The organism is Acidobacteriota bacterium (assembly GCA_003696075.1).
Lineage (GTDB): Bacteria > Acidobacteriota > Polarisedimenticolia > J045 > J045 > J045.
Window position 1 is genome coordinate 1 of sequence record RFHH01000193.1, and the last position, 47,378, is coordinate 47,378.

General features: G+C 71.8%; 40 protein-coding genes and 1 pseudogene. 24 read left to right on the forward strand and 17 right to left on the reverse strand.

The features are described from left to right. The coding region (locus tag D6718_12505; protein RMG43261.1) for an MBL fold metallo-hydrolase at positions 1 to 1,846 on the forward strand (1,846 nt) is incomplete at its 5' end. A 368-nt stretch (positions 1,847 to 2,214) separates the two neighbouring features. Then, positions 2,215 to 2,427, forward strand: a pseudogene (locus D6718_12510) (hypothetical protein). A gap of 357 nt (positions 2,428 to 2,784) precedes the next feature. On the opposite strand, the gene D6718_12515 reads toward D6718_12510, so the two are convergent. Further along, a complete protein-coding gene (locus D6718_12515) occupies positions 2,785 to 3,057 on the reverse strand; it encodes an integration host factor subunit beta (GenBank protein ID RMG43262.1) in 273 nt (90 codons plus the stop codon). A gap of 111 nt (positions 3,058 to 3,168) precedes the next feature. Between D6718_12515 and der the strand changes: the two genes are divergently transcribed. The 17 genes from der (at position 3,169) to D6718_12600 (ending at position 21,974) form a co-directional block, all read left to right on the forward strand. Beyond that, positions 3,169 to 4,518: a ribosome biogenesis GTPase Der gene (der, locus tag D6718_12520; GenBank protein RMG43263.1), complete on the forward strand. Its 1,350-nt coding sequence runs from the start codon at positions 3,169 to 3,171 to the stop codon at positions 4,516 to 4,518. Between the two features lie 141 nt (positions 4,519 to 4,659). Further along, positions 4,660 to 6,063, forward strand: a complete 1,404-nt coding sequence (locus D6718_12525; GenBank protein ID RMG43264.1) for a hypothetical protein — start codon at positions 4,660 to 4,662, stop codon at positions 6,061 to 6,063. Positions 6,064 to 6,520: 457 nt separating this feature from the next. After that, positions 6,521 to 7,594 carry a hypothetical protein gene (locus D6718_12530; GenBank protein RMG43265.1) on the forward strand — a complete coding sequence of 358 codons (1,074 nt, stop codon included), beginning with the start codon at positions 6,521 to 6,523 and terminating at the stop codon, positions 7,592 to 7,594. Between the two features lie 69 nt (positions 7,595 to 7,663). Then, positions 7,664 to 8,413 carry an FHA domain-containing protein gene (locus D6718_12535; GenBank protein ID RMG43266.1) on the forward strand — a complete coding sequence of 250 codons (750 nt, stop codon included), beginning with the start codon at positions 7,664 to 7,666 and terminating at the stop codon, positions 8,411 to 8,413. Further along, positions 8,410 to 8,964 (forward strand): hypothetical protein, encoded by a 555-nt coding sequence (locus D6718_12540; GenBank protein RMG43267.1) that lies wholly within the window; start codon positions 8,410 to 8,412, stop codon positions 8,962 to 8,964. The genes D6718_12535 and D6718_12540 overlap by 4 nt, the downstream gene beginning before the upstream one ends. A gap of 111 nt (positions 8,965 to 9,075) precedes the next feature. Beyond that, entirely contained in the window at positions 9,076 to 9,828 is a 753-nt protein-coding gene (locus tag D6718_12545) for a segregation/condensation protein A (GenBank protein ID RMG43268.1), read from the forward strand. Next, a complete protein-coding gene (scpB, locus tag D6718_12550) occupies positions 9,825 to 10,508 on the forward strand; it encodes an SMC-Scp complex subunit ScpB (protein ID RMG43269.1) in 684 nt (227 codons plus the stop codon). Before D6718_12545 ends, scpB begins: the two co-directional genes overlap by 4 nt. Before the next feature lie 40 nt (positions 10,509 to 10,548). Further along, positions 10,549 to 11,349: an rRNA pseudouridine synthase gene (locus D6718_12555; protein RMG43270.1), complete on the forward strand. Its 801-nt coding sequence runs from the start codon at positions 10,549 to 10,551 to the stop codon at positions 11,347 to 11,349. 202 nt (positions 11,350 to 11,551) lie between these two features. Beyond that, positions 11,552 to 13,399, forward strand: coding sequence for a 30S ribosomal protein S1 (locus D6718_12560; GenBank protein ID RMG43271.1), 1,848 nt, complete (start codon positions 11,552 to 11,554; stop codon positions 13,397 to 13,399). A 15-nt stretch (positions 13,400 to 13,414) separates the two neighbouring features. Next, positions 13,415 to 13,789, forward strand: coding sequence for an integration host factor subunit beta (locus D6718_12565; protein RMG43272.1), 375 nt, complete (start codon positions 13,415 to 13,417; stop codon positions 13,787 to 13,789). Between the two features lie 155 nt (positions 13,790 to 13,944). Beyond that, positions 13,945 to 14,298, forward strand: a complete 354-nt coding sequence (locus tag D6718_12570; protein ID RMG43297.1) for an HIT domain-containing protein — start codon at positions 13,945 to 13,947, stop codon at positions 14,296 to 14,298. Continuing rightward, positions 14,295 to 15,632 carry a tRNA (N6-isopentenyl adenosine(37)-C2)-methylthiotransferase MiaB gene (gene miaB, locus D6718_12575; protein RMG43273.1) on the forward strand — a complete coding sequence of 446 codons (1,338 nt, stop codon included), beginning with the start codon at positions 14,295 to 14,297 and terminating at the stop codon, positions 15,630 to 15,632. The genes D6718_12570 and miaB overlap by 4 nt, the downstream gene beginning before the upstream one ends. Before the next feature lie 49 nt (positions 15,633 to 15,681). Beyond that, positions 15,682 to 16,167, forward strand: coding sequence for a bifunctional nuclease family protein (locus D6718_12580; GenBank protein ID RMG43274.1), 486 nt, complete (start codon positions 15,682 to 15,684; stop codon positions 16,165 to 16,167). A gap of 114 nt (positions 16,168 to 16,281) precedes the next feature. Then, positions 16,282 to 17,037, forward strand: a complete 756-nt coding sequence (locus D6718_12585) for a ParA family protein (GenBank protein ID RMG43275.1) — start codon at positions 16,282 to 16,284, stop codon at positions 17,035 to 17,037. Positions 17,038 to 17,065: 28 nt separating this feature from the next. Next, positions 17,066 to 17,881: a ParB/RepB/Spo0J family partition protein gene (locus tag D6718_12590; GenBank protein RMG43276.1), complete on the forward strand. Its 816-nt coding sequence runs from the start codon at positions 17,066 to 17,068 to the stop codon at positions 17,879 to 17,881. A gap of 397 nt (positions 17,882 to 18,278) precedes the next feature. Beyond that, positions 18,279 to 19,472, forward strand: coding sequence for a hypothetical protein (locus D6718_12595; protein ID RMG43277.1), 1,194 nt, complete (start codon positions 18,279 to 18,281; stop codon positions 19,470 to 19,472). A gap of 132 nt (positions 19,473 to 19,604) precedes the next feature. Next, positions 19,605 to 21,974, forward strand: a complete 2,370-nt coding sequence (locus D6718_12600) for a YjgP/YjgQ family permease (protein ID RMG43278.1) — start codon at positions 19,605 to 19,607, stop codon at positions 21,972 to 21,974. A gap of 19 nt (positions 21,975 to 21,993) precedes the next feature. Here the strand turns inward: D6718_12600 and D6718_12605 are convergent, their stop codons facing one another. Beyond that, a complete protein-coding gene (locus tag D6718_12605; GenBank protein RMG43279.1) occupies positions 21,994 to 23,250 on the reverse strand; it encodes an adenosylhomocysteinase in 1,257 nt (418 codons plus the stop codon). Positions 23,251 to 23,319: 69 nt separating this feature from the next. After that, complete coding sequence (locus tag D6718_12610; GenBank protein ID RMG43280.1) at positions 23,320 to 24,468, reverse strand: methionine adenosyltransferase; 1,149 nt, start codon at positions 24,466 to 24,468, stop codon at positions 23,320 to 23,322. A gap of 158 nt (positions 24,469 to 24,626) precedes the next feature. On the opposite strand from D6718_12610, the gene D6718_12615 reads away from it, so the two are divergent. Then, positions 24,627 to 25,430 carry a hypothetical protein gene (locus tag D6718_12615; GenBank protein RMG43281.1) on the forward strand — a complete coding sequence of 268 codons (804 nt, stop codon included), beginning with the start codon at positions 24,627 to 24,629 and terminating at the stop codon, positions 25,428 to 25,430. 12 nt (positions 25,431 to 25,442) lie between these two features. Here the strand turns inward: D6718_12615 and D6718_12620 are convergent, their stop codons facing one another. The 14 genes from D6718_12620 to hemW form a co-directional block, all read right to left on the reverse strand. Next, on the reverse strand, positions 25,443 to 28,898 hold the full coding sequence (locus tag D6718_12620) for a DNA polymerase III subunit alpha (GenBank protein ID RMG43282.1): 3,456 nt from the start codon (positions 28,896 to 28,898) through the stop codon (positions 25,443 to 25,445). 68 nt (positions 28,899 to 28,966) lie between these two features. Then, positions 28,967 to 30,508: a glutamine-hydrolyzing GMP synthase gene (locus D6718_12625; GenBank protein ID RMG43298.1), complete on the reverse strand. Its 1,542-nt coding sequence runs from the start codon at positions 30,506 to 30,508 to the stop codon at positions 28,967 to 28,969. 2 nt (positions 30,509 to 30,510) lie between these two features. Then, entirely contained in the window at positions 30,511 to 31,584 is a 1,074-nt protein-coding gene (holA, locus tag D6718_12630) for a DNA polymerase III subunit delta (protein RMG43283.1), read from the reverse strand. Positions 31,585 to 31,591: 7 nt separating this feature from the next. Next, positions 31,592 to 32,203, reverse strand: a complete 612-nt coding sequence (locus tag D6718_12635) for a hypothetical protein (protein ID RMG43299.1) — start codon at positions 32,201 to 32,203, stop codon at positions 31,592 to 31,594. Continuing rightward, complete coding sequence (locus D6718_12640) at positions 32,116 to 34,728, reverse strand: leucine--tRNA ligase (GenBank protein RMG43284.1); 2,613 nt, start codon at positions 34,726 to 34,728, stop codon at positions 32,116 to 32,118. Before D6718_12640 ends, D6718_12635 begins: the two co-directional genes overlap by 88 nt. Before the next feature lie 28 nt (positions 34,729 to 34,756). Continuing rightward, positions 34,757 to 35,194 (reverse strand): transcription antitermination factor NusB, encoded by a 438-nt coding sequence (gene nusB, locus D6718_12645; GenBank protein RMG43285.1) that lies wholly within the window; start codon positions 35,192 to 35,194, stop codon positions 34,757 to 34,759. A 13-nt stretch (positions 35,195 to 35,207) separates the two neighbouring features. Next, a complete protein-coding gene (locus D6718_12650; protein RMG43286.1) occupies positions 35,208 to 35,681 on the reverse strand; it encodes a 6,7-dimethyl-8-ribityllumazine synthase in 474 nt (157 codons plus the stop codon). A 114-nt stretch (positions 35,682 to 35,795) separates the two neighbouring features. Continuing rightward, complete coding sequence (mtnP, locus tag D6718_12655) at positions 35,796 to 36,677, reverse strand: S-methyl-5'-thioadenosine phosphorylase (protein RMG43287.1); 882 nt, start codon at positions 36,675 to 36,677, stop codon at positions 35,796 to 35,798. After that, entirely contained in the window at positions 36,674 to 38,593 is a 1,920-nt protein-coding gene (locus tag D6718_12660) for a thioredoxin domain-containing protein (GenBank protein RMG43288.1), read from the reverse strand. Before D6718_12660 ends, mtnP begins: the two co-directional genes overlap by 4 nt. Before the next feature lie 20 nt (positions 38,594 to 38,613). Then, entirely contained in the window at positions 38,614 to 39,108 is a 495-nt protein-coding gene (locus D6718_12665) for an FHA domain-containing protein (protein ID RMG43289.1), read from the reverse strand. Beyond that, positions 39,105 to 39,845, reverse strand: a complete 741-nt coding sequence (gene mce / locus D6718_12670; GenBank protein ID RMG43290.1) for a methylmalonyl-CoA epimerase — start codon at positions 39,843 to 39,845, stop codon at positions 39,105 to 39,107. Before mce ends, D6718_12665 begins: the two co-directional genes overlap by 4 nt. A 16-nt stretch (positions 39,846 to 39,861) precedes the next feature. Beyond that, the gene (gene meaB / locus D6718_12675; GenBank protein ID RMG43291.1) at positions 39,862 to 40,821 is read right to left on the reverse strand and encodes a methylmalonyl Co-A mutase-associated GTPase MeaB; all 960 of its coding nucleotides are present in this window, start codon (positions 40,819 to 40,821) and stop codon (positions 39,862 to 39,864) included. Positions 40,822 to 40,837: 16 nt separating this feature from the next. Then, complete coding sequence (locus D6718_12680; protein ID RMG43292.1) at positions 40,838 to 42,004, reverse strand: acyl-CoA dehydrogenase; 1,167 nt, start codon at positions 42,002 to 42,004, stop codon at positions 40,838 to 40,840. A gap of 101 nt (positions 42,005 to 42,105) precedes the next feature. Next, on the reverse strand, positions 42,106 to 43,236 hold the full coding sequence (hemW, locus tag D6718_12685) for a radical SAM family heme chaperone HemW (GenBank protein RMG43293.1): 1,131 nt from the start codon (positions 43,234 to 43,236) through the stop codon (positions 42,106 to 42,108). 213 nt (positions 43,237 to 43,449) lie between these two features. Between hemW and rsmA the strand changes: the two genes are divergently transcribed. The 4 genes from rsmA to D6718_12705 form a co-directional block, all read left to right on the forward strand. After that, positions 43,450 to 44,301 carry a ribosomal RNA small subunit methyltransferase A gene (rsmA, locus tag D6718_12690; protein RMG43294.1) on the forward strand — a complete coding sequence of 284 codons (852 nt, stop codon included), beginning with the start codon at positions 43,450 to 43,452 and terminating at the stop codon, positions 44,299 to 44,301. Beyond that, entirely contained in the window at positions 44,253 to 45,932 is a 1,680-nt protein-coding gene (locus tag D6718_12695; GenBank protein RMG43295.1) for a ribonuclease J, read from the forward strand. The genes rsmA and D6718_12695 overlap by 49 nt, the downstream gene beginning before the upstream one ends. A gap of 11 nt (positions 45,933 to 45,943) precedes the next feature. Continuing rightward, positions 45,944 to 46,750: an undecaprenyl-diphosphate phosphatase gene (locus D6718_12700; GenBank protein RMG43300.1), complete on the forward strand. Its 807-nt coding sequence runs from the start codon at positions 45,944 to 45,946 to the stop codon at positions 46,748 to 46,750. 95 nt (positions 46,751 to 46,845) lie between these two features. Continuing rightward, positions 46,846 to 47,378: hypothetical protein (locus D6718_12705; GenBank protein RMG43296.1), on the forward strand; the 533-nt coding region annotated here is incomplete at its 3' end.

The window sequence follows — 47,378 nt, forward strand, 5'->3', positions numbered from 1 at the left end:
GGGATGGACTCTCGTCCTCGAGGGCCGGGGCAGGCGGCTGCGGATCGGCCTTCCGCTGACGGGGGATCCGGGCGCCGACGCGCTGCCGGCCGGGCTCGCGACGGGAGCGCGGGTCTCGGTCCTCTGCGGCCGGCCGGGCATCGCCGGAGCCGCCGCCTGCGTGAGCGTGCTGCGACCCGCTCCCCCCTGGAGGCTCTGGGTGAGGCGCTTGCGAGAAGGCTTCCGCCACCGCGCCCGCCGACGCTTCCACCCCGAGCGGTCGGCGGCCGGACGCTTGGCGATGGCGGCCGTCGCGGGGGAAAAGGGGGCCCTCGACCTCGGCGAAGCCGAGGCACTCCGAGCCAGCGGCCTGGCGCACCTCGCGGTCGTCTCCGGCCTGCACGCCGGACTGCTGGCTGCCACGGCCGCATCCCTGATCGCGGCGCTCCGCCTCGCGCGCCCCGAGACCGCCGGCCTCGCGACGGCCGCGGCGCTCCTCTTGCTCCTTCCCTGGGCTCCGCCGGTGGGGCGCGCCGCCCTCGCACTCGCCTCGGCCTGCGCCGGCTCGCTGGCGGGGCGGCCGGCCTCGGCCGGTGCCGGTCTCGGGGCGGCCGTTCTGCTGCTCCTCGTCGCCGACCCGAGTCAAGCGACCGCGGCGTCCTTCGTGCTCACGGTGGCGGCCACCGCCGCGCTGGTCCTCGCGAGGCACCGGGACTCGCGGCTTCTCCTCGCCGCTGCCCCGTGGCTCGCGACACAACCGCTCCTCGTCCGCATCGCGGGTCGCTGGTCTCCGTGGGCGCTCCCGGCGAATGTCGTCGCCGTTCCCTGCCTGGTGCCGCTGCTCGCCTTCGGCTGGGCCGCCGTGGCGGCGCCCGAGTTCGCGGGCGCGCTCTTCGCTCGGCCGGCCCTGTCCGCCGCTGCTGGCCTCCTCGCTCTGGCCGGTTGCGTGTCGCGGCTTCCCGGCTCGGGGATCCTCGCGCCCCCCCTGCCGCTGGGGTGGACGCTGCTCGCCGAGGCGGGCCTCGCGGCGTTGCTCGGATCGCGCCGTCGGCGGGGCCGGCTCGCCGGCCTCCTCGCGCTCGCGGCCGCCGGCGGATGGGCCGCGGCCTCGGGCGCCTCGCCCCGGAGCGGTCCGGCGGCCGGTTCGGCCACCGTCCTGGACGTGGGGCAGGGCCAGTCGGTGCTCCTGCAGGCAGGGGGACACGCGCTGCTCGCCGACGCGGGACCTTCCCGTTCGGCCTTCCGGATCCTGGACGCTCTCCGGAGGCGGGGCGTGCTTCGCCTCGACGGCCTACTCCTGTCGCACGGCGACGGCGATCACTGCGGGGCCGCGCTCGTCGTGCTCGCCGCCCTCCGGCCCGGTTGGATCGCCGCGCCCGAGCCGGCGGCGACCCGCGATCCGCTTCGGTCGATCCTCGCCGAGGCGGCGGCGCGCGGCGTGCCCGCCCGCCTGATCGCGGCAGGGGACCGCTTCGCGGCGGGCCCGTTCGAAGTCTCGGTCTGGAACCCCGCCCGGGGCGAGACCCGGGGAGGGAACGATGCGAGCCTGGTTCTGACGATCCGGGCCGGCGGACTCTTCGCGTTGCTCCCCGGGGACGCGGGGCTGGTCGGGCGGCGCGTTCCGGGTCTCCCCGTTCCCGACCTCGTCGTCGCCGCGCACCACGGCGCGCCCGGCGCGAACGACCCCCGCCTGATCGGGCGGCTGCGGCCGCGCTGGGTCCTCGTCTCCAGCGGCCGGCGCTTCGGGCATCCCGACCCGATGCTCCTCGCGCGGCTGCGCCGTTCGGGCATCCGCTGCGCGGCGACCGTCACCTCGGGGCCGATCCGCGTCGGTGTTCGTGACGGCCGGCTGAGGCGCCTCCCGTGACCTCTACAGGCCGCGGATTCCGAGGGGATTCGGAATGAAGCAGAGAAGCAGGATGGCCAGCGCGGCCGCGGCGACCGCCAGCCGCCCGCCGCCGGGGCGGCCCCCCGGCACGAACGGATGACGCCGCCCGAAGACGAGAACCACGACGGCCCACGCGCTCCAGGCCGAGACCTCGCCGTACACGAGCGAGCGGGTCACGACGAGCGAGGCGAGGAACAGGCCCGAGGCGAGGGAGATCGCGCGGTGCGCTCGGGGCCAGAGCGCGTACACGATGTGCCCGCCGTCGAACTGGCCCGCCGGGATCAGGTTCATCGCGGTCGCCAGCACGCCGAGCCAGCCCGCCAGGAAAACGGGGTCCGCCTCGAGATCGGCTCCCCCGAGGTCGGGGTAGAGGAGGCTCTGCAGCGCCCAGGTGAGCAGGCTGTCGCCGAAGATCCATGCCGGTCCGGAGGGCGGGGCCCCGACGACCCGCGACCGGAGCAGTCCGACGACCAGCACCGGCACCGAGACGGCGAACCCGGCGAGCGGCCCGGCCACGCCGATGTCGAACAGCGCGCGGCGGTCGCGGATGGCCCCCTTGATCCGGATGACCGCCCCGAAGGTGCCGAACAGGAAGAACGGGGGAGCGGGAATGAAGAACGGCAGCGTGCAGGCAACGCCGTAGGCGCGGCAAGCCAGGTAGTGACCCATCTCGTGGGCCAGGAAGAATCCCATCAGCGCGGCGCTGTAGGGCCACGCGGCCGCCGCGACATCGCCGAAGGCGGACAGGCGCCCCGACGCCAGGCGGGCGAGGGCGGCCGCACCGTCCTCTGAGAAGGCGGCTCCCGCGAGAAGCGTGGTGACGACCGTGGCCCCGAGGAGGACGGCGTTGAGCAGCGGAAAGCGGCGCCGCCGGGGCGCGGGAGCCGGCGGCGCCTCCCACGGCCCGAGCGGGACGCTCACGGCTCGATGTCGCGCAGGTCCTTGCCGGGCTTGAAGCGGACGGTGCGGCCGGGCGGAATCCGGACCTCGCGCCCGGTGCGCGGGTTCCGCCCGAAACCCCTCTTCCGGGGTCTCACCTGGAACACGCCGAAACCGCGGAACTCGATCCGCTCCCCGCGCGCCATCGCCTCGCGAAGCGCGTCGAAGAGCGCCTCCACGGCCTTCACCGCTTGCGCCTTGCCGATGTTGGCCTGCTCGACCACCCGGTTGACGATGTCCGCTTTGACCATGTCTTTCCGCGACCTCCGCGCACCCGTGCCGGCGCGCTCGGCGCGGGACGGGCTCGCGCAGTTTATCGTGTCGGCGGCGCCGGGACCATCCCCGGGCGCGGAGACGAGGCCATGAGCCGGACCCGGGCGAGAAAGGCCGATCTGCCGCGTGTGGCGATCGTGGGGCGACCCAACGTCGGCAAGTCGACGCTCTTCAATCGGCTCGTGGGCCGCCGGGAGGCGATCGTCCACGACCGCCCCGGGGTGACGAGGGACCGCCTGGAACGCGAGGTGGAGCTCGCGGGGAGGGCGGTCCGGCTCTGGGACACCGGGGGGCTCGTTCCCGACACCGACGAGGCGCTCGCCAGGGCGGTCACGGAACAGGCCCTTGCCGCGGTGCGGGAGGCGGATCTGATCCTCTTCGTGATCGACGGGCGGGCGGGGGTCACCCCACTCGACGAGGAGATCGCCGCACGCCTGCGCGAGGTGGCCGACCGGGTGCTCCTCGTCGTGAACAAGCTCGACACCGGCCGTCTCGCCGACGCCGCCGCGGACGGCTGGCGGCTCGGACTCGGCGAACCGCTTCCGCTTTCGGCGGAACACGGGATCGGCCTGGAGCGGCTGGTCGATGCCGCCGGCGCCCGGCTGCCTGCCTCCGCCCCGGAAGGCGAGGCGGAGGAGAGGGAGGAGCTGTCGGTGGCGGTGGTCGGCCGGCCCAACGTGGGGAAGTCGTCGTTGATCAACCGCCTCGCGGGTGCCGAGCGCGTCACCGTCAGCCCCGTTCCGGGAACGACGCGGGACGCGGTCGACGTCGTGCTGGTCCGGGACGGCCGGCGCTACCGGATCGTCGACACCGCCGGGCTCAGGCGCTCGGCGAAGGCGGCGGCGGACGACGAGCGGATCGGCATGCTGATGACGCGACGCAGGCTGGAGCGGTGCCAGGTGGCCGTGCTCGTGCTCGACGCCCCCCAGGGGCTGACGAGCCAGGACGTGGCGATCGCCGGCGAGATCGCGAAGTCGGCCAAGCCGTTCGTCATCGCGCTGAACAAGTGGGACCTCGTGTCCGACCCCGATCGGACCCGCCGCGACCTCGAGGCGGCGATCGACAGGAGGCTCGGTTTCGCCTCCTACGCCCCCCGGCTGAGCGTGTCGGCGGTGGAGGGCCGGCGGGTGTTTCGCCTGCTGGACACCTGCCGGGCCGTAGCGGAGGCCGCCTCGCGGAGGATCCCGACGTCGGAGCTGAACCGCTTCCTGCAGGCCGCCGTGGCCGAGCACCTGTCGCGGGGCGGAAGCAGCCCGAAGATGCTGTACGCGACCCAGATCGGCACGCTCCCGCCCCGGTTCGTCGTCTTCTGCCGCGATCCCGGCCGGCTGTCGGCGCCGCTGCGCCGGTTCCTCGAGGGTCGGCTCCGGGACGCCTTCCAGCTCGGCCCCACGCCGGTCGTCGTCACTTTCCGGCGGCCCCCGCGCCGCCCGCGCTGAGCGCCGTCTCCCGGCCGACCCTTTTGACCTGCGGGGCGGACAACTCTATGTTTCCCGCGCAGGTCCGACGAGGTTCGGACTCCGGGAGGACGCGGCGGGCCCAGCCGGTCCGGCCGCCTGCGCGCGGGGAGATCGGGAGCGATGGCCGTTTTCAACTACTCGACCCGGGAGCTGACGACGAAGATCGTCTACTACGGACCGGGTCTCTGCGGGAAGACCACCAACCTCCAGTTCATCTACGAGCACATGCCGGCGGGCGTCCGGGGAAAGATGCTCTCCCTGGCGACGAAGACGGACCGCACGCTCTTCTTCGATTTCCTCCCGATCGATCTCGGCCAGATCCAGGGGATGAAGACGAAGGTCCAGCTCTACACGGTCCCCGGCCAGGTCTTCTACAACGAAACGCGGCGGCTGGTGCTGAAGGGAGCCGACGGGATCGTCTTCGTGGCGGACAGCCAGGAGAACATGCTGGACGCCAACATCGATTCGTTCCGCAATCTCGAGGAAAACCTCGCCGCGCACGGACTGTCGCTGGAAACCCTGCCGCACGTGCTCCAGTTCAACAAACAGGATCTTCCCAACGCTCTTCCGGTCGAGGTCCTCAACGAAAAGCTCAACAAATACAACGCGCCGTTCTACGAGGCGATCGCGACCACCGGCGTCGGCGTCCAGGAAACGCTGCGGCACATCTGCAAGCTGGTGCTGCTGAGGCTGAACGAGCGGTACGGCGGCGGCGCCCCGCTGGAGGCCGGCGAGGCCGCTCCCGCCGCCTCCCCGGAGGGTGTGCCTTCGGCGGCGGCCGCGCAGGCGGCGGCCGCGGCATCGGGCGCGACGGAGCTCGCGTCGGACGCCGGGTCGGAGGGCTGGGAGATTGCCGCCGCCGGGGCGGCGGCCGCGCAGGCCGCGGGAACCGGAGCTCCCGATCTGGCGTGGGAGGCCGGGGAGGCGAGCCAGGAGATCTCCGCCGCCGGGCCGGAGGCCCCGGCGGCCGAGCCGGCGGCCGCGGGAAGCGGAGCGGTCGATCTGGCCTGGGAGGCCGGAGCCGGGAGCCAGGAGATCTCCGCCGCCGCGGATGGGTCTGCTCCGGCGGAAGAGCCGGCCTCTGCCGCGGGAGCGGGTGGGCCGGAGTTCGCCTGGGACTCCGGCGCGGGCGAGCAGGGCCTCTCCGCCCCCGGTGTCGGTGCCGGAGGGGCGTTCGACGCGGGCCCCGGCGGAGAGAGCGGGGAGTGGGGGGCCGCCGCCGAGGACGAGGACGTCTTCGGGCTCGCCGAGGCGAGCCCGCCCCCGGAGCCGCCGCGGGCCGGGTCCACGGTGAGGATCGACAGGAACGAGCTGGAGGCGGCGCTCGGGGCTCCGGCGGCGGTGGCTTCCGCGACCGCGGTCGAGGTCTCGGCGGAAGATCCGTTGTTCCAGGAAGAGATCGAACCGACGATCCTCGCTCCCGGTCAACCCCAGGAGATCCTGGTACCGATCGAGATCCACACCGGGGAGGAACGGCGCCGGTTCCGCCTCTCGATTCGCCTCGAGATGACATCGCAGCGATGATCACCGCCACCCGGAAACGCACGCGCCGCTACCTCTCGGTCCCCGCGGGAAGCTACCCGCCCCCGGTTCCGCCGGACGGGGGACCGCTCGCCCCCGCGGCACCGGCGGAGCGGACGGAGGCGGAGCCGGAACTCGACTTCGCCGCTCCCGCCGATCCGGCGCCCCCAACCGACAAGGCGGCGGCCGTCGCCGCCGCACCGGAACCGGGGCCCGTTCCCGAGCCGATCCTGGCCGGGGAAGTCCCCTCCCGTCCCGCGGAGGCCGGCACCGCGCCCGGCGAGGAAGTGCCGGCGCGCGGCTCCGACCCCATCCCGCTGCTGCAGCCACCGGAGGCGAAGCGGAGCGCGGCACGCCCGCTGGCCGGTATGCTAGTCGGCAGCCTGTTCGGCTCGATCGCAGGCGCCGTCGTGGGAACGCTGCTGCTCGCGTTCGCGCGGACGGGCCGGTTCGACGCGGCATGGCGGGAACCTATCGACCTGTGGACCAGTCTCGACGATCCGGTCCTCGCAGCCAGCGCTTCGCTGGTGCTCGCGGGCTTCGCCGTCCTCGGCCTCGCCCTCGGCTGGCGGGGACGGGGGGAATCCTCCTCGCCGCGCTCCTGAGCCTCGCGCCGGTTGCGGGAATCGCGAGGGAACGCCCCGATCCGGCGCGCCCGCGAGACGGGGCCGACCTGCTGCAGCGGATCGCCGCCGGCGAGACCGTCGTCCTCGCCCGCGTGGAGAGGCGGGGAGCCAAGGCCAGGCTCGCGGTCGAGGAGGTTCTGCGTGGCACCGGCGTGGGGGAGACGATTCGAATCGCCTTCCGCGGGGACAACCTCGCGAGGCCTCCCGGCACGCCGCCCTTCGATCCGGTCGAGGGAGAGGAAGCGTTCTGGGTGCTCGAGCGATACACCGACTCGGCCGGAGACCCGGTCGCGGATGACCTGTTCCGCCCGGCCGCGGGGTACGCCTCGCGCATTCCGATCCCCGCCGAGGGCGCCCGGGCCCTCGACGAGGCGGTGCGCGAGATCGTCCGCTACCAGGATCGTCCGGACCGGGGAGCGGCGGAGGCGCAGCTCGTCGCCTGGCTGTCGGGCACCAACCCCTGGCTGATCGACGCAGCGCTCCGGGAGGCTTCCCGCTTCGGCCTCGCCGACGAAGCCTGGATCCCAGGGCTTCTCGCCCACGCGCGAGACGCCAGCCCGGAGCGGCGGCGCTGGGCCCTCCGGGCGATCGGCCTCGCGCTCGAGCGGGGCCGACTCGAGCCCCGCCGGACGCTGCGGCCGCGGCCGGACGAGATCGAGAGCGCGGGGGAACTGGTGCGGGCCTGCCGGGAGCTGATCGTCCGGTTGGCCCGGACCGACGAATCGGCGGAGGTGCGGGCGGAGGCCGTGCGCCTGCTGCCCCGTGCAGGGGTGCCGGAAGCCCGTCGCATCCTCGAGGCGATCGCGGACGAGGACCCTGCGCAGGAGGTTCGGTACGAGGCAGCGGCGGGGTTGTACCGGCTCGGCCGCTCCCGGGAGGCGGGTTCGCCGAACCCGGCGCCGCGTTGACCCCCGGCGGCAGCGGTTCCTATATTCCGCCGGGAGCGGGGCATCCCGCCGGAAAGGCCGGATCCGCCGATGGCGTCGGTTTCCCTCAAGGCCCTGACCGTCCCTTACCAGGCGGGCGAGACGATCGTCGGCCCCGAGGAGAAGGGGCACTGCCTGTTCATCATCCAATCGGGGAAGGTGAGGCTGTCTCGGCCGTCCGGCAGCGGCCCCGCCCGCGAGATCGCGGTGCTGGGCAAGGGAGACCTGTTCGGGGAGGGGGCCATCCTCGACGGGCGGCCGTACGGGATCAAAGCCGAGGCGACCACCGACTGCGAGATCGTCGAGATCAGCCCTCAGACCTTTCAGCGCCTCCTGTCGAGCCACCCCGAGATCGCGGTCCGGGTGATGCGAAAGCTGGCGACCCGACTCGAGGCGGTGGAAACCGCGCTCGCCGCGGCGGCCGGCGAAGCGCCGCGGGCCGCCAAGACGGCTCTCCGCCAGGAGGCTCCCCCGACCGGCAAGCTCTGCTGGCTGGAGGTCGAGGGGTCGGGAGAACGCTTCCCGCTCAACGGGCCGGAGGTCATGATCGGCCGGTACGATCCGGTGACGGACCATCGGCCGGAAGTGGATCTGACGGAGATCGACACGAGGCGCTCCGTGTCGCGCCGCCATGCCCGGGTGACGCGGTCCTCGAAGGGTTGGCTGCTCTCGGAAGAAAAGGGCGTCCTCAACGGCACCCTCCTGAACGGGAAGAAGATCCCGCCGGGGAAGCCGGTCCGGATCAAGGACGGGGACGTCATCGCCCTCGGCGTCGTTCGGCTGACTTTCCACGAGGAGTGATCCTGGCCGCCGCCTTCCTGGCGTTGCCGGCCGCCGCCGCGGACCGGCCCGCCCCCGAGCCTTGGCGGGTCTCCCTCCGGGTGTCGGCGGCGCCGGGGGTCGCCGAACGGGATCGGGCGGCCTTCGAACGCCGGCTCGTGGTGGGATTGACCGAGCCGCTGTGCGGGATCGAGCTCGCGCGCGACGGAACGGAAGCCGAGGCGGAACTGGAAGTGACCCTCGAACGGTGGCGGGAACGGAGGCGCCCCGGCGGTGCGGCCGTCTTCGACCCGAACACGGGCCGCGACCGCCCCGGGGAGATCTGGGAGGTCGAGGTGCGGTACCGCTATGCGCTGACCCGGCGCGGCGAGCGGAAACCGGTGCTCCGGCGCTCGCGGAAGAGTCTCGTCCGGTCCGCCTCGACGAGCAATCCGCTGTGGGATCCGCACCGGCAAGCACGGCGCCGCGCGCTCGACGAGTCCGCGGAGGAGATCGCCCGGGCCACCTGCAAGGCCCGCAGGAAAGTCAAGCCAGGGAAGGCGAGGGGGGAGGAGGGGCGGCCGCGCAATTGACCGCCGTTTCCGGCCGGTGGTAGCCTCGGCGCGCGGGAAGCGTAATCCCCGGGGAGCCGGGGCGGCCGGGGCGCGACACGGCCGCGCATCGCGGGAGAACGTCGAATCGGGATGTCCCAAGCGGCGGGCAGCGCGGCCAGTCCCCCCGGCGGGCTGGAAATCCACGTCGGCCGGTTCCAGGGTCCTCTGGACCTGCTGCTGCACCTGGTGCGCTCGCAGGACATGGACATCCTGGACATCCCGATCGTCGAGATCGCGCGGCAGTACAACGCCTACCTCGAGCGGATGCGCGAGCTCGATCTCGAGATCGCCTCGGAGTACCTGCTGATGGCGGCGACGCTGGCGCACATCAAGTCGCGGATGCTGCTGCCGCCCGATCCGGAGGCGGAAGGGGTCGAGGAGGATCCGCGGGCGGAACTGAGCCGCCAGCTCCTCGCGTACGAGGCGTTCAAGAAGGCGGCCGAGGAGCTGGCCGCGCTCGAGAGCGCCAGGGACCTCGTCTTCACCAGGCCGGTGCCGCCTCCGCGGGAGTTCGCCGGGGAGGTGACGGTCCGGGCGGGCCTCACCGATCTCGTGCGGGCCTTCGAGCGGATCCTCGCGCGGCTGGAAGCGCAGGAGAGCACGGTCGTCGTCCACCGCGAGGACGTCCGCCTCCCGGACATGATGCAGCGGCTTCTCGATCGGCTGGAGCAGCGGCGGCGCTTCTCGTTCCGCGAGATGCTTGAGGAGTGCCGGACGCGCCTGGAGCGGATCGTGCTGTTCCTGGCTCTGCTGGAGTTGATCCGCAACGGCGTCGCCCGCGCGCGGCAGGCTCACTGGAGGGAGGACATTCTCGTGGAGGCCGAAACCGGGGGGACGACATGACCAGTACCGTTCCGCCGCCGATGCGCCCGGAGCCCGACCTGCCGGCCGTCATCGAGGCCATGCTGTTCGCTTCGGCCTCCGAACCGGTCCTGATGGAAGAGATCCGGGCCGGCCTGCCCGAGTGCGAAGCGGAGCAGATCGAGGCCGGGATCGAGGAGCTGGAGCGGCGCCTGGACCGCCGGGGTTCCGGGCTGAGGCTCGAGCGGGTGGCGGGAGGATTCCGCCTCGTCACCAGGCCGGAGCACGCGGAACGACTCCGGTCCCTGTTCCGCTTCCGGAACCGGAAGCGGCTGACGCCGGCCGCCCTCGAGGTGCTGGCCATCGTGGCCTACGCTCAGCCGATCACCGCCCCGGAAATCCAGGAGATCAGGGGAACCGACCCGGCGTACGCCCTCAGGGTCCTCCTGGACCGGCGGCTGATCCGGATCGTCGGGCGGCGCCGCGTCGTCGGGCGCCCGATCCTCTACGGAACGACACGCGAGTTCCTCATGCACTTCGGGCTCGACAGCCTGGCGGACCTTCCGCCGGTCGAAGCGTTCGGAACGAAAGTGATGCCGAGCCAGCGGAGGCTCTTCCCGGCGAGCGCTTCCGACGCCGGAGAGGAGGCGGTCCCGGCCGAACCTCCGGCCGTCCCCGCCACCCCGGGTCCCACAGGCCGGGCGGCGCCCCCGCCGGCGTAGCCGGGAAGGGAGGCGTCCCGCTCCCGGAGGCGCTGGGCGGATGCTCGAGAGAATCCAGAAAATCCTGTCCCGCGCGGGCGTCGCCTCCCGGCGGGCCGCGGAACGGCTCATCGTCGAGGGGAAGGTGACGGTCAACGGGAAGCGCGTCGACCGGCTCGGCGCGAAGGCGGATCCGGCTCGGGACGACATCCGGGTCGGCGGCCGGCCGATCCCGCGGCCCGGGGGGCCCCCGCTCTACTACGCAGCCTTCAAGCCGCGGCGGATGATCACCTCTCTCGCCGATCCCGAAGGCCGGCCGACGGTGGCCGATCTGCTCGCGCGCCACCGAATCCGGGCCCGGGTCTACCCGGTCGGGCGCCTCGACTGGGACGCCGACGGCCTGCTCCTCCTGACGAACGACGGGGAGCTGGCGCACCGGGTCATGCACCCGCGGACCCATCTTCCGAAGGTCTACCGCGTCAAGGTCCGGGGGCATCCGAGCGCCCGTGCGCTCGACCGAGTCCGCCGCGGTGTCGTCATCGCACCCGCGGTGCGGACGCTCCCGGCCGAGGTCGAGGAGGAGGGAACGACCGCGAGCGCGACCTGGCTCCGGGTGACTCTGGTGGAAGGGCGCCAGGGACAGATCAAGCGTATGTTCGAGCGGGTCGGCCACCCGGTCCAGCGTCTCCGACGGGTGGCGATCGGGCCGCTTCGGCTGGGCCGGATGAAGGTGGGAGAGGTGCGGCCGCTCCGCGAGCGTGAGATCCGGGCGCTCCGCCGGGCGGTGGGACTGGAGCCGCAGGGAGCGGCGAAGGGCGCGCGCTCCCGGCCGGGACGCCGAAAAAGTGGCCCGCGCGCTTGACCCAACTGCTGCAACCACATAGCATCTTCGGTTCGTATCCGCGGCGGCGCCGGAGACGCTGGACAAGCGGTGGGGCGTGCGGCCCGCCGGGCGGGCCCGAGGGTGGGCCCTGCCGGAGCCCCGCGGAGGACGAGCAACCGGAACCGGTTTCGGCCCGGCGGGCCATGGGGCCCGCGGGCCGCGCTGGAGGACGACACAGGACATGGATATGCAGGCCTCCCCCAACGAAGCGCATCCCGACCGGCCCGCCGGCATCTCCGCGGCGGGCGACGGCGAGGCGGTGGACTTCGCCGCGCTCGTCGAGCAGTACAGTCCCGACAAGCAGATCCGCCCGGGCGCCGTGGTCACCGGCAAAGTGATCAAGGTGCTGGACGATGTCGTCCTCGTCGACATCGGCTACAAGAAGGAGGGCGCGATCGATCGGTCGGAGTTCCACGTCGAACCGGGCGAGCCCCCCGCGCAGCCCGGGGACGAGGTGGAAGCGGTCGTCGAGTCGCTGGACGAGGGGGAGGACTACATCCCGCTGTCCAAAGAGAAGGCGGAGCGCATCAAGGTCTGGGAGCGGGTCGAGAACGCCCACAAGACGGGAGAGGTGCTCACCGGAAAGGTGACCGACCGGATCAAGGGCGGTCTGTCGGTGGACATCGGCGTGCGGGCCTTCCTTCCGGGCTCCCTCGTCGACGTCCGGCCCGTGCGAAATCTCGAGTCGTACCGCGGACAGGAGGTCCGGGTCCGCGTGATCAAGATGAACCGGCGCCGCGGCAACATCGTGGTGTCGCGCAAGCACGTGCTCGAGGAGGAGAACGCCGAGAAGAAGAAGACGACGCTCGAGACGCTCAGCGAAGGGCAAGTGGTCAAGGGGGTCGTCAAGAACATCACGGAGTACGGCGCCTTCGTCGATCTCGGCGGCATCGACGGGCTGCTGCACGTCACCGACATGTCGTGGGGCCGCGTCAATCACCCCTCCGAGGTCGTCAACATCGGTGACGAGCTGGAGGTGATGGTCCTCAAGTTCGACCGCGAGAAGGAGCGGGTGAGCCTGGGGCTCAAGCAGCTCAAGGAGGACCCCTGGCAGAACGCGCAGGAGAAGTACCCGCTCCTGTCGCGCGTGCGGGGGAAGGTCGTCAGCCTCACCGACTACGGAGCCTTCGTCGAGCTGGAGGAGGGCATCGAGGGTCTGATCCACGTCTCCGAGATGTCCTGGACGAAGCGGGTGAAGCACCCCTCCAAGATTCTCAACGTCGGCGACACGGTGGAAGCGGTGGTGCTCGAAGTCGACGAAGAGAACCGCCGGCTGTCCCTCGGCCTCAAGCAGACCACGCCCAACCCGTGGACGGTGATCGAGGAGAAGTACAAGGTCGGCGACGTGATCAAGGGCGTGGTCCGGAACATCGCCGACTTCGGCGCCTTCATCGAGGTCGAGGACGGTGTCGACGGGCTCGTCCACATCTCCGATCTGAGCTGGAACCGGCGCATCAAGCACCCCGCCGAGGTGCTCAAGAAGGGCCAGGAGGTCGAGGCCAAGATCCTCAAGATCGACAGCGACAACCAGCGGCTGAGCCTCAGCATCAAGGACCTCCAGCCCGACGTGTGGCAGGAGTTCTTCAAGCGCTACCACGTCGGAGACATCCTCGAGGGGAAGATCGTCCGGCTGACCGACTTCGGCGCCTTCGTCGAGCTCACCGAGGGCGTCGAAGGGCTGGTGCACGTCTCGGAGATGGCACACGAAAGGATCGAGAAGCCGTCCGACCGGTTCCAGGTGGGCCAGACGGTGCGGGTGAAGATCCTCCGCACCGATCCGGACGAGCGGAAGGTGGGCCTGTCGATCAAGGCGGCTCTCGACGAGCTCGGAGACCGTGACCTGAAGACCTACCAGGACCAGCAGGAAGAGGCGCGCCGAGCCTCGCAGATCACGCTGGGCGATCTGGCCGGCGATCTCGCGGCGCTCAAGGAGCGCCAGGCCGGCCGGGAGGAGGCGGCGGACGACGAGGGCGGACCGGCGGCGGACGATGCCGAATCGCCGGATGGCGGCGGGACGGACGGCGCCTGAGGAGTCGGAGGGGCGATGACCAAGGCCGATCTGGTGGAAAAGATCGCGGCGGCGGCCGGCCTGTCCAAGGCCGAGGCGGAAGCGGTCGTGAAGACCGTGCTCGACTCGATCGTCGAAGCTCTGCGCCGCAAGGAGAAGATCGAGCTCCGCGGTTTCGGCTCGTTCCGCCTCCGCCAGCGGCGGCCACGGCAGGGCCGGAACCCGAAGACCGGGGAGACGGTCGAGGTGCCGGGGAAGGTCGTTCCGTACTTCAAGCCGGGCAAGGAGCTGCGGGAGATGCTCAATCCGCCCGGCGCCGCTGCCCCGGAGGCTCCGGCCGATACCGAGCAGGGGGAGCGGATCGCGCCCCCTGGCGGCGATGCCGTCCTGAAGATCGATCCCGCGCCGTGAGGCACCTGTTCGCGCCCTGGCGCCATGACTGGGTCACCGGCGCGGCGAGCGGGCCGGTGGGCGGCCAGGAGGAGGGCTGCCTTTTCTGCCGGGTTTGGGGCGAACCGAAGGCCGACGACGAGAACCTGGTCGTGCTCAGGGACCGGGTCCTCGTCATGCTCAACCGGTACCCCTACAACGGCGGGCACGCGATGGTGGCACCGCGCGAGCATTGCGGCGATCTCGAAGGACTTCCTCCGGAGAGCCGCGCCGCACTGATCGACGCGGCCGCCCGCTGCTGCGCTGCGATGCGGCGGCTTTGGCGGCCCGACGGATTCAACCTGGGCTTCAACATCGGGCGCGCGGCGGGCGCGGGGATCCCCGAGCACGTTCACCTGCACGTCGTCCCGCGATGGGAAGGCGATACCAATTTCATGACCACCGCCGGCGGCTCCCGCGTCGTGTCCACCGACCTGGCACGCCTTCACCGCGAGCTGCGAGCGGCGATCGCCGGGAGCGAAGCGCCATGAAGGGGCGGTACTGGATCGACACCTGGGGTTGCCAGATGAACGAGCACGACTCGGAGAAGATGGCCGGCGTGCTCGAGGGGCTGGGCTACCTCCCCGCCGCCTCCCGGGAGGAGGCCGACGTCCTGCTGCTGAACACCTGCGCCGTTCGCGAAAAGGCGGAGGAGAAGGTCTACGCGGCGCTGGGGCAGATCGAGGGTCTCAAGCGCCGCCGCCCGGAACTGATCGTGGGAGTGACCGGCTGCGTGGCCCAGATGGCGGGCGACGCCCTCCTGCAGCGCGCGCCGTGGCTCGACCTCGTCCTCGGGCCGCGCGCGGAGGGGCGCCTTCCCGATCTCCTCGCCCGGGCTGCGGAGCGGCGGGGGATCGTCGACACGACGCTCTACCAGGACGGTCTTTTCCCACCGGGACAGCCGGTGCGCCGCGATCCGGCACGGGTCAAGGCCTACGTGACGGTCATGGAGGGATGCAACAAGACCTGCACCTACTGCATCGTCCCCCGCACCCGCGGGCGGGAGGTGAGCCGGCCCCTCGCCGACGTCCTGGAGGAGGTGCGGCGGCTGGCCGGCGAGGGTTACCGCGAGGTCGAGTTCCTCGGCCAGAACGTCAACGCCTACCGCTGCCCCGCCACCCGCGCCGGCCTGGCCGATCTCCTTCGCGGCGCGGCCGCCATCTCCGGGATCGAAAGAATCCGCTTCACGACCTCGCACCCGCTGCACCTCCGCCCGCCGATCATCCAGGCGATGGCGGAGCTGCCGCAGGTTTGCGATCACCTCCATCTGCCGGTGCAGAGCGGTTCGTCGCGCATTCTGGCCGCCATGCGCCGCGGCTACGACCGCGAACTCTACCTCGCCAGGGTCGCCGCCCTCCGCGAGGCCGTGCCGGGCATCAGCCTGTCGACCGACGTCATCGTCGGCTTCCCCGGGGAAGGGGAGGCCGAGTTCGAGGAAACGCTGTCGCTCCTCGAAACGGTCCGCTTCGACCAGGTCTACTCCTTCGTCTACTCGCCGCGCCCCGGAACCCCCGCCGCAGGTCTTCCCGACGACGTGCCCCGAGGCGTGAAAATCGAACGGCTCATGCGGCTCCAGGCCCTCCAGCGGAGGATCCAGCTCGAAAGCAACGCCCGTCTCGTCGGCCGGACCGTCGAGGTCCTGGTCGAGGGACCCAGCCGGCGCGACGCGGCCGAGTGGGCCGGCCGGACCACCAGCAACCGCGTCGTCAACTTCCCCGGTGCCGGGGTCCGGCCCGGCGACCGCGTCGCGGTGACGATCACCGCCGCGGGCCCCAACAGTCTCCGGGGCGAGGTCGCGCCCCGGCGAGCCGCCGCGCGATCTTGACTTGCCCCGCGGGCGCCCGTAACCTCGCCTCGGGCGCCGGAGGACGCCGATGGAAGTCGAGCTCCGGGTTCTCGGCCTGATGGCCGATCCGATCACCAAGGGGATCCTGCTCGTCCTGCGGCAGCGCGGAAGCGACCGCAAGCTCCCGATGTGGGTCGGTGCGTTCGAGGCGGACGCCATCGCGAAGGAGCTCGAGCACATCGCGAACCCGCGCCCGATGACGCACGACCTGATTCACGCGATCCTCGACCAACTCGGAGCGCGCATCGCCAAGGTCGTGATCACGCGAGTCGAGGGGAACGTCTTCTACGCCGACCTGCATCTCGAAACGCCCTCCGGCCCGCGCGTCGTCGACTGCCGGCCCTCCGACGCGATCGCCCTCGCGCTCCGCAAAGGAGTCCCGATCTACGCCCGGGCCGAGGTTCTCGACCGCGCCGAGCGGCTCGACCTCGCCGCCAGCCAGCGCGACAACGAGCAGATCCGCGCGTGGCTCGAGAGCCTGGGCGCCCCGCGTCTCGGCGAATACGAACAATAGGCGAAAGCGAAAGTCTTCCTTTTTCCTCCGCCCCGTTGCGTTCGCGTCCGCCCTCTTCTACGATGAGCGCCCCGGCGCGCCCTCTCCGGGCTTCGCGCCAACCTCGGGGCCTCCATGATCCTTGCGATAGCGAACCAGAAGGGCGGTGTAGGGAAGACGACCACCGCCATCAACCTGGCCGCGGCGCTCGCCAACAAAGGCCATCGCACTCTGCTGATCGATCTCGACCCCCAGGGCAACGCGAGCTTGTCCTACCTCGAGCTCGAGGCGATCAAGCTCTCCACCTACGAGCTGCTGACCGACCCGGCCATCACGCTCGAGGACGTCATCCAGACCTGCCAGGTCGAGAACCTCTTCATCGCCCCGGCCCGGCTCGCGCTGGCCAAGGTGGAGCCCGCTCTCGCCGGCCAGCTCGACGCCCACTTCCGCCTCAAGGACAAACTCGAGCCGGCCAGGTCGTCCTTCGACTTCGCCATCATCGACACTCCGCCGACCCTCGGGATGCTCACCGTCAACGCGCTGATCGCCGCCACGCACCTGCTCGTCCCGATCCAGTCCTCTTACTTCGCCCTGGAGGGGACCGACGACCTCCTCGAGACGTACGAGCGCATCCGGCTGCGCGCCAACCCCGACCTCCAACTCCTCGGAGTTCTCGTCACCATCCACGACCGCCGGACCGTCCTGGCCCGCGACATCGACCGCCAGATCCAGGAAGTCTTCGGGGACAAAGTCTTCAAGACCCGGATCAGCAAGAACGTCCGCCTCGAGGAGTCTCCCGCCTACAAGCAGCCGATCTTCACCTTCGCGCCGTCCTCCCGCGGCGCGGAGGAGTACTATCGCCTCTCCGAGGAGGTTCTCGAACGTGTCTAAGAACCGCGGATTGCCGCCCACGCATCGCATGCGGGCGGACACGCACTTCGTCGACCAGATCACCTCGGCGCGCCCGGCTGCCATCGGGCGGATGATCGACATCGAACTCCTGGTCCCGAACCCCAACCAGCCGCGCCGCGAGCTGTCCGACATCGACGAGCTGGCGGAGTCGATCCGGGAGAAGGGGATTCTCGAGCCGATCCTCGTGCGACCGCTCCCCGACGGCCAGTACGAGATCATCGCAGGGGAGCGGCGCTACCGCGCCGCGCGCAAGATCGGTCTGTCGATGGTGCCCTGCATCGAGCTGGATGTCGACGACCGGGGCACGCTCGAGATCAGCCTCATCGAGAACCTCCAGAGGCGGAACCTCTCGGTCTTCGAAGAGGCGGAAGCGATCGCCCGCCTGTGCGAGGACTTCGGTTACACGCACGAGCAGGTCGCGCGCAAGCTCGGGCGCTCCCGCACGAGCATCACCGAGATCCTCAGCCTCAACCGGATGCCTCCGGAGGTCCAGGAGGCATGTCGGCGCGCCGACATCACCACGAAGAGCACGCTGATGGAGATCGCCCGGCAGCCGACGACTCGCGACATGCTGGCGCTGGTCCAGCAGGTGGCGGAGGAGCGGCTGACGCGGGACGAGGTTCGGGACCGCAAGCGGGGTCGCGACAGCGCAAGACGCAGATCGGAAGGCCGGCGCCCCTACGTTTTCCGGTACCGGCCGCCCGACCGCGACTTCACGCTCAGCCTCAAGTTCGAGCGCGAGGTCGTGCCTCCGGAGGAGCTGCTCGAGGTCCTCGAGCAGATCGTCGCGGATCTCAAGGAACAGATCGCCGAGGAGAGCTGAGCGCCGGCTCGCCGCTGGCGCGCGGCGAAGGGCGCTCCGGTGAGCACGTCTCGCCAGCGACGCCGCGGCGTGTTGGCGAGGTCCCGGGAGCCGCGCGGAGAGTGCGTCGATCGCGGGCGGCGAGCTGGCGGGCCCGCGCGCCCGGAGCGAGCGGCCGGGGTCGACCCAGGCCGTGCACGCTCCCTCCGCCGGAGGGGAGCGGAAGGGCGAGGGCGGGACCGCCGTGGGGATAGGGCTGCGGGGGCTCCGGCGGGAGCGAAATCCCGGAAGCGGCTTGGCCTTCGGCGCTAGTTGACATAATGCGCATTATCGGACTCAAGCCGATCCGCGAACCGTGCTGGATCTTCGAGCCCCTCCTGCGCTAGTCTCCGGACAGCGTCGAGCCAGAGGCACCGCGGTGACTGCCGGGAAGGACAAGCTGGAGTTCGTCCGCGAGCTGCTCGCCCGGGAAACGGGCCGGGAGCTGGAGAAGATCACGGCGCGGACCTCGCTCCGCCGGCTCGTCAAGGACACGGCGGAGCGGGCCCGAATCGTCTGGATGGCAGCCCAGGAGGCGGGGGTTCCCCTCCCGATCGGAACGATGCGCTGGGTCAGGACGGCCGGCGATCTCGCGAGGGTGCTCGAGCGGGGCGAGCGCGAGCCCCGGTTCCCCGAGGGGAAGGAGCCCACTCTCGTCGACCTTTTCACGCCGGAAGAGCTGGCGATCCTCTCGGTCGCCTTCGGTGGGGAGATCCCCAGGGACGTACCGGACCTGCGCCTGTTCCTGTTCGCCCCGGAGGCCCGGTGGTGGGTCGAGAGCGAACTGGCGTGGCAGCGCCCCCGCTTCGTCAAGCCGCCGCGTCCCGATTGGTGGGAGGAGGACGCGGAAGGAGAGCCGGGCGGCGATTCGGAGCCGGATCCGGACGACGAACAGGAGCTCTGGGACCAATGGCCCAATCCTTTCGAGTCCTGGGGGCTGGCGAGCCGATTCCGGGAATGGCCATGGATCGAGAACGCCTGGTCCTACCTGGAGGAAGACTGGAACGACGACGAGACGCCTCTCCGGAAGGCGGTCGCCGAGATCCTCCTGAGGGACATCCACGAAAGGCTTCCCGCTTTCGCCATCGTCGACCGGAAGACCGGCCGCGTCTTCATCTCGAGGGAGGGCTCGCCGGCCTCGACGGGCCATCCCGTCGCCCTCCTCCCCCGGGAGATCATCTGGATCAACTGGGCCGAAAGCGGACCGGGGTATTCGTGGCCGGAGTCGTACCACCTGGTTCGCCTGCCGGTCTGGGATCTGTTCGTGGTGACGCGCTCGACCGACTCCGCGAGCGCCGTCCTGGAGTTCTGGCACGTGTCGGAAACGGAGACCCTCTCGGCCGCCGCCGAGAGGGCGCTCGACATCGCGGTCCGCTCGATCGCCGAGGCCTATACCCGGCACAGCGAGCGTCTCGGCGAGCCGTACCCCCGGCCGGTGGAGGTGCGAGGCGGAGATCTCGTTCCCACCGAAGTGGCCCGGGATCGTCTTCGTCGGGCCCTCGACGAGGTCGTGGCCGAGCTGTTCCCTCCTGACGAGGAGGACGAGGAGGAAGAAGAGGGAGAAGAAAGGTAGCCGGAGAGGAAGGCCACGGCGCCGACCCGGGGCGGAGCGGTTTCCGCGCCCGGGGGTTGGCTCGCCGCGGGGGGGCCGCTATCGTGAGTCCCCGCCCGCCCGGACACGGCGGGCAAGGAGCGCCAGCGAGCCATGCCGCGCGCGCGGGTCGATCGGTACGTGCTGAAGGAGTTCGGCGCTCCCTTCGCCTTCGGGCTCGCGGGCTTCACCTTCGTTCTCCTGATCAACTACCTCTTCCTCCTGGCCCGGCAGACGATCGAAAAGCGGGTCCCGGTTCGGCTCGTTCTCGGTTTCGTCCTCGCCAAGCTCCCCTACCTGCTGATCCTGACCCTCCCGATGGCGGTCCTGCTGGCCACGCTCGTCGGGATCGGCCGGATGGCCTCCCAGCACGAGGTGGTCGCCCTCCAGGCGGCCGGAATCGCGCCGGCCCGCCTGGCCCGCCCGCTGTTGGGAGCGGCGGTGGTGGCGACCGCGGCGAGCCTCCTCACCGCCCACTTCCTGGTGCCGCTCGGGAACGTGCACGCGCGCAGCCTCGCCGCCGAGGTCGTCCGGTCCCGAGACCTCTCCCGGGAGATCGATCCGGGTGTCTTCTACAACCGGCTGCCCGGGACGGTGCTCTACGCCCGCTCCGCCGCGGATGCCCCGGGCCAGGGTCGCGTCCTGGAGGGGATCCTCCTGCACCAGGAGGCGCCCGACCGCTCGGTCGCCTCGCTGGTCGTCGCCGCTCGGGGCCGAGCCGTCTTCGACCGCGAGACCGGACGTGTCAGCCTCCTGCTCGACGACGGCGAGCGGCACCTCTGGCAGCCCGGCCGCGGCGGCTACAGCGTCATCCGGTTCAGCCGGTTCACGATGACTTTCCCCCCCGATGCGGCGTTTCAGGCCCTGGTCGGCTCGCGGCGCCGGGACCACCGCGATGCGGTCGGCGCCGCCCTCCCCGCGCTGATCCGGAAGTATGCGAAGGAAGCCGCGGAGGCCCGGTCGGCCGGGCGCCGTCTGGCCGCGCGCGTCCGCCTGCGGAAGGCCCGCCTCGAGTGGCACCGCCGGTGGGCGCTCCCGGTGGCGGTTCTCGCCTTGGCCCTGGCCGCCTTTCCACTCGCGGTGCGCTCCCGGCGGGGTGGCCGGTTCGTCGGCCTCAGCCAGGCGCTGTCGATCATTTTCCTCTTCTGGCTCGTGCTCAACGTCGGGCTCGGCCTTTCCGAACAGGGCACCTGGCCTCCCTGGTTGGGGCCCTGGCTCCCCGACGGCCTCGTCGGCCTGTGGGCCGTCGTGCTCTGGTTGCGATTGGGGCACCGGCGCCGCCTCCCGTTCGCCACGCGTCTCGCGGGGCTGCTGCCGCGGTTCGGGCGACGGCGGCCGGCGGGCGGCGGCTTTCGACCCGAGCGGTGGGCGGGCTTCACCCGGCTCGACGCCTACCTCACCGCCGGGCATCTGCGCTATCTCGCCGCCGGGCTGGCGGTGCTCCTCTTGCTGACCTCCGTCCTCGAGTTCAAGGAGGGCTTCGAGGCGATCTCCCCCGACCGGCGGGATCTCCCCTGGGGAGACCTCCTCGCCTACGTGGGGCTGGCCCTTCCGGGCCGGTTGAGGTTCCTCCTGCCGATCGCCGCGCTGTTCGCGGCCATGGTCAGCCTCGCCGTCATCGCCCAGGCGGGCGAGATCGTGGCCCTCAAGGCCTCCGGCATCGGGCCACCGCGGATCGCGGCGCCCCTGCTTCTGGCGACTCTGGCGGTGAGCGCCGTCTACGCCCTCACCCAGGAAACCCTCGTTCCGGCGGCGGCCCGCGAGTCCCAGCGGGCTCTCGAACGGCTCCGGGGCCGCCCCTCGACCGACGACATCCAGACCGGACGGCGGTGGCTGGTCGGAGAGGACGGAGCGCTCTGGTCGATGCTCGGCTGGGACGGACGCCGGAAGACCATCCTCGCCCCCTCCGTGACCCTCGTCGATCCGGCGACGGCGAGGATCGTCGAGCGGATCGAGGCGCGGCAGGCGCGTTTCGTGGACGGAACGTGGCGGTTCACCCGCGGCTGGCGCCGCGTCTTCCGACCCGACGCCGCACCCCCCCGATACGAGACCTTCGACACCTACGCCTCGCCCCTGTCCGAACCCCCGGAGACCTTCGGCGAGACGCGGCGGCGCCTCCTCCTCGGCCGTCGCCTGGCCGACCAGATGAGCTTCGCCGAACTCCGCGCCCACCTCCAGAGGGTCGCCAGGAGCGGCTATGACGCCACGCCGCTCCGGGTCGGGCTCTACGAGAAGCTCGCCCAGCCGCTCCTCCCGGTGCTCCTCGTCCTCCTCGGCGCCCCCCTGATGCTCTCCGGGGGCACGCGGCACCGCTCCCGCTACGGGTTCGGGCTGGCGCTGCTGATCACCTTCGCCTTCTGGTCGCTGTGGGCGGTCACGACGTCGTTCGGCCGCGAGGGGGCGCTCGCACCGGAGCTCGCCGTCTGGCTCCCCCCCGCCCTGCTCGCCGCCGGCGGGACCGCGCTGCTCGCCCGGGCCCGCTGAGGCGGCGGCTCCGCTCGGCCTACGTTCCTTCCTGCCAGGAGGCCAGGTAGGCCCGCTGCTCCGCGGTGAGCCGATCGATCCTCACCCCCATCGCGCGGAGCTTGAGGGCAGCCACCTTCCGATCGATCGCCTCGGGCACCTTGTACACACCCGGTTCGAGCCGACCAGCCTGCTTGACCAGATGCTCGACGGCCATCGCTTGATTCGCGAACGACATGTCCATCACGGATGCCGGATGCCCCTCCGCCGCCGAGAGGTTCACCAGGCGCCCCTCGGCGAGGAGCGCGATCTCCCGGCCGTCGCGCAGCGTGTAGACGTCGACCACGCCGCGCACGCGGCGCTTGCTCTTCGACAGCTTCTCGAGCGCCGGAATGTCGATCTCGACGTTGAAGTGGCCCGAGTTCGCCACCACCGCCCCGTGCTTCATCCGGCGGAAGTGCTCCTCCCGGATCACGTGCTTGTTGCCGGTGGCCGTCAGGAAGAGGTCGCCCTCCCGGGCCGCGGCGCTCATCGGGAGCACGCGGAACCCGTCCATCTTCGCCTGAAGGGCCCTCAACGGATCCACCTCGCACACGATCACCTGAGCGCCGAGCCCCATGGCCCGGCTGGCGATGCCCCGACCGCACCAACCGTATCCGGCCACCACGACGGTCATGCCGGAGACCAGCAGGTTGGTCGCCCGGAGCACGCCGTCGAGGGTGCTCTGACCCGTCCCGTACCGGTTGTCGAACAGATGCTTCGTCAACGCGTCGTTGACCGCGATGACCGGGTAGGCCAGGGATCCGTCCCCGGCCATGGCCCGGAGCCGGATCACGCCCGTCGTCGTCTCCTCGGTTCCCCCGATGACGTCGTCGAGGAGCTCTCTCCGCTCGCTGTGAACGGTCGACACGAGATCGCACCCGTCGTCCATCGTCACGTTGGGACCGATCTCCAGCGCCCGGTGGATGTGCTCGTAGTAGAGCTTGTGGCTCGCGCCGTTCACCGCGAACACGGGGATCTTGTAGTCCTTCACCAGCGAAGCCGCCGTGTCGTCCTGGGTGGAGAGCGGGTTGCTGGCGCACAGGGCCACCCGGGCGCCCCCCGCCTTCAGCGTCCTGACGAGATTGGCCGTCTCCGTGGTGACGTGGAGGCAGGCGGCGATCTTGACTCCGCGGAGCGGCTTGCGGCGGGCGAAGTCCTCGCGGATCGAGCGCAGCACCGGCATCGTCCGGTCCGCCCACTCGATCCTCTCCTTGCCGCTGCGCGCCAGACCGAGATCCTTGACGTCGTACGTCATCAGGGCACTCCTCCCGTTACCCGCCGGAGCCGGTCCGCACGCCGCGGCCGGCGCCCGCCGCGGACCGCCTCAACCGTTCACGACCTTGGTCAGGCGGTCGACCATGTCGACCGCCTCCCACGTGAAATCGGCGTCCTCCCGGCCGAAGTGGCCGTACGCGGCCGTTTTGCGGTAGATCGGCCGCCGCAGCTGGAGATGCTCGATGATCCCGCGGGGCGTCAGCGGGAACACCTCGCGGACCGCCCGCTCGAGCTGCGACTCCGGGACCTTCCCGGTACCGAAAGTCATCACTCGCACCGAGACCGGCTCCGCGACGCCGATCGCGTAGGCGAGCTGCACCTCGCATCGGTCGGCGAGGCCGCCGGCGACGATGTTCTTCGCCACCTTCCGGGCCATGTAGGAAGCCGAGCGGTCCACCTTGGTCGGGTCCTTGCCGGAAAAGGCGCCGCCCCCGTGATGGCCGACCCCGCCGTAGGTATCGACGATGATCTTCCGGCCGGTGAGGCCGGTGTCGCCGTGCGGGCCTCCGACGACGAACCGGCCCGTCGGGTTGACGTGGTACCGGGTGTCCTCGTCGAGCATCTCCGGCGGGATCACCGCACGGATCACCTGTTCGATGACGTCGCGCCGGATCCGCTCGTGGGTGACGTCGTCGTCGTGCTGGGTGCTCACCACCACCGCCGGCACCCGCACCGGCCGGTCCCCCTCGTACTCGACCGTGACCTGGCTCTTCCCGTCGGGCCGGAGATACGGCAGTTCGCCCGAACGCCGCAGCAACGCGAGCCGCTGGCAGATGCGGTGCGCCAGCATGATCGGCAGCGGCATCAGCTCCGGCGTTTCACGGCAGGCGTAGCCGAACATGAGCCCCTGATCGCCGGCTCCGTCCTTGTCCACGCCGATCTTGATGTCCGGAGACTGCTCGTCGATCGTGGCCATCACGCAGCAGGTCTTCGCGTCGAAGCCGAAGGCGGGATCGGTGTAGCCGACCGCCTCGATCGTCCCGCGCACGACCTCCTGGAAATCGATGAACGCCGCCGTGGTGATCTCCCCGGCGACGAGCGCGAGGCCGGTGGTGACCAGCGTCTCGCAGGCCACCCTCCCCACCGGGTCCTTCTTGAGAACCGCGTCGAGCACGGCGTCCGAGATCTGGTCGGCGAGCTTGTCGGGATGCCCCTCCGTGACCGACTCGGAGGTGAAGACGTACCGCTCCATGCACAAGCCTCCCGGGCGAGGGCCGCACGGCCTCGTCAGAAAAGAAGGCGAGCCTAGCGCAGCGGTCCCCCTGCGGCAACCGCGGGGCGGCTCCCGGCGGCTCGCGGTAGAATCCCGCCGCCGCGCCCGCTCGCCGCGGCGTTCGACAACCGGGAGACGAGACGATGAAGGTTCGCCTGTCCGCCGCCGCACTCGCCGCCGTTCTCCTCCTGGCCGCCCCGGCCGTGCCGTTCGCGAAGGAGCGCCGGAAGGAGCGATCCCGGGAGCCGGCCCCGGCTGCGCAGGATGCCGGATCCTCCACCGACGCCCGTCTCGAGGCGCTCGAGAAGAAGGTCGCCGACCTCGAGCGCCGGCTGCGGGCGCTGGAGGCCCGCCAGCGGGCCGCAGCTCCCGATCCGGCCCGCGAGCAGGAGGCGCGCCGGCTGTACCAGGAAGCCGATCAGGCGCTCCAGGCCGGCGACGTCGAGACCGCCCGCGCCCGGATCCAGCGGCTCAACCGCGAGTACGGGGGCACGGCCGCCCAGCGGCAAGCGGCCCGCCTGAACCAGATGCTGTCGGTCCTCGGTCGCCCCGCCCCGAAGGAGCTCGGGATCGAGAAGTGGTTCCAGGGGCGCGAGCTCGTCCAGTGGCCCTCGAAGGGAACGACGCTGCTGATCTTCTGGGAGCAGTGGTGCCCGCACTGCCGTCGCGAGGTGCCGAAGATCGAGCAGACCTGGGAGCGTTACAAGGACCGCGGCCTGCAAGTGATCGGCCTGACCAAGATCACCCGGAGCGCCACCGAGGAGAAGGTCCAGCAGTTCATCGCCGACAACCACCTGACGTATCCGATCGCCAAGGAAAACGGCGAGATGAGCCGGGCCTTCAACGTGAGCAGCATCCCCGCCGCGGCCGTGGTCAAGGACGGCAAGATCGTCTGGAGGGGCCACCCGGCGCGGCTGACCCCCGAGCTGCTCGAGAAGTGGCTCTGACGGCCGGCGGGCTCAGCCCGGCCGGCCCGGCCGGACGGCGTCGGGACCCACCAGCCGACGGAGTTCGCCGATGAGTTCGCGGCCGCCGCTGACGCGGTGGCCGCTCCCCGCCTCGAGCCAGACGCGGAAGGCTCCCGGGCGCACCACCTCGAAGTAGACCGGCGTCGAGCCCGGGTAAGACTCCAGCACCCGCTCCAGCCGTTCGATCGGGACCGGCGCACCGTCCGCGCGGAGGACGATCGTCAGCCCGTCGGCCGCCCGCTCGGGCGCGTCCTCGAGGGAATGGACCGACTCCGCGAGAAGCCGGAACTCCCCCTCCCCCCCCTCGGCCCGCCCGGCGACGACCACGATCGCGCCGTCCTCGAGACGGTCCTGCACCTCCCCGAAGAGCTTGGGGAACACGACGCACTCCACGTGTCCCGTCGTGTCCTCCAGGTTGAACACCGCCATCCACTCGCCCGCCCGCGTGCGCCGCCGCCTCAGCCCGCTGATCATGCCGCCGACGGCCACCTCCCCCGCCGCGCCCAGCTCGGCGATCCGGTGCGTGGTGACGCGCGCGAGCCGCTCCGCGTGCTCGTCGAGGGGATGGCCGGACAGGTAGAAGCCGAGCGCTTCCTTCTCACCGGCGAGTCGCTCGCGGTCGGACCACGCCGGCACCTCGGGAGGCCGAGGGGCGGGCGCGGTGATTCCCTCTCCCCCACCGAACAGCGACGCCTGACCCGCCGCCCGGTCGCTCGCCGCCCGCGCACCCCGCTCGAGGGCTCCGTCCAGCGCCGCGAACAGGGCCGCCCGATCGCCCAGCTCGTCCAGGGCCCCGGACTTGATGAGGGCCTCGAGGACGCGCCGGTTGATCGCCTTCCGATCGACCTCGGTGCAGAGCTGATCCAAGGACTCGAAGCGTCCGAGCCGCCGCCGCGCCTCGAGGATCGCGTCCACCGATCCCTCCCCCACCCCCTTGATCGCCGCCAGGCCGAAGCGGATCTTGTCGCCCTCGACCTCGAAGTACCGCCCGCTCCGGTTGATGCTCGGCGGGAGAATCTCCACGCCCGCCTCGCGGCAGGCCGCCACGTACTCGACCAGCTTGTCGGTGTGGTCCTTCTCGCTCGTCAGCTGGGCGGCCATGAAGTGCACGCGATAGTGGGCCTTCAGGTACGCCGTCCGGTAGGCCACGAGCGCGTAGGCCGCGGAGTGGGATTTGTTGAAGCCGTAGCCGGCGAAGTGGGCCATGAGTTCGAAGATCCGCTCGGCATCCCGCCGGCTGACCCCCCGCTTCTCCGCTCCGGCCACGAAGCGCTCCCGTTCGGCTTCCATCACCTCGCGCTTCTTTTTCCCCATGGCCCGCCGCAGGAGGTCGGCCTCCCCCAGCGAGTAGCCGGCCATCACCGACGCGATCTGCATCACCTGCTCCTGATACACGATCACGCCGTACGTCTCCTTCAGGATCGGCTCCGTCAGCGGGTGGGGATAGGTGACCGGCACGCGCCCGTGACGGCGCTGGATGAAGTCCTCGATCATCCCGGAGCCGAGCGGTCCCGGCCGGTACAACGCGTTGAGAGCGATGAGATCTTCGAACTTCTGCGGCTTCAACCGGCGCAGGATATCCCGCATCCCCGAGGACTCGAACTGGAACACGCCCGAGGTGTCCCCCCGGCCGAATAGCTCGTAGGTTTCGGGGTCGTCGAGGGGGATGCGGTCGAGGTCGGGCTTCGGCAATCCCGCCGCCTCGATCGACGCGAGGCAGTCCTCGATGAGGGTCAGCGTCTTCAGCCCGAGGAAGTCCATCTTCAGCAGGCCGACCTTCTCGACCTCGTCCTTGGCCCACTGTGTGGTGATCTCGTCGCGGTTCGTCCGGAAGAGCGGAACGTACTCGACGACCGGCTCCGGGGTGATCACCACCCCCGCCGCGTGAACGCTCGCGTGGCGCGGCATCCCCTCGATTCGCATCGCGACGTCGAGCAGCTCCCTCTCCGGGCCGCCGCGCCGGTACATCTCCGCCAGGGCCGGCACCTCCTCGATCGCCTCGCTGAGCTTCGTGCCGATCGCCTCCGGAACCAGCTTGGCGATCCGATCGACCTCCGGGTAAGGGAGGTCGAGGACCCGTCCGGCATCCCGAATCGCGGCCCTGGCGGCCAGCGTTCCGAAGGTGATGATCTGCGCCACGTTCTCCCGGCCGTACTTCTCGGTCACGTAGTCGATGATCTCTCCCCTCCGGCGGAAGCAGAAGTCGATGTCGATGTCGGGCATCGTCACCCGCTGGGGATTGAGAAACCGCTCGAAGAGGAGGTCGTACTGCAGCGGATCGATGTCGGTGATGCCGAGGCAGTAGGCCACCAGCGATCCCGCCGCCGACCCCCGCCCGGGCCCCACGGCGATGCCCTTCCGTTTCGCCTCGCCGATGAGATCGGCGGTGATGAGGAAGTAGCCGGGGAAACCCATCTCGACGATCGTGTCGAGCTCCTTCTCGAGGCGCGCCTCGTAGTCGGTCAGCGGGTGCCTCAGCCGGCCCGCCTTCGCTTCGCGCTCCCAAGCGGCCCGGCGCGCCTCGAACCCTTCTTTCGCTCTCCTCCGCAGCGCGCTCGCCAGGTCCTCTCCCTCGCCCACCGGGAACCGCGGGAGGTGATGCCGGCCGAAGTCGAGCTCGACCCGGCACCGGTCCGCGATTTCGACCGTGTTCGCCAGGGCATCCGGGCGCTCGGGGAAGAGCTCGGCCATCTCCTCGGCCGACTTGAAGTAGTGCTCCGGGGAATAGCGGAGGCGGCCTTCGTCGTTCCGCTTCTTGCCCGTCCCGATGCAGATCAGAACGTCGTGGGCTGCGTGGTCCTCGCGCGTGAGGAAGTGCACGTCGTTGGTGGCGATCAGCGGCAGCCCGGTCTCCTCGGCGAGGCGCAGGATCCCTTCGTTCACCGTCCGCTGCGCCTCGAGGCCGTGATCCTGCAGCTCGAGGTAGAACCGATCGCGACCGAAGATCTCGAGATACTCGGCGAGGACGCGGCGCGCCTCCTCGTACGCCCGTGCCCGGAGGAGGACGGGGATCTCGGCCGACAGGCAGCCGGAAGTCGCGATCAGGCCCGCCGCATGCCGGCGGAGCAGCTCCTTGTCCACCCTCGGCCGGTAGTAGAACCCCTCCAGATAGCCCGCGCTGACCAGCTTCACCAGGTTCTTGAAGCCTTCGTCCGTTTCGGCGATCAGCAGCAGGTGGTAATAGGGACGGCGCCGGGCGTCGACGCTTCGGTCGAACCGGCTGCCCGGGGCGACGTAGACCTCCGCCCCCAGAATCGGCTTGAGACCGTGATCCCGCGCGGCCAGGAAGAAGGGGACCGCCCCGAACAGGTTGCCGTGGTCCGTCATCGCGACCGCCGGCATGCCGAGGTCGGCAGCCCGCTTCATCAGATCGGGGATCCGCTGGCCCCCGTCGAGCAGGCTGAATTCGGTGTGATTGTGCAGGTGAACGAAGGGCGTGCGCGCCACGTCGGCCTCCGGTCCGGATTGTTCATTCTACACGCGGGCCCCGGACGGGCCCGCGGTGCCGCGACCGGTCACTCCCACTCGATCGTGGCCGGCGGCTTGGAGGTGATGTCGTAGACGACGCGGTTCACCCCGCGAACCTCGCCCACGATCCGGGTCGCCACCCGCGCCAGCAGATCCTCCGGCAGCCGCGACCAGTCGGCCGTCATGAAGTCGTCGGTGTCGACCGAGCGGAGCGCGATCACCTGCTCGTAGGTGCGGCCATCCCCCATCACCCCGACGCTCCGCACCGGCAGCAGGACGGCGAAGGCCTGCGAGGTGCGCTCCATCCATCCCGACACCTCGAGCTCCTCGCGGAAGATGTGGTCGGCCCGCCGGAGGATCTCCAGCCGCTCGGCGGTCACCTCACCGAGCACGCGCACGGCGAGCCCCGGTCCGGGGAACGGATGCCGCCGGACGAAGGCCGGTGCCAGGCCGAGTCGCTCGCCCAGGCGGCGGACCTCGTCCTTGAACAGCCACTTGAGCGGCTCGACGAGGCCCAGCCGCATCCGCTCGGGCAGGCCGCCCACGTTGTGGTGCGTCTTGATCACCGCCGACGGTCCCGACACGGACGCCGACTCGATCCGATCGGGATAGATGGTTCCCTGAGCCAGCCACCGCGCTCCGCTGCGGGATGCGGCGCGTTCGAAGACCTCGATGAACGTGTGCCCGATGCGACGCCGCTTCTCCTCCGGATCGACGACGCCCCGCAAACGATCGAGAAACTCCTCCCGCGCGTCGACCACCTCGACCGGAAGGCGGTAGCGGTCGCGGAAGGTCGCCACCACCTGTTCCCGCTCTCCCAGCCGCAGCAGGCCGTTGTCGACGAACACCGCGGTGAGGCGGTCCCCGACGGCCCGATGCACCAACAGCGCCATCACCGAGGAGTCCACGCCTCCGGAAAGGGCGCAGACGACGCGATCCTCCTCGCCCACCGTGCGGCGGATCTCCTCCACCGCTTCCCGCTCGTAGGCTTCCATCGTCCAGTCGCCCCGGCAGCCGCAGATGGCCAGGGCGAAGTTGGCCAGGAGCTCGGTCCCGTACTCGGTGTGGCGGACCTCCGGATGGAACTGCACGCCATACAGCCGGCGGCCGTCGTCCTCGACGACCGCGTAGGGAGCGCTCTCCGTCCGGGCGGTGACGCGCATACCCGCCGGGAGGGCGGCGATGCTGTCGCCGTGACTCATCCAGACGACGCTGCGCTCGGGCCACCCGTTGAGGAGCTGCGAGGGTCCTTCGCGCACCAGCTCCGCGCGGCCGAACTCGCGCGCCGGCGCCGGCTCCACGCGGCCCCCCGCACTGTGCACGAGCAGCTGCATCCCGTAGCAGATTCCGAGCACCGGCAGGCCGGTGGCGAGCAGGCCGTCGGGCAGCGGCGGCGCTCCCTCCTCGTAGACGGAAGCGGGACCGCCCGACAGCACGATCCCCCGGACGCCCGGGGCCGCCCAGCGTTCCGGCGCGCGGGCGGGCGGAACGATCTCCGCGTACACGCCGGCCTCGCGGATCCGGCGCGCGATCAGCTGCGTGACCTGGCTGCCGAAGTCGACGATCAGGATCGTCTCGTGGGACGCCACCTTCACCCCCGCGCGCGCCTGCGCCCCGGCGGACCGCCCGCGTCACCGCGACCGGCCCCGGCCAGTGCGAGAACGACCGGCACCAGCGCCCCGCGGGCGTCGGAGCCGCTCTTGAGCATACCGTCCGCCGCGACCGCCGCCGCCAGTCCGTGCTCTCCCCTCGCGCCGCCGCGGCGAGCGGCCTCGGCATACTTCCGCGCCACGAAGGGGTGACACCCCAGCGCATCCCGGACCGCCGCCTCGCCGCCCCCTCCGGAGACGACGGCATGCGCCACGGTGAGCCGCCGGGCGATCGCGGCCAGCCTTCCGAGGAGCGCCGGTCCCGCCCCCGGTCCCGCTCCCGCCAGGTGCCGGTCCAGCGCGTCGAGCGCCTCCGCCGCGCGGCCGGCCAGGAGGGCGTCTTCCAGGGCGAACGCCCCCACCGACCGCCCCGGCCGCAACAGCGCCTCGACGAGCGGAGTCGCCACGCTCCGGCGGCCCCGCCGGCCGGCGGCCGGAGCCGCGAGGGCGAGCTTGTCGAGCTCGCGCGCGGCGAGGGCCGTGTCCGAGCCGACCGCGTCCGCGATCGCCTGGCAGGCCGCCGGCTCGAGCGTCAGGCCGCGCCGGCGCGCCTCGGCCGCGACCCAGGCCGGCATGTCCCGCTCCTTCGGCCGGTCGAACACCGCCAGGGCACCCTCCGCCGCCAGCCGCTTCGCGAGCCGCGAGCGGCCATCGATCCTCCGGGCGACGACCACGAGCAGAGCCGCGCACCCTTCCCGGCGGGGAAAACGCTCGAGGTGCGCCTCGAGCCGTTCGCGGACGGAGCCGTCACCGCCCGGCCCGAGCGCGGCTCCGGCATCGACGATCACGACGCGCCGGCCGCCGAGCAGCGAGGGCGTCCGGGCCGCGTCGAGCGCTCGGGCCAGGTCGGCGACGTCGAACCGCTCCACCGCGGCCGCGCGCTCCTCCTCGGGCACCGCCTCGACCACGCGGGCCAGCGCCGCGCCGATCGCCTCCTCGTCGTCTCCCGCGAGCAGGAGAACGGGCGGGCCGTCCCCGCTCTCGAGGAAGAGTTCGACCGGATCCCGCCCCGCCATCGGCCGCTCAGAAACCTTCGAGCATCGAGGTGACCGCGGACCGGGCGAAGCCCTTCGCGATCTCGTCGATCGCCACGATCTCCGGATCGAACTCCGCCAGCGATGACTCCGGCACGTCGTACTGCTCCCGGAAGACGAAGTGATTCTGGCTCCACAGCACCAGCTCGGGTGAGGTCTGGAGCAGCCTGATGCGGGCGGTGACCACCACCTCCACGCGGTCGAACCGTCCCTGCTCGCTGAAGGTGACCGGTTCGGTCCTGAACGACATGATCGCCCCCTCGAGCAGGAGGTCGGCCCCCTCCGGGCCGGGGAGCACGACGAGCCGTCCCCGGCGGACGAACTCGTCCACCAGGGCCTCGGTGATCCGCTGCTCGAGTTCCGGCCGGTCGGTCTCGTTGGCCAGCGGCGGAATGCCGATCGTCCGGGCCGTCGCCGGCACCACCCCCGTGCCCTTGCCCCTCCCCGCGAGGTGATACCCGCATCCGGCGGCGGAAACCGCCGCGGCGAGCAGCAGGGCCGCCAGTCTCCACCTCAACCCGACACCACCAGGTTCACCAGGCGGTCGGGCACGAGCACGACGCGCCGGATCGTGCGTCCCTCCAGATGGCGGGCCAGCGATTCGGCCGCCTTCACCGCTTCGACGACTTCCGCCTCGCCCGCGCCACGGGGAACCGAGACCTGACCCCGGAGCTTTCCGTTGACCTGCACCGGCAGCGTCACCGTCTCCTCGACGAGGAGCGCCGGATCGGCCTCGGGCCAGCGGGCGCGGGCCAGCAGGTCGCGCCCGCCGATCCGGGCGTTCATCTCCTCCGCGAGGTGCGGAGCGAAGGGCGCGAGCAGCCGGGCGAGCACGTGCAGGGCCTCGGCGAGGGCCGCGGCGAGCGGAGAACTCCTCTCTACCCGGCGTCCCTCCGTCACCCGGTAGATCTCGTTCACCAGCTCCATCAGCGCCGCGACCGCCGTGTTGAGCTGCAGCTCCTCCTCGATGTCGCGTGTCACGCGCACGATCGTCCGGTGCGTCTTGCGTCTCAGCCGGTCGGCGTCCGGGTCCGCGGCCACCGCCGCAGGATCCTCCGGCACGGGGGGAAGGCCCTCGACCAGCGGCGCCAGCCGTTCGTAGGCGCGAGCCACCCGCTGGGCGAACCGGAACGTGCCCTCGATTCCCTGCTCCGACCATTCCAGGTCCTTCACCGGCGGACCGCCGAACAGGCTGAACAGGCGCATCGCATCGGCGCCGTACCGCTCGATCAGCTCGTCCGGGGTGACCGAGTTGAGCTTCGACTTGCTCATTTTCTCGACCCGGACCTCCACCGCCCGCCCGCAATGCGGGCAGCAGGGATCGCCCCCCTTCCGGCGGACCTCCGCGGGTGCGATGTAGTCGTGGACCTCGCACCGGTACGACGGGGCGTTGACCATACCCTGCGTGAACAGGCGCACCGCCGGCTCCTGGACCTCCAGCAGACCGAGATCGGCCAGCATCATCGTCCAGAAGCGGCAGTAGATGAGGTGGCCGACCGCGTGCTCGACGCCCCCGATGTACAGATCGACCGGCATGAAGGCCTTCGCCACCGCCGGATCGAACGGCTGGCGGTCGTTCCTGGGGTCGAGGTAGCGCAGGAAATACCACGAGGAGTCGACGAAGGTGTCCATCGTGTCGGTCTCGCGCCGCGCGGCGCCGCCGCACCGCGGACACGAGGTGTTCACGAACGAGTCCACCCTCGCCAGGGGGCTCCCCTCGAGTCCCTTCCAGTCCTCGATCGGGGGCAGAATGACGGGCAGATCCTCGTCCGGGACCGGGACGATGCCGCAGCCGTCGCAGTAGACCACCGGGATGGGGGTTCCCCAGTACCGCTGCCGCGAAACGCCCCAGTCCTTGAGCCGGTACTGCACCTCCGGCCGCCCGAAGCCCCTCTCGGCGGCGAAGGCCGCCATTCGCCGCCTCGCTTCCGCCGAGGGGAGCCCCGAGAACGGCCCGGAGCGCTCCACGATGCCGTCCTCCTCGTAGGCGCTCTCCATCGCTTCCGGATCGGGGAGCGCGCCGTCCGCGGGCCGCACGATCGGCCGGATGGGAAGGCCGTACTTGCGCGCGAACTCGTAGTCGCGCTGGTCGTGCGCCGGCTGGGCGAAGACCGCCCCCGTGCCGAAGTCCATCAGCACGAAGTTCGCCACCCAGATCGGCACCCGTTCGCCGTTGAACGGGTTGATGGCATGGCGCCCCGTGAAGACTCCCGTCTTCTCCCGGTCCTCCGCGGCGACCGCGTGGGGGCGCCGCCGCTCGTTCTCGACGAAGGCGCGAACCGCATCCTCCTGGTCGGTTCCCCGGGCGAGGTCGAGGACCGCGGGATGCTCGGCGGCCAGGAACAGCGCCGAGCAGCCGTACACCGTGTCCACGCGGGTGGTGAACACCTCGATCTCCCGCTCCTCCTCCCCCTCCACCCGGAACGCGAAGCGGCAGCCCTCCGATCGGCCGATCCAGTGCCGCTGCATCGCGATCACGCGCTCCGGCCAGCGTCCCTCGAGCTCATCGAGACCGGCGAGGAGCCGCTCCGCGTAACGGGTGGTGCGGATGAACCACTGCTCCAGCTCCACCACGGAGACCGGGGTGTCCTCGTGACGCCAACAGCACCCGGCGGGGGTGACCTGCTCGTTGGCGAGAACGGTGTCGCAGCGCGAGCACCAGTTCAGCGCCCTCCGCGCGCGGTAGGCCAGATCCCGCTCGAGCATGCGAAGGAAGAACCACTGGTTCCATCGGTAGTACTCGGGATGGCAGGTCGCGATCTCGCGGCGCCAGTCGTAGCTGAACCCGATCCGCTGGAGCTGGCGCCGCATCTGTGCGATGTTGCGCTCGGTCCACTCCGCCGGAGGAACGCCGTGCTTGATCGCGGCGTTTTCGGCTGGAAGGCCCATCGCGTCCCAGCCGATCGCGTGCAGGACGTTCCGTCCCCGCATCCGCTGGAACCACGCGACCGCATCGCCGATCGAGTAGTTCCGGACATGCCCCATGTGCAGTTGTCCGGACGGATAGGGAAGCATCTCGAGGCAGTAGAACTTCTTCCGGCTCGGGTCGGGATCGACCTCGAAGACGCGCTCCCGGCGCCAGCGTTCCTGCCAGCGAAGCTCGACCTCTCTGGGGTCGTAGGCCATCCCTGCCTCCACCCGGGGGCCCCGCCGGTCAGCCCCGCGTCAGCTCGCCCGCCTCCAGCCGGCGGCGAATTCCGTCGAGAACCCCGTTCACGAACGCCCCGGACTCCTCGCCCCCGTACAGCTTGGCCAGTTCGACCGCCTCGTCCAGGATCACCGCCGCCGGGGTCTCGCGCTCCTCGAGCAGTTCGAACAGGGCGAGCCTCAAGACGTTCCGGTCCACCACCGCCATCCGCTCCAGCCGCCAATGGGCCGAACCGGCGCGCAGCAGGGCGTCGAGCTCGTCCCGCCGTTCGTCCACCCCCCGGAACAGCCGCTCGGCGAACCGCCTCGCCTCCGGCTCCAGCGGCCGGTCGGAAAGTCCCCCGTTCAGATAGGCGCGCAGCACCGCCTCGGCCGGCTCTCCGGAGAGCTCGGCCTGGTACAGCATCCTCAGAGCCGCTTCGCGGCCGCGGCGGCGGGCTCCCACGGTTCCCTCGGTATCAGCCGGACCGGATCCGGCGGAACAGGCGCGCCATCTCGATCGCCGTCATCGCCGCGTCGAATCCCTTGTTGCCCGCCTTTCCCCCGGCCCGGTCGAGCGCCTGCTCCCCCGTGTCGCAGGTGAGAACGGCGTTGGCGACCGGCAGCCCCGTGTCGGCCGCGAGTCGTTCGAGCCCCCGGGTGACGGCGGCGGCGAGGTGGTCGAAGTGGGGCGTCTCCCCTCGCACCAGCGCTCCCAGGGCGATCAGTGCGTCGGGGCGCGGCTCCCGGCCCGCCAGCCAGCGCAGCGCCAACGGGATCTCGAACGCTCCGGGAACGCGCACCACCGTGACGTCGCCGTCCTCCACGCCGTGCCGCTCGAGAGCGTCCCGGGCGCCCGACAGGAGGGCGCTCCCGACGCGCTCATTGAACCGCGACACGGCGATCGCGAACCGGAGCCCCTTGGCGTCGAAACTCCCGGCGAGTTCCCGCACCGGCGCCCTCTCCTTCGCGACGGCCGGCCGATCGGCATCGACCGAGCCGCGAAAACCTTTGCAGAACTATGAGTTGGCCAATCTACCACCCGCGCTGGAACGCGTCCACCGGGGTCACGCGGACTCCCCTGCCCCTCCGAGGACACGGGAGAGGATCGGGGCGAGCCGGTCCCTCACGCGCGCGTCGATCGCGGACACCGGCGTGATGATCGCGCCGTCGAGGGCGCGCCGGCAGCTGCACCCGGAGGAGGGCAGCCGCTCCGCCAGCTCCGCCACCGCCCGGCGCGCCCGCTCGGCGTTCCGGTGCAGGCGCTCGACCACCGCATCGACGGTCACCGGCGGCTCGTCCGTTTTCCAGCAGTCGTAGTCGGTGACGAGGGCGAGCGTCGCGTAGCAGATCTCCGCCTCGCGCGCGAGCCGCGCCTCTTGCAGGTTCGTCATGCCGATCACCGACGCGCCCCATGACCGGTACAGCTCCGACTCGGCACGCGTCGAGAACTGGGGACCCTCCATGCACAGGTACACGCCTCCCCGGTGGACCCTCGCCCCCGCGGCCTCCGCGGCGTCGGCGGCCGCCCGGGCGAGCGCCGGGCAAACGGGATCCGAAAGCGACACGTGCGCCGCGATCCCCTCGCCGAAGAAGGTGTCCGCCCGGTGGCGCGTCCGGTCGATGAACTGGTCCGGAACGACGACGTCGAGAGGGCGGATCTCCTCTCTGAGCGAACCCACCGCCGAAGCGGAAAGGATCGCCTCCACCCCCAGCGACTTCATGGCGTAGATGTTGGCGCGGAAGTTGATTTCCGTGGGAAGCAGGCGGTGCGTCCGCCCGTGCCGCGCCAGGAAGGCCACCTCGATCCCCCGGAGCCGTCCGAGAACGATCGCGTCGCTGGGCCGCCCGAAGGGCGTCTCGAGCTCCACCTCGCGCCGGTCTTCGAGCTCCTCGAACGCGTAAAGCCCGCTTCCTCCCAGCACGCCGAGACGAGCGCCCCCGCTCACGGCTCGCCTCCTCCGCGGCGCCGTTTCGGCGGCGGCTCCACCGTTTCCGGGTGCTTCTGGCGTCGGATCGCCTCCTTCTGCTTGGCCACCTTCTCCGTCAGGTCGAAGGCGAGGGCCGACACGCCGGCCGGATCGACGATTTGCCGGGACCGGAGCATTCCGAGCCGGAGCGCCAGGCTCGGCTCGCCCGTGATCGACAGTCCGACGCGGAGCAGTTCCTCCCGGTCGTCCGGCAGCCTCCAGGTGTGCACCAGCACGAAGGGGTAACCGACCCCGAGCGCGGCCCGGCGCAGCGCATCGGCCCGCGCGCGGGGCCCGGGATCGACCACGTGGGCGAACATGGCCGGCTGAAGGTACTCGTAGGCAGCCAGCGCGAACGCCGGCATGTCGCGGTGCTCGCGCACGCGATCACCGGCGAAGGCGCGGAGGATCTCCCGCGCGCCGTCGCGATAGATCTTGCTGCCGTTGTGGTAGAAGATCCGCACCAGCGCCCGGGCCATCTCCGCGTTCGGCCGCAAGGGGAACAGAGGCGTCCGCAGCGGTCCCGGGGCGCGGGGATCGGTGAGGGTGTCGGCCAGCGCCCCCGTCCCGTCGGCCTTCAGGTTGCTCAGCGCCACCCGGGCCACGTCCCGCGCCGCGTCGAGCCAGCGCGCCTCGCCGGAGACCTCGTACGCGGAGACGAAGGCCCAGGCGGCTCCCGCGAGGTCGTCGAGGACCAGGAGGCTCGGAGGCACGGCGGCCCCGCCGACGACCGCCCGGGCCACGCCCCGGCCCTTCCTGTAGCGGTGCTCGAGCAGGAACCGGGCGGCATCGAGACCGCGCTTGACGAGCCCTTCGTCGCCGAACGCCGCACCGGCACGGATCAGGGCCGCCGCGGCCAGGCCGTTCGGCCCGGAAAGGACCGTCTCGTCGCGCCCCTCGGGGCAGGCCGGGCACAGGGCCGCCGCGAAGGCCCCCTGCGGCATCCCGAACTTCTCCGCGAGCAGGCGGCCGAGCGCGAGGCCGCGGTCGCGATAAACCCGTCGTCCCGTGACGCGGTAGGCCAACGCCAAGGTCTCGAGCAGCCGCGCGTTCCGGTCGAGCAGCTTCTCCTTCTGGGGATTCTCCCAGTCCAGCCCGAGGGCCATCCGGTACATCCCGCCGTCTTCGTCGACGAGGTGCTCCAGCAGCGTGTCCAGCGCCGCGAGCGCCATCTCGCGGTAGGGCTGTTCGACCTCGGCGGAGACCTTGAGCATGAACGACACGAGGTCGGTCTCCGGCAGGCGCGGTGGCCCGCCGAAGTAGCGGTGTTCGCGGTCGAACTGGCCCTTGAGGTGATCGCGGAGCGACCAGACGAGGGCGTCCTCGAGGGGACCGCCCTCCGGCACGGCCCCCTTCGCGGCGGCCGCGGCGCGTTCCCGGGCGAGCGAAACCGCCTCCTCGCGGCGCGTGCGGTAGAAGGCCCAGGCCTCCGAAAGCAGGCTGGCGAGCCTCTCCGCGGGCATCGGACCGAAGGCCAGGCGCTGCGGCGGCTTGTCTTGCGGCTCGTAGTAGAGCGGGTCGCCGTTCGGCAGCAGGAGCGTCGCCGCCGGCCACCCCGGCGCCGGATAGCGGCGCGCCAACTCCGGACGGAGGTCGGCGCGCTCACGGACCGTCACGTAACCCTCCGCCAGCGCGGCGCGCACTCGGGGGTCGCCCCAGAGGGTCCGTTCGGCCTCGGCGGGCGCGGGCGACCAGGGCACGTCGAGAACGAGCAGGATCAGGCGGTCTTCCGCGAGCGCACGCCGGAACGCGGGCGGGGCGAAGGGAAGCCACCGCACCGCCGCCGGCTCGTCCCGCGGGGCCTCCTGGGGGGCCGCCGGCGCGGCGGCCGCGGCAGCCGCCGCCAGCGCGGCGGCGAGCCCAAGAAGGATCCGCAGCCGTCTTCGCATCGGCATCTCCTCCTCCTGCCGCCGGATCAGCCGGCGGGGGGCATCGCGATCGTCACCGTGACCCGAGTCGATCCCACGCGGATCTCGTCCCCGTCCTGCAGCTCGACGGCGCTGACGCGCTGTCCGTTCACGTAGGTTCCGTTGGTCGAGCCGAGATCCTTCAGCAGCACGCAATTTCCCCCGTAGACCTCGAGGCTCGCGTGCCGTCGCGAGACCTTGCGGTCCTTGAGGGAGATGTCGACCGCACCCCGCCCGATCAGGACACGGGAGCGCGTCACGGGGAAGCTCGCGCCGGAGTCCGGACCCTCGACGACGTCGAGAACGATTTCCCAGCCGCCCGGGAGCGGAACCCGGGCGAGCTCCTCGCCGGCCGGTTCGGGCGTGGCCACGCGACCGGCCGCAGGCTTCGCCGCGACCATCACCGTCTTGGCGCGGCCGGAGCCCCGGGTGGCGCACTCCCCGCGGCACCCCTCCGGGCCGAGCGGTCCGCCGCACTTCGGGCATCGCCGCTCCCGCGTCATGGTTCGCCCCCCGATCTTCCGAACGACGCGCGCAGGGAGCGGCCCGTCCGCTCGCGGAAGCGGCGTTCGAAGGAGCCGAGGGCCGGCTGGTCCCGATCGGCGAGAAGCCGTTCCAGCCGCCCCATCGGCACGAACTGCAGGGTGGGTGCCAGCGGCCCGTTCCCGCCCCGCCGCCACTGCGCGACCCAATCCTCCCACGCGTCCACCGGGATGGCGTCCAGCACCACACCGGTCTCGTCGAGGCGGCAAAGGATCCCCAGCAACCGCTCCCTCGGTTCCTTGAGGCAGGCCACCACCACGTCGCCGACCGCCACCGCCGGGAGGCGGTCCGAATCGCCGCGATCCGGACGCTCGGAGAGTTCGATCAGGACCCCGCCGGTGTCCTTCGGGTGGAGGAACGCCACCCGGGCGCCGCGCGCCCCGTCGCGCACTCCCCCGATGGGAACGATCCCCGCATCGGACAGCCTGGCCGCCATCGCCTCGATGTCGCCCACTCCCAGGCAGACGTGGTGCAGCCCCTCGCCCCGGCGGCTCAGATGACGCCCCACCGGGGTGTCCTCGCCGAGCGGCTCGAGCAGCTCCACGTGGAGGCCTCCGGACTCGAGGAACCAGGTGCGCACGCCCTCCTCCGGGACCTCCTCGACGCGCTCGAGGGCCAGCCCGAGGAGCTCCGACCAGAACCGGCTCCTCCGCGCCGGGTCCCGGACGGCCACCCCGATGTGGTCGAGCCCGTTCACGCGCACTCCTCCCACCTCAGCGCTCCTTCGTCCGCGTCCCGCTGCCGATCAACTCGCTCACGGCTGCGTAGGGATCCACCTCGCGGGCCGCCAGACGCCCGACCAGCCGCTCCCAGCCTTCGGCCCCGATGCCCTCGCGGATCGCCCGGCGCAGCAGTTCCTGCTCGGCGAGGTCCTTCAGCCGCTGTTCCGCGCGGCGCCGGCGGCGAGCGGCCCTTCCGCCGTCGGCCTCCAGCCTCGCGACGTGACGGTCGATCGCCCGGACCAGCTCGGGAACGCCTTCGCCTCTGATCGCCACGGTCTTCAGGATCGGGGGCTTCTCCGTCCGGTCCTCGACCAGGCTCAGCATCTGCTGCATCTCCGAGACCAGCTTATCAGCCCCCTCCCGGTCGGCCTTGTTCACGACGAACAGGTCGGCGATCTCGAGGATCCCGGCCTTGATCGCCTGGATATCGTCGCCCATCCCGGGCACGAGGACGACGACGACCGCGTCGGCGACACCTGCGATGTCGATCTCGTCCTGGCCGACGCCGAGGGTCTCGATGAGAACCACGTCGTACCCGGCGGCGTCGAGCAGGTCGATCGCGTCCCCCGAGGCGCGGGCCAGCCCGCCGAGGTGCCCGCGGGTGGCCATCGAACGGATGAAGACCCCCGGATCGCCCGAGTGCCGCATCATCCGGACCCGGTCGCCGAGAATCGCCCCGCCCGAAAAGGCGCTCGAGGGGTCGACGGCGACCACTCCGACCTTCGAGCCCCGCCGGCGGTACTCGCCGACGAGCTGATCCACCAGGCTGCTCTTGCCGGCTCCCGGGAAGCCGGTGACGCCGACGGTGACGGCGCGGCCGGTGTGGGGATAGATCCGCTCGGACAGATCCGCCACGCTCTCGTGTCCCGATTCGGCGAGCGTGATCGCGCGGGCGAGGGCCCGCGGCTCTCCGGCGAGCACGCCCTCCGCGAGCGACCGGGCGTCCATCATGCGCGGCCCCGCCCGCTCACTTCCGCGCCGCGGGAACGTCGAGGCGCCCCAGGAGCCGGCGCGCGATGACCAGTCGCTGGATCTCCGAGGTCCCCTCCCCGATCGTGAGCAGCTTCGCGTCGCGGTAGTACTTTTCGACCGGGTAGTCCTTGACGAACCCGTAGCCGCCGAACACCTGGACCGCCTCGTTCGCCACCCACACGGCCGTCTCGCTCGCGAACAGCTTCGCCATCGCCGAAGCGGTCGTGACGGGCCGCCCCTCGTCGGCCAGCTGCGCCGCCCGGTACGTCAGCAGGCGGGCGGCCTCGATCCGCGTGGCCATGTCGGCGATCTTGAACTGGATCGCCTGGAACGCGCCGATCGGGCGCCCGAACTGCTCCCGCTCCCCGGCGTACCGGAGGGCGTGTTCGTAGGCTCCCCGTGCCGTCCCCACCGCGAGAGCGGCGATCGAGATCCGGCCGCCGTCCAAGACCTTCATCGCCTGCCGGAATCCTTCGCCTTCAGCCCCGACCAACGCGTCCGCCGGCACCCGGCAGTCCTGAAGGACGACCTCGGAGGTGTCCGAGGCGCGCATGCCGAGCTTGTCCTCGTGCTTGCCCACGCTGAGGCCCGGAGTCCCCTTTTCGACGATGAACGACGAAATGCCGTGGTGGCCCTTCGAGGGGTCGGTCGCCGCGAACACGACGATGACCTGGCCCACGGACGCGTGCGTCGTGAACGTCTTGCTGCCGTTCAGGATCCAGCCGTCGCCGTCCCTGACCGCGGTCGTGCGCGTCCCGCCGGCGTCCGAGCCTGCGGTGGGCTCGGTCAGTCCCCAGGCCCCGATCCACTCGCCCGTGGCCAGCTTCGGGAGATAGCGGCGCTTTTGGGCCTCGCTGCCGAAGAGGAGGATGTGCCCGGTGCAAAGGCTGTTGTGAGCCGCCACGCTCAGGCCGATCGCGGGGCAGACGCGCCCGATCTCCTCGACCACGCCCACGTAGTCCACGTAGGTGAGACCGGCGCCTCCGTACTCTTCCGGCACCAGCACCCCGAGGAAGCCGAGCTCCCCCGCACGCCGCATCGTCTCGGCGGGGAAATACGCCTTCTCGTCCCACTCCCGGACGTGGGGCGCGATCTCCTTCTCCGCGAACTCCGCCGCGGCGCGGCGGACCATGCGTTGCTCTTCGGTCAGGGGAAGGTTCACGGCGATCGCCTCCGTCGCGCGGCATCCCGCCCGCCGGCGGGCCGCCGCCCGCGGGGATGATACCGCCCGCCCGGCGCGGCGGCCCGCGCGCCCGGGCGGTCTCAAAGGAGGTCGGCGAGCAGCTCGTCCGCGATGAGCCGCCCTCGCTCGCTGAGCTTCAGACGCCCGTTCTCGCGGACGAGCAGGCCGTCCGCCACACCGCGCTGGAGGACGGGGCGGCGCGCCTCCACGGGCCCCTCGCCGTGCACCGCGGCCACATCGGCGAGGTCGATGCCCTCCTCCCGGCGCAGGCCGAGGACGATCGCCTCCCCGGCACGGCGGTCCGGGTCGTACGGCTCGGCCGCCGGGCTCCTCCCGCTGCGGACCATCCGCTCGTACTCCCGGAACCGCCTCGGGTTCGTCCAGCGCCGCCCTCCGACGTAGCTGGCCGCCCCCAGACCGAGGCCGAGGTAGGGGCGGTCGCTCCAGTACTTCCGGTTGTGCCGCGAGGCGTGCCCGGGGCGCGCCCAGTTCGAAATCTCGTACCGTTCGTAGCCGGCCTCTCTCAGGATCCGAGCGGCGGCGCCGTACATCTCCGCCGCGGCATCGGGGTCGGGGCGGGGCCGTTCGCCCCGCTCGATCGCCCGGACGAGCGGCGTCCGCCCGTCGAGCTCGAGGGCGTAGCAGGAAACGTGATGCGCGCCGAGACCGACGACGCACGCCAGCTCGTCCTCCCACCGGCGGACCTCCTGCCCCGGCCAGCCGAAGATCAGGTCGGCGCCCACCGAGGGGATCCCGGCCTCGAGAGCGAGGCGAAGGGCTCGGACCGCCGCCGCCGCTTCCCCGGGCCGGCCGAGGGCCGCGAGCCCCTCCGGTGACGTGCTCTGAACGCCGACCGGCAGCCGGGTGATTCCCGCCGAAACCCACGCGTCCAGCCGCTGACGGGTCACGTCCTCCGGGTTCGCTTCGAGCCCCACCTCGGCGAGAGGAGCAAGATCGAAGGCGCGCTCGAGGGCCATACGGAGACGTTCGAGTTCCGGCGGATCGAGCAGCGAGGGGCTCCCTCCTCCGAAGTGGAGCGTGTCGGCCGGCGGATGGCCCAACGACTCGCCGGCACGCTCGATTTCGCGGACGAGGAGGTCGAGGTACTCCGGCACGAGGTCGGCGCGCCCGGCGATGACGGCGAAGTCGCAGTAGGCGCACCGTGCCCGGCAGAACGGCAGGTGGACGTACAGCCCCAAGGTCTCGGCCATCGCTCCGAGACTACAGGATGCCCCCGGACGATCCCGGCCGCGCGGGCGGTCGCTCGGGCCTCGGCCGCGACGCGCGGCGGGCGAGTTCGAAACGTGCCGCCGCACGTTGGAGGGACGGCCCTTACGTGGGGCGCCTGCCCGGCTCCGATCCCGGATCGCCGGGCCCCGGCAAGCTCCGGACGGGCCCGGCTCGGCTCCACGCCATCGAGGCGGATGTCGGTCAGAATGGGGCCCGTGAGCGGCAGCGACCGTTTTCGGCTCCGCGGCGGGTCTCCCCCGAAGCGCCGCTACGGCCAACACTTCCTCTCCAGCCCGGCCCACGCCCGCTCCATCGTCGAGCGGTTCGCCCCGAGCCGGGAGGACCGGGTGGTGGAGATCGGCCCCGGGCGGGGGGCGCTGACGATCCCCTTGGCCGGGCGCTGCGCTCGCCTCGTGGCGCTCGAGATCGATCCCAGACTCGCCGCGCCGCTGGCGGAGAGGCTTTCGGGGAAGCCGGGCGTCGAGGTGCGGCTGGCCGACGCGCTCGCCGTCGACTGGCACGAGCTCGCCCGTGAACTCGGCGGACCGTTGCGCGTGATCGGAAACTTGCCGTACAACGCCGCCACCCCGATCGTTCGCCGTCTGCTCGCGTGCGACGCGGTGAGGGAGGCCTTCGTGATGTTGCAGCTCGAGGTCGCGCAGCGGTTCCTCTCCCCTCCCGGCCGGAGGAGCTACGGTCCGCTCGCCATCGTCGCCGCCCTGCGGTCGGAACGCCGCCGGGTCGCCGTGGTGCCGCCGGGGGCGTTCCATCCGCGACCGCGGGTGCGCTCCGCCATCGTGCGGTTTTCGGCCAAGGACGATCCGCCGCTGCCCGCCCACGAGATCCCGCGGCTCGAGCGGTGGCTTCACGCCGGGTTCTCGGCCCGGCGCAAGACCCTGCTGGCCAACCTCCGGAAGCACCGAGACACGGTGGCGCGGTTCCTCGAGGAGCGTGGACTCCGCGCCGACGCTCGCGCCGAAGCGCTCGCGCCGATCGATTGGCTCGACTTGGCCCGTCGGCTGGAGGCGGAGGGCGCGTCCCCGTGAGCGATTCCCTCCGTATCGTCTCGCTGGGCGGCTCCGGCGGATTCGGGCTGAACGCCACCCTCGTCGTCTGGCGCGGGGAGGCGCTGCTCGTCGATTTCGGCGCCGGATACCCCCACGCGGGAATGCTCGGCGTGGAGCGGCTCGTCCCCGACCCCCGCCCCCTGATCGACGAGGTGGGCCGGCTGCATGCCGTGCTGCTCACCCACGCGCACGACGACCATTGCGGCGCGATCGGGCATCTGCCCCCGCCGTGGCGGTCCGCCCCGGTGTACGGCCTTCCCCTGACCCTTCGAGTGGCGCGCGACCGTTGCCTGGAGGCGGGCCGGTCTCTCACCGCGGCGGCGCTCCCGGAGGAGGGCGAGCTGGCCATCGGCCCGTTTCGCGCCCGCTTCGTCCCGGTGGCGCACTCCGTACCGCAGAGCTCGATGCTGGTGATCGACACGCCCGCGGGGCGGCTGGTGCACTCCGGCGATTTCAAGTTCGACGACGATCCGGTCTCGGGCTCGCCCACCGACCGCGACCGGTTGCGCCGCCTCGGCAGGGAGGGGGTGCGGGTGCTGTTGCTCGACAGCACGGGAGCCCGCACCCCCGGCCGTACCCCGGGCGAACGGCTCGCGCGCCGGAAGGTGGCCGACGCGGTGCGGGGCGTCGAGGGTCAGGTCCTCGCCACGACCTTCTCCAGCCACGTCGACCGGATCTCCGCCTTCCTCGCAGCGGCGGCGGCCGAAGGTCGCACCGTGGGCCTCGTCGGGCGCCGCATGACCGAGATGGCCCGGCACGCGCTCGAACTCGGCCTCCTCGATCCCCCTTCGGGTCTCCTCGCGAGCCCGGAGGAGGTGGCCGAGCTTCCTCCTCGCCGGCGGCTTTGGCTGGCCGGCGGCTGTCAGGGGGAGCTCGGTTCGTCGATGACACGGATCTCGTTCGGCAACGATCGCCTGGTCCGCACGGGCCCCGGCGACCGCGTGCTGATCTCCGCCCGCGTGATCCCGGGCGCGGAACCGCTCGTCAGCCGGATGATCGACCGGTTTCTCCGGACGGGAGCCGAGGTGTGGCACGCGGACGACCACCCCGGGCTCCACGTCTCCGGCCATGCGGCCCGAGAGGAGCTGCGGGAGATGGTCGAGTTGCTGGCCCCGGAGTTCGTGGTGCCGGTGCACGGCGACCGGCGGCACCTGGAGATGAACGCCGCGATCGCCGCCTCGGCCTCCGCGAAGGCGGTGGTCGCCGAGTCGGGGGAATGGCTGGCCTTGGGTGGCGAAGGGATGGTCAGGGGGGCCTCGGTGGACCTCCCGCCCCGCCTCTTCGACGCCAGCGGGCGGGAAGCGACGGCGGACGAGGTGAGGCGGCGGCGGCGGATCGCGCGTCACGGCATCGTGATCGTCGTCCTGGAGGGCGAGGAGGGGGTCCGGGTCGACGCCCACGGGATCGCCGGCTGGGACGACGACCCCGACCTCCGCCGGGAGATCCTGACCCGGGCCCGCGAGATCGCGGCCGGCCGGCGCGGGGAGGGCCGCCCGCCCGGGGCGCTGGCCGAGGAGCTGGCCCGCACGCTCGGCAACCTGCTGCGGGGCGAGGCCCGGTTCCGGCCGGAGGTGATCGTCTCGGAACCCCCGCGAGAGGAGGAGCGGTGACCCCCGTCCCCTTGCGGCTGTGGGAGGCGGCCCTTCTGGGTCTCGTCGAGGGGCTGACGGAATACGTCCCCGTCTCGTCCACCGGGCACTTGATCCTCGTCGCGGCCGTGCTCGGAAGGGGCCACGATCCGGCGATCAAGACGTTCGAGATCGCCATCCAGGCCGGCGCCATCCTCGCGGTGCTCGGACTCTACCGCCGGCGCGTGGCCTCGATGGCGGCCGGGATTCTCGGACGCGACCGGGAGGGCTTGCGCCTGCTGGGCCACCTCGCCCTCGCGGTGGCCCCGGCGGTCGCGGTCGGCCTGCCCCTCGGCGAGACGATCAAGCGGCGCCTCTTCTCCGGCGGTCCGGTCGCGGCCGCGCTCGCCGCCGGCGGCGTCGCGATGCTGGCTTCCGAGCCGCTCCGACGCCGGAGAGCGCGGAACGGGACCGGTCTCGAGCGGCTCGACGCCCGCCGCGCCCTGCTCATCGGCGCCGCCCAGTGCCTGGCCTTGTGGCCGGGGACCTCCCGGTCGCTCGTGACGATCCTCGGCGGCCTGGCGGTCGGACTCCATCCCGCGGCGGCGGCGGAGTTCTCCTTCCTCCTCGCCCTCCCGACGCTCGGAGGGGCGACGTTGCTCGACCTCGTGCGGAGCGGCGGGACGATGGCCCGGACCGTCGGGCCGGCCGCGTTCGCCACCGGCCTCGCCGTGTCGTTCGCGAGCGCGGCGCTGGCCATCCGGGGCCTGGTCGCCTGGCTCTCGCATCGGGGACTGGCCCTGTTCGGGCTTTACCGGCTGGCGCTCGCGGCCCTGGTCGCGATCGTCCTGTTCCGGTGAGGGCGTCCGGGGCCTTTCACCGGCGTCCGTCGCGGCGGTAGGATGACCGGGCCCGCTTCGCGGCCGGCGGCCCGGCGGGCGGGAGGTGTCGAGCCGTGGCGAACTGGTGGCGCACCGGATGGGAGATTCCGCGCGCGCGGGAGGTCGGCGGAATCCTGCTCACGGGCCTCGGCGTGCTGGTGGCGGTCGCCCTCGCGACCTACTCGCCGACCGACCCGTCGTTCTTCGTCAGCACGCCGGACCGCCCGTCCAACTGGGCCGGCCCCCTGGGCGCGCAGACGGCGGCCCTCCTGTACAGCGGCCTCGGACTCGCGGCGTGGTTCGTGCCGCTCATCCTCTTCGCGGCCGCCGCGCGCCGGATCCGCGGCTCCGGCGAGGGCCTGTCGCGCTCGGCAGCCGCCGGTCTGGCCCTCGTCGGCCTGTCCACCACGGTCCTGCTGACCCTGGTCATCGGCCGGATCTCGCTGGGAGGCGCCCCGCTGATGGCGGGCGGCCTGCTCGGCTCGACGCTCACGGGTTGGCTGGTCGCCGGGCTGAGCCGTGTCGGCTCCGCCGTGGTCGCCGGCACGCTGCTGCTGGCGGGGGTGGCCCTCGCCGCACGCTCGTCGCTGGCCGATCTCACCGTCAC

What these genes read in the sequence shown, in the direction of transcription:
- D6718_12615 (RMG43281.1), top strand. Translation starts at nt 24,627, where the DNA reads ATGAAGGTTCGCCTGTCCGCCGCCGCACTCGCCGCCGTTCTCCTCCTG.
- D6718_12580 (RMG43274.1), top strand. Translation starts at nt 15,682, where the DNA reads ATGGAAGTCGAGCTCCGGGTTCTCGGCCTGATGGCCGATCCGATCACC.
- D6718_12640 (RMG43284.1), bottom strand. Translation starts at nt 34,728, where the DNA reads ATGGCCTACGACCCCAGAGAGGTCGAGCTTCGCTGGCAGGAACGCTGG.
- D6718_12530 (RMG43265.1), top strand. Translation starts at nt 6,521, where the DNA reads ATGGCGGGAACCTATCGACCTGTGGACCAGTCTCGACGATCCGGTCCT.
- D6718_12515 (RMG43262.1), bottom strand. Translation starts at nt 3,057, where the DNA reads ATGGTCAAAGCGGACATCGTCAACCGGGTGGTCGAGCAGGCCAACATC.
- D6718_12545 (RMG43268.1), top strand. Translation starts at nt 9,076, where the DNA reads ATGTCCCAAGCGGCGGGCAGCGCGGCCAGTCCCCCCGGCGGGCTGGAA.
- D6718_12590 (RMG43276.1), top strand. Translation starts at nt 17,066, where the DNA reads ATGCGGGCGGACACGCACTTCGTCGACCAGATCACCTCGGCGCGCCCG.
- D6718_12555 (RMG43270.1), top strand. Translation starts at nt 10,549, where the DNA reads ATGCTCGAGAGAATCCAGAAAATCCTGTCCCGCGCGGGCGTCGCCTCC.
- der (RMG43263.1), top strand. Translation starts at nt 3,169, where the DNA reads ATGAGCCGGACCCGGGCGAGAAAGGCCGATCTGCCGCGTGTGGCGATC.
- D6718_12605 (RMG43279.1), bottom strand. Translation starts at nt 23,250, where the DNA reads ATGACGTACGACGTCAAGGATCTCGGTCTGGCGCGCAGCGGCAAGGAG.
- D6718_12665 (RMG43289.1), bottom strand. Translation starts at nt 39,108, where the DNA reads ATGACGCGGGAGCGGCGATGCCCGAAGTGCGGCGGACCGCTCGGCCCG.
- D6718_12535 (RMG43266.1), top strand. Translation starts at nt 7,664, where the DNA reads ATGGCGTCGGTTTCCCTCAAGGCCCTGACCGTCCCTTACCAGGCGGGC.
- hemW (RMG43293.1), bottom strand. Translation starts at nt 43,236, where the DNA reads ATGGCCGAGACCTTGGGGCTGTACGTCCACCTGCCGTTCTGCCGGGCA.
- D6718_12600 (RMG43278.1), top strand. Translation starts at nt 19,605, where the DNA reads ATGCCGCGCGCGCGGGTCGATCGGTACGTGCTGAAGGAGTTCGGCGCT.
- D6718_12660 (RMG43288.1), bottom strand. Translation starts at nt 38,593, where the DNA reads ATGCCGATGCGAAGACGGCTGCGGATCCTTCTTGGGCTCGCCGCCGCG.
- D6718_12570 (RMG43297.1), top strand. Translation starts at nt 13,945, where the DNA reads ATGCTCAACCGGTACCCCTACAACGGCGGGCACGCGATGGTGGCACCG.
- miaB (RMG43273.1), top strand. Translation starts at nt 14,295, where the DNA reads ATGAAGGGGCGGTACTGGATCGACACCTGGGGTTGCCAGATGAACGAG.
- D6718_12585 (RMG43275.1), top strand. Translation starts at nt 16,282, where the DNA reads ATGATCCTTGCGATAGCGAACCAGAAGGGCGGTGTAGGGAAGACGACC.
- holA (RMG43283.1), bottom strand. Translation starts at nt 31,584, where the DNA reads ATGGCGGGGCGGGATCCGGTCGAACTCTTCCTCGAGAGCGGGGACGGC.
- meaB (RMG43291.1), bottom strand. Translation starts at nt 40,821, where the DNA reads ATGATGGACGCCCGGTCGCTCGCGGAGGGCGTGCTCGCCGGAGAGCCG.
- scpB (RMG43269.1), top strand. Translation starts at nt 9,825, where the DNA reads ATGACCAGTACCGTTCCGCCGCCGATGCGCCCGGAGCCCGACCTGCCG.
- D6718_12565 (RMG43272.1), top strand. Translation starts at nt 13,415, where the DNA reads ATGACCAAGGCCGATCTGGTGGAAAAGATCGCGGCGGCGGCCGGCCTG.
- D6718_12560 (RMG43271.1), top strand. Translation starts at nt 11,552, where the DNA reads ATGGATATGCAGGCCTCCCCCAACGAAGCGCATCCCGACCGGCCCGCC.
- D6718_12525 (RMG43264.1), top strand. Translation starts at nt 4,660, where the DNA reads ATGGCCGTTTTCAACTACTCGACCCGGGAGCTGACGACGAAGATCGTC.
- rsmA (RMG43294.1), top strand. Translation starts at nt 43,450, where the DNA reads ATGTCGGTCAGAATGGGGCCCGTGAGCGGCAGCGACCGTTTTCGGCTC.